The 57,671-nt window shown below is 57.8% G+C and carries 54 protein-coding genes (1 of these 54 running past the window's edge); 15 read left to right on the forward strand and 39 right to left on the reverse strand.

Annotated elements, in window-relative coordinates; all coding sequences use genetic code 11:
* A partial coding sequence (locus tag B8784_RS16190) for an IS3 family transposase (protein ID WP_143435293.1) occupies positions 1 to 646 on the forward strand: 646 nt, incomplete at its 5' end.
* 187 nt (positions 647 to 833) lie between these two features.
* Here B8784_RS16190 and B8784_RS16195 read toward each other — a convergent pair.
* The 8 genes from B8784_RS16195 to B8784_RS16240 all read right to left on the reverse strand — a co-directional run bounded on the left by B8784_RS16195 (position 834) and on the right by B8784_RS16240 (position 8,007).
* Entirely contained in the window at positions 834 to 1,253 is a 420-nt protein-coding gene (locus B8784_RS16195; RefSeq protein WP_084398950.1) for a type II toxin-antitoxin system VapC family toxin, read from the reverse strand.
* Between the two features lie 8 nt (positions 1,254 to 1,261).
* Positions 1,262 to 1,507 carry a FitA-like ribbon-helix-helix domain-containing protein gene (locus B8784_RS16200; RefSeq protein ID WP_084398951.1) on the reverse strand — a complete coding sequence of 82 codons (246 nt, stop codon included), beginning with the start codon at positions 1,505 to 1,507 and terminating at the stop codon, positions 1,262 to 1,264.
* Between the two features lie 605 nt (positions 1,508 to 2,112).
* Positions 2,113 to 2,505, reverse strand: a complete 393-nt coding sequence (locus B8784_RS16210) for a hypothetical protein (protein WP_084398953.1) — start codon at positions 2,503 to 2,505, stop codon at positions 2,113 to 2,115.
* Positions 2,506 to 3,022: 517 nt separating this feature from the next.
* Positions 3,023 to 3,265, reverse strand: a complete 243-nt coding sequence (locus tag B8784_RS22250) for a helix-turn-helix domain-containing protein (RefSeq protein WP_084399017.1) — start codon at positions 3,263 to 3,265, stop codon at positions 3,023 to 3,025.
* Positions 3,266 to 3,958: 693 nt separating this feature from the next.
* On the reverse strand, positions 3,959 to 4,795 hold the full coding sequence (locus B8784_RS16225) for an FAS1-like dehydratase domain-containing protein (RefSeq protein ID WP_084398955.1): 837 nt from the start codon (positions 4,793 to 4,795) through the stop codon (positions 3,959 to 3,961).
* Positions 4,792 to 5,595 (reverse strand): HpcH/HpaI aldolase/citrate lyase family protein, encoded by an 804-nt coding sequence (locus B8784_RS16230; RefSeq protein WP_084398956.1) that lies wholly within the window; start codon positions 5,593 to 5,595, stop codon positions 4,792 to 4,794. Before B8784_RS16230 ends, B8784_RS16225 begins: the two co-directional genes overlap by 4 nt.
* A gap of 13 nt (positions 5,596 to 5,608) precedes the next feature.
* Complete coding sequence (locus B8784_RS16235) at positions 5,609 to 6,772, reverse strand: acyl-CoA dehydrogenase family protein (protein ID WP_084398957.1); 1,164 nt, start codon at positions 6,770 to 6,772, stop codon at positions 5,609 to 5,611.
* Positions 6,773 to 6,852: 80 nt separating this feature from the next.
* Positions 6,853 to 8,007: an acyl-CoA dehydrogenase family protein gene (locus B8784_RS16240; protein WP_084398958.1), complete on the reverse strand. Its 1,155-nt coding sequence runs from the start codon at positions 8,005 to 8,007 to the stop codon at positions 6,853 to 6,855.
* A gap of 173 nt (positions 8,008 to 8,180) precedes the next feature.
* Between B8784_RS16240 and B8784_RS16245 the strand changes: the two genes are divergently transcribed.
* The 3 genes from B8784_RS16245 to B8784_RS16255 all read left to right on the forward strand — a co-directional run bounded on the left by B8784_RS16245 (position 8,181) and on the right by B8784_RS16255 (position 11,510).
* On the forward strand, positions 8,181 to 9,023 hold the full coding sequence (locus B8784_RS16245; RefSeq protein WP_084398959.1) for an IclR family transcriptional regulator: 843 nt from the start codon (positions 8,181 to 8,183) through the stop codon (positions 9,021 to 9,023).
* A gap of 33 nt (positions 9,024 to 9,056) precedes the next feature.
* The gene (locus tag B8784_RS16250; RefSeq protein ID WP_084398960.1) at positions 9,057 to 10,253 is read left to right on the forward strand and encodes an acetyl-CoA C-acetyltransferase; all 1,197 of its coding nucleotides are present in this window, start codon (positions 9,057 to 9,059) and stop codon (positions 10,251 to 10,253) included.
* 78 nt (positions 10,254 to 10,331) lie between these two features.
* A complete protein-coding gene (locus tag B8784_RS16255) occupies positions 10,332 to 11,510 on the forward strand; it encodes an acetyl-CoA hydrolase/transferase family protein (protein WP_233356200.1) in 1,179 nt (392 codons plus the stop codon).
* 60 nt (positions 11,511 to 11,570) lie between these two features.
* Here B8784_RS16255 and B8784_RS16260 read toward each other — a convergent pair whose 3' ends face one another.
* From B8784_RS16260 to B8784_RS16290, 7 genes are all read right to left on the reverse strand, one after another.
* On the reverse strand, positions 11,571 to 12,236 hold the full coding sequence (locus B8784_RS16260; RefSeq protein ID WP_084398962.1) for a hypothetical protein: 666 nt from the start codon (positions 12,234 to 12,236) through the stop codon (positions 11,571 to 11,573).
* Positions 12,233 to 13,450 (reverse strand): phenylacetate--CoA ligase family protein, encoded by a 1,218-nt coding sequence (locus tag B8784_RS16265; RefSeq protein ID WP_143435573.1) that lies wholly within the window; start codon positions 13,448 to 13,450, stop codon positions 12,233 to 12,235. Before B8784_RS16265 ends, B8784_RS16260 begins: the two co-directional genes overlap by 4 nt.
* 137 nt (positions 13,451 to 13,587) lie before the next feature.
* The gene (locus B8784_RS16270; RefSeq protein ID WP_084398964.1) at positions 13,588 to 15,144 is read right to left on the reverse strand and encodes an AMP-binding protein; all 1,557 of its coding nucleotides are present in this window, start codon (positions 15,142 to 15,144) and stop codon (positions 13,588 to 13,590) included.
* A gap of 11 nt (positions 15,145 to 15,155) precedes the next feature.
* The gene (locus B8784_RS16275; RefSeq protein WP_084398965.1) at positions 15,156 to 15,590 is read right to left on the reverse strand and encodes a Zn-ribbon domain-containing OB-fold protein; all 435 of its coding nucleotides are present in this window, start codon (positions 15,588 to 15,590) and stop codon (positions 15,156 to 15,158) included.
* Between the two features lies 1 nt (position 15,591).
* A complete protein-coding gene (locus tag B8784_RS16280; RefSeq protein ID WP_084399018.1) occupies positions 15,592 to 16,752 on the reverse strand; it encodes a thiolase C-terminal domain-containing protein in 1,161 nt (386 codons plus the stop codon).
* A 141-nt stretch (positions 16,753 to 16,893) separates the two neighbouring features.
* On the reverse strand, positions 16,894 to 18,069 hold the full coding sequence (locus B8784_RS16285; protein ID WP_233356202.1) for an alpha/beta fold hydrolase: 1,176 nt from the start codon (positions 18,067 to 18,069) through the stop codon (positions 16,894 to 16,896).
* A 77-nt stretch (positions 18,070 to 18,146) separates the two neighbouring features.
* Positions 18,147 to 18,875 (reverse strand): FadR/GntR family transcriptional regulator, encoded by a 729-nt coding sequence (locus B8784_RS16290; protein WP_143435575.1) that lies wholly within the window; start codon positions 18,873 to 18,875, stop codon positions 18,147 to 18,149.
* Between the two features lie 136 nt (positions 18,876 to 19,011).
* Between B8784_RS16290 and B8784_RS16295 the strand changes: the two genes are divergently transcribed.
* Positions 19,012 to 20,118 carry an amidohydrolase family protein gene (locus B8784_RS16295; protein WP_158085712.1) on the forward strand — a complete coding sequence of 369 codons (1,107 nt, stop codon included), beginning with the start codon at positions 19,012 to 19,014 and terminating at the stop codon, positions 20,116 to 20,118.
* 150 nt (positions 20,119 to 20,268) lie between these two features.
* Here B8784_RS16295 and B8784_RS16300 read toward each other — a convergent pair whose 3' ends face one another.
* The 7 genes from B8784_RS16300 to B8784_RS16330 all read right to left on the reverse strand — a co-directional run bounded on the left by B8784_RS16300 (position 20,269) and on the right by B8784_RS16330 (position 29,347).
* The gene (locus B8784_RS16300; RefSeq protein ID WP_084398969.1) at positions 20,269 to 21,594 is read right to left on the reverse strand and encodes a spinster family MFS transporter; all 1,326 of its coding nucleotides are present in this window, start codon (positions 21,592 to 21,594) and stop codon (positions 20,269 to 20,271) included.
* Positions 21,557 to 22,834, reverse strand: coding sequence for a phosphotransferase (locus B8784_RS16305; RefSeq protein ID WP_084398970.1), 1,278 nt, complete (start codon positions 22,832 to 22,834; stop codon positions 21,557 to 21,559). The genes B8784_RS16300 and B8784_RS16305 overlap by 38 nt, the downstream gene beginning before the upstream one ends.
* Positions 22,835 to 22,870: 36 nt before the next feature.
* A complete protein-coding gene (locus tag B8784_RS16310; RefSeq protein WP_158085713.1) occupies positions 22,871 to 25,216 on the reverse strand; it encodes a TonB-dependent receptor in 2,346 nt (781 codons plus the stop codon).
* Positions 25,217 to 25,332: 116 nt separating this feature from the next.
* The gene (locus B8784_RS16315; protein ID WP_143435577.1) at positions 25,333 to 26,331 is read right to left on the reverse strand and encodes a DUF2889 domain-containing protein; all 999 of its coding nucleotides are present in this window, start codon (positions 26,329 to 26,331) and stop codon (positions 25,333 to 25,335) included.
* Between the two features lie 23 nt (positions 26,332 to 26,354).
* Positions 26,355 to 27,137: an SDR family NAD(P)-dependent oxidoreductase gene (locus B8784_RS16320; protein ID WP_084398973.1), complete on the reverse strand. Its 783-nt coding sequence runs from the start codon at positions 27,135 to 27,137 to the stop codon at positions 26,355 to 26,357.
* Between the two features lie 44 nt (positions 27,138 to 27,181).
* Complete coding sequence (locus B8784_RS16325; RefSeq protein ID WP_084398974.1) at positions 27,182 to 28,687, reverse strand: class I adenylate-forming enzyme family protein; 1,506 nt, start codon at positions 28,685 to 28,687, stop codon at positions 27,182 to 27,184.
* A gap of 96 nt (positions 28,688 to 28,783) precedes the next feature.
* A complete protein-coding gene (locus B8784_RS16330; RefSeq protein ID WP_084398975.1) occupies positions 28,784 to 29,347 on the reverse strand; it encodes a TetR/AcrR family transcriptional regulator in 564 nt (187 codons plus the stop codon).
* Positions 29,348 to 29,427: 80 nt separating this feature from the next.
* On the opposite strand from B8784_RS16330, the gene B8784_RS16335 reads away from it, so the two are divergent.
* From B8784_RS16335 to B8784_RS21395, 4 genes are read left to right on the forward strand one after another with little or no spacing between them, the layout of a single operon-like run.
* Positions 29,428 to 30,636 carry a cytochrome P450 gene (locus tag B8784_RS16335; RefSeq protein WP_084398976.1) on the forward strand — a complete coding sequence of 403 codons (1,209 nt, stop codon included), beginning with the start codon at positions 29,428 to 29,430 and terminating at the stop codon, positions 30,634 to 30,636.
* Between the two features lie 27 nt (positions 30,637 to 30,663).
* Entirely contained in the window at positions 30,664 to 32,127 is a 1,464-nt protein-coding gene (locus tag B8784_RS16340) for an aldehyde dehydrogenase family protein (protein ID WP_084398977.1), read from the forward strand.
* Positions 32,128 to 32,139: 12 nt separating this feature from the next.
* Positions 32,140 to 32,925 carry an SDR family oxidoreductase gene (locus B8784_RS16345; RefSeq protein ID WP_084398978.1) on the forward strand — a complete coding sequence of 262 codons (786 nt, stop codon included), beginning with the start codon at positions 32,140 to 32,142 and terminating at the stop codon, positions 32,923 to 32,925.
* Between the two features lie 29 nt (positions 32,926 to 32,954).
* Positions 32,955 to 33,158, forward strand: a complete 204-nt coding sequence (locus tag B8784_RS21395; RefSeq protein WP_143435579.1) for a hypothetical protein — start codon at positions 32,955 to 32,957, stop codon at positions 33,156 to 33,158.
* A gap of 89 nt (positions 33,159 to 33,247) precedes the next feature.
* Here B8784_RS21395 and B8784_RS16350 read toward each other — a convergent pair whose 3' ends face one another.
* The 5 genes from B8784_RS16350 to B8784_RS16370 all read right to left on the reverse strand — a co-directional run bounded on the left by B8784_RS16350 (position 33,248) and on the right by B8784_RS16370 (position 38,119).
* Positions 33,248 to 33,766: a hypothetical protein gene (locus B8784_RS16350; RefSeq protein ID WP_084398979.1), complete on the reverse strand. Its 519-nt coding sequence runs from the start codon at positions 33,764 to 33,766 to the stop codon at positions 33,248 to 33,250.
* Complete coding sequence (locus B8784_RS16355) at positions 33,763 to 34,386, reverse strand: Rossmann-fold NAD(P)-binding domain-containing protein (protein ID WP_084398980.1); 624 nt, start codon at positions 34,384 to 34,386, stop codon at positions 33,763 to 33,765. Before B8784_RS16355 ends, B8784_RS16350 begins: the two co-directional genes overlap by 4 nt.
* A 32-nt stretch (positions 34,387 to 34,418) precedes the next feature.
* On the reverse strand, positions 34,419 to 35,582 hold the full coding sequence (locus tag B8784_RS16360; RefSeq protein ID WP_084398981.1) for an acyl-CoA dehydrogenase family protein: 1,164 nt from the start codon (positions 35,580 to 35,582) through the stop codon (positions 34,419 to 34,421).
* A 114-nt stretch (positions 35,583 to 35,696) separates the two neighbouring features.
* Entirely contained in the window at positions 35,697 to 37,229 is a 1,533-nt protein-coding gene (locus tag B8784_RS16365) for an AMP-binding protein (protein WP_084398982.1), read from the reverse strand.
* Between the two features lie 74 nt (positions 37,230 to 37,303).
* Complete coding sequence (locus B8784_RS16370; protein ID WP_158085714.1) at positions 37,304 to 38,119, reverse strand: FadR/GntR family transcriptional regulator; 816 nt, start codon at positions 38,117 to 38,119, stop codon at positions 37,304 to 37,306.
* Between the two features lie 145 nt (positions 38,120 to 38,264).
* On the opposite strand from B8784_RS16370, the gene B8784_RS16375 reads away from it, so the two are divergent.
* On the forward strand, positions 38,265 to 39,818 hold the full coding sequence (locus tag B8784_RS16375; protein WP_084398984.1) for an acyl-CoA synthetase: 1,554 nt from the start codon (positions 38,265 to 38,267) through the stop codon (positions 39,816 to 39,818).
* Here B8784_RS16375 and B8784_RS16380 read toward each other — a convergent pair.
* Positions 39,815 to 40,816 carry an NAD(P)H-dependent flavin oxidoreductase gene (locus B8784_RS16380; RefSeq protein ID WP_084398985.1) on the reverse strand — a complete coding sequence of 334 codons (1,002 nt, stop codon included), beginning with the start codon at positions 40,814 to 40,816 and terminating at the stop codon, positions 39,815 to 39,817. The genes B8784_RS16375 and B8784_RS16380 overlap by 4 nt on opposite strands.
* Before the next feature lie 74 nt (positions 40,817 to 40,890).
* Between B8784_RS16380 and B8784_RS16385 the strand changes: the two genes are divergently transcribed.
* A complete protein-coding gene (locus tag B8784_RS16385) occupies positions 40,891 to 41,844 on the forward strand; it encodes an NAD(P)H-dependent flavin oxidoreductase (protein WP_084398986.1) in 954 nt (317 codons plus the stop codon).
* A 7-nt stretch (positions 41,845 to 41,851) separates the two neighbouring features.
* On the opposite strand, the gene B8784_RS16390 is transcribed toward B8784_RS16385, so the two are convergent.
* The 9 genes from B8784_RS16390 to B8784_RS16430 form a co-directional block, all read right to left on the reverse strand.
* A complete protein-coding gene (locus B8784_RS16390) occupies positions 41,852 to 42,598 on the reverse strand; it encodes an SDR family oxidoreductase (RefSeq protein ID WP_158085715.1) in 747 nt (248 codons plus the stop codon).
* A 32-nt stretch (positions 42,599 to 42,630) separates the two neighbouring features.
* Entirely contained in the window at positions 42,631 to 43,701 is a 1,071-nt protein-coding gene (locus tag B8784_RS16395; protein WP_084398988.1) for an acyl-CoA dehydrogenase family protein, read from the reverse strand.
* The gene (locus B8784_RS16400; RefSeq protein WP_084398989.1) at positions 43,698 to 44,894 is read right to left on the reverse strand and encodes an acyl-CoA dehydrogenase family protein; all 1,197 of its coding nucleotides are present in this window, start codon (positions 44,892 to 44,894) and stop codon (positions 43,698 to 43,700) included. The genes B8784_RS16395 and B8784_RS16400 overlap by 4 nt, the downstream gene beginning before the upstream one ends.
* A 2-nt stretch (positions 44,895 to 44,896) precedes the next feature.
* Complete coding sequence (locus tag B8784_RS16405) at positions 44,897 to 45,691, reverse strand: enoyl-CoA hydratase/isomerase family protein (protein WP_084398990.1); 795 nt, start codon at positions 45,689 to 45,691, stop codon at positions 44,897 to 44,899.
* A complete protein-coding gene (locus tag B8784_RS16410) occupies positions 45,688 to 46,473 on the reverse strand; it encodes an enoyl-CoA hydratase-related protein (protein ID WP_084398991.1) in 786 nt (261 codons plus the stop codon). Before B8784_RS16410 ends, B8784_RS16405 begins: the two co-directional genes overlap by 4 nt.
* Positions 46,470 to 47,753, reverse strand: coding sequence for an FAS1-like dehydratase domain-containing protein (locus tag B8784_RS16415; RefSeq protein WP_084398992.1), 1,284 nt, complete (start codon positions 47,751 to 47,753; stop codon positions 46,470 to 46,472). The genes B8784_RS16410 and B8784_RS16415 overlap by 4 nt, the downstream gene beginning before the upstream one ends.
* Before the next feature lie 24 nt (positions 47,754 to 47,777).
* Positions 47,778 to 49,301, reverse strand: coding sequence for a class I adenylate-forming enzyme family protein (locus B8784_RS16420; RefSeq protein ID WP_084398993.1), 1,524 nt, complete (start codon positions 49,299 to 49,301; stop codon positions 47,778 to 47,780).
* A 95-nt stretch (positions 49,302 to 49,396) separates the two neighbouring features.
* The gene (locus B8784_RS16425) at positions 49,397 to 50,602 is read right to left on the reverse strand and encodes an acyl-CoA dehydrogenase family protein (protein ID WP_084398994.1); all 1,206 of its coding nucleotides are present in this window, start codon (positions 50,600 to 50,602) and stop codon (positions 49,397 to 49,399) included.
* Position 50,603: 1 nt separating this feature from the next.
* Positions 50,604 to 51,722: an acyl-CoA dehydrogenase family protein gene (locus tag B8784_RS16430; RefSeq protein WP_084398995.1), complete on the reverse strand. Its 1,119-nt coding sequence runs from the start codon at positions 51,720 to 51,722 to the stop codon at positions 50,604 to 50,606.
* A gap of 127 nt (positions 51,723 to 51,849) precedes the next feature.
* Between B8784_RS16430 and B8784_RS16435 the strand changes: the two genes are divergently transcribed.
* Both B8784_RS16435 and B8784_RS16440 read left to right on the forward strand, forming a co-directional pair.
* Positions 51,850 to 52,644, forward strand: a complete 795-nt coding sequence (locus B8784_RS16435) for an enoyl-CoA hydratase/isomerase family protein (protein ID WP_084398996.1) — start codon at positions 51,850 to 51,852, stop codon at positions 52,642 to 52,644.
* An 83-nt stretch (positions 52,645 to 52,727) separates the two neighbouring features.
* A complete protein-coding gene (locus B8784_RS16440; RefSeq protein ID WP_084398997.1) occupies positions 52,728 to 53,966 on the forward strand; it encodes an acetyl-CoA C-acetyltransferase in 1,239 nt (412 codons plus the stop codon).
* A 452-nt stretch (positions 53,967 to 54,418) separates the two neighbouring features.
* Here B8784_RS16440 and B8784_RS16445 read toward each other — a convergent pair whose 3' ends face one another.
* A complete protein-coding gene (locus B8784_RS16445; RefSeq protein WP_084398998.1) occupies positions 54,419 to 55,189 on the reverse strand; it encodes a Crp/Fnr family transcriptional regulator in 771 nt (256 codons plus the stop codon).
* Between the two features lie 171 nt (positions 55,190 to 55,360).
* Positions 55,361 to 56,287, reverse strand: a complete 927-nt coding sequence (gene thpD, locus B8784_RS16450; RefSeq protein WP_084398999.1) for an ectoine hydroxylase — start codon at positions 56,285 to 56,287, stop codon at positions 55,361 to 55,363.
* Between the two features lie 431 nt (positions 56,288 to 56,718).
* Here thpD and B8784_RS16455 point away from each other — a divergent pair, with 431 nt between their 5' ends.
* Together B8784_RS16455 and B8784_RS16460 are read left to right on the forward strand one after the other, a co-directional pair.
* Positions 56,719 to 57,261, forward strand: coding sequence for a GAF domain-containing protein (locus B8784_RS16455; protein WP_233356205.1), 543 nt, complete (start codon positions 56,719 to 56,721; stop codon positions 57,259 to 57,261).
* Positions 57,258 to 57,671 carry the 5' end (the start) of an EAL domain-containing protein gene (locus B8784_RS16460; RefSeq protein WP_084399001.1) on the forward strand. It continues 1,374 nt past the right edge of the window, so 414 of the gene's 1,788 nt are visible here — the first part of the coding sequence; it begins with the start codon at positions 57,258 to 57,260; its stop codon lies off the right edge, out of view. The genes B8784_RS16455 and B8784_RS16460 overlap by 4 nt, the downstream gene beginning before the upstream one ends.

Genomic DNA, 57,671 nt, shown 5'->3' on the forward strand with positions numbered 1-57,671 from the left:
CAGGCGCCTGATGAAGGCCATGGGCCTGCAGGGCATTATCCGCGGCAAGCCGCATCGCACGACCTACAGCGACAAGGCGGCGCCGTGCCCGCTCGACCATGTGAACCGCAACTTCAAGGCCCCGGCGCCGAACCGGCTCTGGGTCAGCGATTTCACCTATGTCTCGACCTGGGCAGGGTTTGTCTATGTCGCCTTCGTCATCGATGTGTTCGCCCGCCGCATTGTCGGCTGGCGGGTCAGCCGGACAGCGCATGCGGACTTCGTGCTTGATGCCCTTGAACAGGCCTTGCATGACCGGCGGCCCTGCTCTGGAAGTGGTCTTGTCCATCATTCAGATCGTGGCAGCCAGTATGTCAGTATACGGTATACGGAGCGTCTGGCCGAGGCAGGTCTTGAGCCGTCGGTGGGCAGTGTTGGTGACAGCTATGACAACGCTTTGGCGGAAACCATCAATGGACTCTACAAGGCCGAAGTCATCTGGCGGAAAGGCCCGTGGAAATCCATCGATGCCGTTGAATACGCCACCCTCGAATGGGTCGACTGGTTCAATCACCGCCGCCTGCTCGAGCCAATCGGAAACATCCCACCGGCAGAAGCCGAGGCCAACTACTTTGCAGCGCTGAAGGAAAACGCTATCGCTGCTTGACCCCAACCAAACAGCCTCCGGGGTTACCGGCGCGGTTCAGGGGGGGGGGGGGTAGCCGTCACCACGGTGTGCGCGGTGCTGTGCTCTTACAAGCCCCCCAGGTCGACATCCTTCAGATCACCGCTGGAAGAACGGGTTCATATCCGCGAAAAGGGATAACCTTGGCAGGCATAGTTTCGCGGCTCTATTAGACCTCGAATGGGTTGAGAAGCTGGACGGGCAATCCGGAAAAATCCTTCGTGTTGCGGGTGGCGAGTGAGGCTCCATGAACGCCTGCAATACCGGCGATCATCATGTCGGATGGGTGGGCATGTTCGCCTCGATTTTCGCGCTCTGCCCGATATCGCCCGCACAGATAGGCCGCCTCGCTGTCTAAAGCATGGATCGCCAGTCCGTCTTCAGGATCGATCAAAGACTGAAAGCTCTGGAGCAAGGCTTGTTTCCGGCGTCCAGCTGGCAAACGCTCTAGTCCGTATACGATCTCCGAAATCGTGATTGTCGTCGTCGCCAGGGGGATGTCCCCAAGACGCCTCAACCAGGTGCCGATCAATCGATCGGGCACCGGCCGCATGAGTTCGGAGATAATGTCCGTATCGAGAATGATCATGCGCCGGACTAGGACTCAGCGAAACCGGGGCCTGCCCGATCACCACCGCGTGCCGGCATTTCAAGTTCTACGCCCTCTTCGTCCTTGAAGAGACTGCGTGAACGTTCCCAGAGTTTGGACCCAGTGATGCCACCGACGGCCTGCTTTAGAATATCGCGGGCTTCTTCCTCCATGGAGCGGCCATGCCGGGCGGCACGCATGCGAAGCTGGTCCTTCACAACATCATCGAGATTTCGAATTGTGATCATAGCCATGCTCTACGCCTCCAGTTTGGTAGACCTTACCACATTGAATGCATTGCATGCAACGCATGCATTCTCGGAAAGTTTCCATACGGCAACCCCAGTCCGTAGAGCGTCGTTGGGGAAGCAGGCCAGTTTATTCGTCCGCCTCCCGGCAATCATCTGACGATATCGCACCGGCCCTATCCGTTTCAGGCGGGGTCAAGGGTCGCGCACGCGACCGCGAAGCGGCCTTGCCCTTGACCCGGCCTGAAACGGGGGCGGAGATTGACATTGGCCGAATGGCAGGTCTTGCCATACGGCCTGAATGCAACTCTGCACCATCCCGATGAAGATACGCGGAGAGTTTCTTTGCGCGTGCCTGGCGCTGTGCCAGTTCGTCTTCAAGCAATTCGAGAATGGGCCAGTAAGCATCTCCGAAGCGATCGATCAGCGCGGCCACCGTCTGGATCGCACATTCAATGTCACTATCAGAGTAGCTGGACATAACCGGATTTTGGACCGGCGAACGACGCACAAATAGTGGGAAAGCCCGCAATCTTCCGCGACCTTGGGCAGCCTTCGCACTACGCCGCGAGGGCCGGTCGAAAGTTCGGCCAGGGCGTGCTCTCAAGCTTTTAACGTTTCGCTCGCTCCACAAGCCCGCCATCGTCTTTGAGCTTGCGCGCCACCTGATTGATGAAATGGTCAAAGCGCCTCTGGCCGAGTGCATGGGCCATATCTCGCTCCTGTTCGGGCAAAGGATCGGTCCGGACAAGCCAGTAGAAAATGTAGTGGCCCAGCGTCTCCAGGGAGAGCTGCATATCGTACTCCAATTGGCCCATTCGGCGCTCGAAGCTTTTGAGCTCTTTCATGACCCGGTCTTCCACCGCCAGGTTGCGCTCCGGATCGAAATAGAGACTCAGAGCCTCTTCAAGCACATCCGTCTTGCTGACTCTGCGGGAGGCAGCGGTCTCGCCAAGGTGAGCATGTAACTTCGGATCAAGGCGGAGATTGACGCGGGGTTTCATCGGTACCGAGCCTACCGGCCCCCTTCGATAATCCCAGTTGGAAACGCGCTACAGAGCGACACGCGCCCGCAACGCCATGCAAGCGCCTGCGATCAATGGTGCACACCGTCAGCAGAAACGACAACGGATCTGCGAAACTCCGTACACCACAAAGCCGTGCAAAAGGCGCCTAAATATCGATGTGCAGACAAGGCGTTAGGCAGGGCTTGGCGCCAAGCCTTTAATCTTGCCCTAACGGGTTCGCGCTCCAATCCCGTCTCTCCTTTCACCGCCATGGGCCGCCACATGCTGTCATAAACTGCCTATTGCCGGCGAAAGGGTCCTGGCCGGAGGACATGCCGCATAGACGCGCGCCCGGCGTTAAGAATGAGAAAAATGCGGGATTTGCCTGAACGAGGTTTCGTGCCAATCTTGGGCTACGCCGCAGTCTCTTCGACAGAACACTTCAGCGATCGCGCAGGGCGGTAGAGGTACGTTCAGAGCGTAAGAGGCAAAGGACATGAGACCTCTCTCGAAGCTACTTCTTCAGCCTCACGCCAGCACCACCATCCTGATTTTCCCCGTGATCAAGAAATACGACACCAGCCTCTTCGAGCGCACGGCGCACAGATTCAACGTTCGCAGGCGTGCTTGCTGACGGCCCTCGGCTACCCTCCATCCTTCGGACAGTCGGCACCGATAATCTGGAAGCTTCAGCCAACTGGGGCTGCGTCCAGTCAAGAAGTGCTCGCGCAGCACGAATTTGGGCAGAAGTGAGCATAAATAGATATTTTCTTTTTGCGATCATATTTACTTTTTTAAATCACGCCTCTATTGTACGTGATACGAAACGAGTCACTTTTACTATAAAGGCAAGCCAATGTCTCGACGCCCTGAAGGTGCGGCGCACAGGGAAGCTATTGCATACGGCGTACTTTCAAGACGTCAGCTCATGCAGGGGTCTTTAGTGGTCGCTACTGGAGTTCACATTTCCAACGAAGGAGATCCGGCCGTCGGAGTCTGCAAGAGATGGCTGGCGTCGGACGTAGAACACGAAGCGCTAACACGACGATGGCAGGATCTCGAACACCGCCTGTTTCAATCCTATAGCCCGCCTTACTCTGACCAGCGCCTTAAAGGCGTCCCGGAATTCGTCGAAATGAACGCCATAGATCGGCGTCTGGATGACTTGAGTGAGTCTAAGGCAGATCTATTCACGGCAGTCCTCTCAACACGGGCAACCACACTGAGTGGCCTGCTGCTAAAGCTAACCGTTGCCGAAGCTACCATTCAGCCTGACCAGGACGAAGCCGCTCACAAGCTAATCCAGAGCACGCTGAACGACGGACGCAAGATTGCTGGCATGCGCGTCTGACGAGTGGCACTTTTGAGAGCTTTGACCACGCCCCAAGACCCTGGTCATGAGGCTATCGCCAATTTGTTTGAATCGATTGAGGTTGTGGCTGTCTATCAATCAGAACTGGCTTGCTGGCGCATACTGCCCTTTCATCGTCGGCTGTCCTGGTGACCGCTCGACGCGGACGTCACCGGACTCACCGCCTTCGCGGAAAAGCCAGGCGCGTTCATTCACATAGAGCGGCGACACGCCACGATAGCGCAGCCCAATCCGGGCATGCCCGAGAGACTTGGCGAGGTAATTGAGCATCATTGTCGCCTGCAGCGGCCCGTGAACAACGAGATCAGGATAGCCTTCTACGTCCCGTGCATAGGCTTGATCGAAGTGAATGCGGTGGGAATTGAACGTCAGCGCAGAATAACGAAACAGCTGACAGGTATTCGTCCGGAACGGTGTGCCTTCACTCTCACCTTGTAGAGACGCTGTAGCCGCCGGCGCAGATGGGTTCCGATAGACGAGGTTCTGCGTCTCACTGATGACCGCGCGCTCTCCGACGAACGCTTCATGGTCCAGCTTCACAAAAATGAGCGGGCCCGATCCGCCAGCTTTTGCTTCGATACTGGAAACCTGTGTGTTCCGTACCACCTCGTCACCCGGTTGCAGCGGCGCCCGGAGGACAACTGTTCCGCCCGCCCACATACGGGCAGGCAACGGCATCTCCGGCAAGAGGCCGACCGTTCTGGGATGGCCGTCCTCACCCAGTTCAGTCGTAGGCGCGATTGGTGGAAAGAGAGTCCAGTGAAATCCTGGCGGTACAACCTCAATATCTCGCTCGACCAGGTGGTCTTCCAGCGTACAACGAAACTGGGTGAGCGCGGTCTCGCCAACCTTGTCACTCCGGCTTTCCTCATGGCCAACCCAGGCCTGGAGTGCTTCGATATCCAGTTCGCTCATTCGGTTTCTCCTGCTTTCCGGAGAATGGTACGGGCGCGCTCGACAAGAGGTGCGTCTATCATCTCGCCATCCACGGAGCGTGCTTCGCCCCCTTCGCCGCCCGCGAGCACCTTTCGAGCCCAGGTCACCTCTTCAGGTGGGGGCGCAAAACCGGCACGCGCCGAAGCGATTTGCTCAGGATGGATCAGGAGCTTGCCACCAAAGCCGAGCCCATTGGCGTGTTCCGCATCGCTGCGTATCACCGCCTCCTCACCTATATGTGTCGTCACCCCGTCCAGAGGCGCGGCAATGCGGGCGGCCCGCGAAGCGACGACAAGTGTCGACCGGGCCAGGAGGCAGGCTTCGCGCGTCGGCTGGCAGCCGATATCGAGTGCAAAATCAATCGAGCCAAAGATCAGGCGGTCGCTCACCTCCGCGATCTCGTATACAGCGCGAAGCCCCTTGGCGGTTTCAATCAGCGCAACAACGGCCTGCCCCGATCCCAGGGAACCGCGAAGCTGCTTCAGCTGTCCGGGACTCTCAGCCTTGGGCAAGACAACCGCACCAACACCGCTGGCTACTGCCAGTTCCACATCGTGCTCGTACCACGAGGTCTCGCTGCCGTTCACCCGTAGCCAGACATCCACACCTCGGATGTCACCGAGGGCTTTACCTGCTTTCGACCGCGCATCGTCCTTGCCGTCGTCGTTCACTGCGTCTTCCAGGTCGACGATGATCGTATCACTGCCAGCCATGGCCGCTTTTGCAAAACGGTCAGGCCGCGTGGCGGGCACAAAAAGGGGAAAAGAGTATGCGTGCATCAGAGGAAACACCTCAGAAGGAACGGGGCATGCCAAGTATGTGCTCGGCGACGTAGGACAGGATCAGATTGGTCGAGATCGGCGCAACCTGATAGAGGCGCGTCTCGCGGAATTTTCGCTCGATGTCATATTCCTCGGCAAACCCGAATCCGCCATGGACCTGCATGCATTCATTTGCCGCCTGCCAGCTAGCATCTGCAGCAAGCAGTTTCGCCATATTGGCCTGTCCACCGCACTCCTCATTGGCGTCATAACGCCGGCAGGCATCGAACCGCATCAGATTTGCGGCTTCGATATTGACGAAGGCGCGCGCCACTGGGAACTGCACACCCTGATTCTGGCCAATCGGCCTGTCGAAGACGATCCGGTCACCGGCGTAGCTCACGGCACGATCGATAAACCAATAGCCGTCGCCAATACACTCAGCAGCGATCAAGGTGCGTTCGGCATTCAGGCCGTCCAGAATATATCGGAAGCCTTTTCCCTCTTCCCCGATCAGATTTTCTTCCGGTATCTCGAGGTCATCGAAGAAGACCTCATTGGTTTCATGGCCGACCATGTTCCGGATGGGTTTGATATCCATGCCGGAGCCCAAGGCATCTTTCAGATCGACGATAAAAACCGACAGTCCCTGGGACTTCTTCTGGACTTCACTCAGAGGAGTTGTGCGGGCCAGAAGGATCATCAGGTCGGAATGCTGGATACGGCTGATCCAGACCTTCTGGCCGTTTACGACATAGCGGTCACCCTTCTTTACAGCCGTAGTCTTGAGCTTGGTCGTATCCGTCCCGGTCGTGGGCTCGGTTACGGCCATGGACTGCAGGCGAAGGTCTCCGCTCGCAATCCTGGGCAGATAGTGCGCTTTCTGTTCAGCGGAACCGTGGCGTAGCAAGGTGCCCATATTATACATCTGACCGTGGCAGTGGCCGGCATTACCACCATTACGGTTGATCTCTTCCATGACGATCGAGGCCTCTGTAAGACCGAGACCGGATCCGCCAAATTCCTCAGGGATCATGGCCGCCAGCCACCCCGCCGATGTCAAAGCGTCGATGAACTCCTCAGGATAGGTTTCAGCCGCACCATGGTTTCTATGATACTCATCAGGGAACTGGGCACAAAGCGCTCGCAATGCCTGGCGCAGCTCATCATGTTCTTTGGGGGCACAGGTCTTCAAAGGTCTTTCTCCCTTGGCGTCTTTTGCGGTCGCCAGACGAACAAGGCTGCCCCCGCAGGCGGCCCCAGTCTAGCCAGAACCTATTTCAACATGTTGCGGGCGATAATGATCTGCTGGATTTGCGACGTGCCTTCGTAGATCCGTAGCAGGCGCACATCGCGGTAAAGCCGCTCGATCTGGTAGTCGGCGATGTAGCCGGCGCCGCCATGTACCTGAACGCAACGGTCGGCGATCCGGCCTGCTGCCTCGCTTGCAAAATATTTTGCGCACGAGGCCTCAAGTGCTGCGCTGCCTTCCTCATCATATTTCCTGGCGGCAGCCCGGCAGAGGTGGCGCGCGGCCAGCAGGTCGGTCTGACTATCGGCCAGCAGGCCCTGCACAAGCTGATGCTGTCCGATCGGAACCCCAAACTGCCTTCGCTCCCGTGCATAGTCCGTGGCGATATCGATCATGCGCTGCGACGTCCCCGTCGCCACCGCGGCGAGATGGATACGCCCCCGGTCAAGCACCTTCATGGCCGTATAGAAGCCCTTGCCGAGTTTATCCGGACCTCCAATGATCGCAGACGCTGGCAACCGGACATTATCCAGCATAACGTCGCAGGTCCGCGTACCTCGCTGCCCCATTTTCTTGTCCGTTTTACCAAATGAGACACCCGGGGTGTCAGCCGGCATAAGGAACGCCGTGACACCGCTGGCGCCATCCTTGTCCGGGTCAGTCCGCGCAAGCAGGGTAAACATACCGGCGCGGCTGGCATTGGTAATGTAACGCTTGGTGCCGTTGATAATAAAATCATCGCCATCGCGCCGGGCGCTTGTCTGGATGTGCGCGGCATCAGAGCCATGGTCCGGCTCGGTCAGGGCGAAGGACGAGATTATCTCTCCTGTCGCCAGCCGGGGCAGGAAAGCCTCCTTCTGTTCTTCGGTCCCGTCCATGACGAGGCCTTGCGAACCGATGCCGACCGTCGTGCCTATGAGTGAACGGAACGCCAGCGACGCGTGGCACAGTTCCTCTATGACGAGGGTCTCCTGCTCCATATTAAGGCCGATGCCCCCATACTGTTCGGGGATGGAGATGCCGAACAGGCCGAGATCGCGGATTTCCTGTACAATATCTTCCGGGATATCGTCAGTTTCTTCCACCTCTGTTTCTGCTGGAATGAGACGCTCCCGTGTGAACCGCCTCACCGTCTCCAGAAGCTGGTCGAGAACATCGCTTTCAATGCCGTTGTTCATGAATCCTGCCACACTTTTTCGGGGAAAGGCGGAAAACCCTCACCCTCATTAATTTCACTCTGCGAAATTAGCATTTCATTTTTGAATTACAAGGCTTCTCATAGCGGAATAGACGCGGTACGGTCTTCTCTCTACGCCTAAGGCCCCTATGGGCGCCACGGAGACGACCGGACATGTCCAGACCGACCACACAGATTGAAAGGGTAGAGCCGAGCGGAATGCTGCCCGAAGCGCCAGAGCTATCCGATCTGGAAGAGTCCTATGGCGAGGATCGTAAGTTCATCTGGTCTGTCGCGCGCACCCTGCAATTGCTTCAGGCATTCCGGCCGGACGAAGGGGCGATGGGTAACAGCGACCTCTCCGAACGCACAGGGATCGCCAAGGCCACGATCAGCCGAATTACTTATACGCTAACCGAACTTGGCTACCTCACGCGGACCCGGAACCGGCACTACATCCCGACGCCAAACCTGCTATCACTCGCGCGCCCCGTTCTTGGCGGGTTCCGGATTCGACACATGGCGCAGCGCCCCATGCAGGAACTCGCCAACCTGGCTGGCGGAACGGTCGGCATCTCCTGGCCTGACCGGGACACGATGATCTATATCGCGGCGAGCATTGCCTTCTCCTCATCAGACCTGATGCCGGAAATCGGCTCACGCATGTCGATGGCGAAAAGCGCTGCAGGCCGCGCCTACCTTTCAACGCTGGATGACGAGGCCCTGCAGAGCCTTTTTGAGCGCTGGTCCACGTTTTACGGCGCTGAATGGGGCAAGCTGGAAGCGCGCGTTCTCACCGCGATTGAGGATGTGAAGACGAAAGGTTTCTGTATTGTCGAGGGCGAATGGCGCAAGAACGTCCGCGGCGTCGCTACGCCCATCTTCGACCAGGATCATGACACCTGGCTGGCCCTGAACTGCGGCGGGCCAGCCTTCGATCTCGATCGCGAACGCATCGAGACGGATGTGGGGCCGCGCCTGCTCCACCTTGCGCAATCTCTTTCCGGTCGTCGTTGACCGACCCCCTTAATATTCAGGAGAGTCACATTCATGCCCCGTGCAGCCATTGTAGCCCCCGTGAGAACGCCTGTTGGCGCCTTCGGCAAAACCCTTCGAGACGTTGCGGTCGAAAAGCTCGGGGCCCTCGTTACCAAAGATGTAATCCGGCGCTCAGGCATTGATCCTTCCCTTATCGAGGACCTCGTTTTCGCCCAATCCTATGCCAATAGCGAAACGCCGTGCGCCGGACGCTGGATCGCCCTTGAAGCCGGCCTTCCTGTCGAAGTCCCCGGTATGCAGCTTGACCGGCGGTGTGGCGGTGGACTGCAGTCCATAGTCACCGCCGCCATGATGGTCGAAACCGGCGCGTGCAATGTCGTCATGGCTGGTGGCGTGGAGAGCATGTCGAACATCGAATACTACACGACCGACATGCGCTGGGGCGCACGCTCCGGGACCACCCGATTCTTCGACCGTCTGGATCGTGGCCGCGAGAGATCACAGCCGGTCGAGCGCTTCGGCCACATCTCCGGCATGATCGAGACAGCAGAGAACCTGGCTCGGGACTATGGAATCAGCCGTGAAGCAGCCGACGCTTACGCTGCGCAAAGCCAGAAGCGCGCCGCAGACGCATGGGAACAAGGCAGGTTTGACGAGGAAGTTGTCCCGGTTGAAGTTCCCCAGCGCAAGGGCGGTCCGGTCATGTTCGAGCGGGATGAAGGCATCCGGCCGGATACCACGCCGGAGAGCCTGAGCCGCCTGCGCGTCCTGATGAAAGACGGCACGGTTACCGCTGGGAACGCCGCCCAGCAAAACGATGCGGCCGCTGCATGTCTCATTGTATCCGAGGACAAGCTTGATGAACTGGGTCTCACACCGATTGCATTCCTGAGCGGCTGGTCGGCTGTCGGCTGCGAACCTTCGCACATGGGCATTGGGCCGGTTGGCGCAACCCGGAAAGTCCTCAAGCGGACCGGGCTCTCCATGCAGGATATGGGACTTGTAGAGATCAATGAGGCGTTCGCGGCACAGGTACTGGCATGCCTGAAGGGTCTCGACTGGAATGACCAGTCCATCCTGAACGTGAACGGCTCAGGGATTTCGTTAGGCCACCCGATTGGCGCGACAGGTGTCCGGATCATGACAACCCTTCTCCACGAAATGCAGCGGCGCGAAGTGCGCTACGGTCTGGAAACCATGTGCATTGGCGGCGGCCAGGGCATGGCCGCAATCTTCGAGCGGGCCTGATCTAATATGCGAGCCGGACAGGAAACAGATCTGGAAGCACTGGACTGGCCTGCCCTTGTGCAGCCTGGCACACTCGTCGTGTGGGGACAGGCATCGGCTGAGCCAACAGGCCTTACCGAAGCCCTTACCCGGGCCCGCCACAGGATCGGCGCGTTCCGGGCGTTTGCAGGCATCAGTTACGGGGCCAGTGTCGATCCGGCCTATACCGACATCATCAGCTACGTATCGTATTGTGGCACCGGACAGAACAGGAAACTTGGCGACAAGCTGGACATCCTGCCTGTCCATTACTCGAACCTCGTCCAGGCTTTGAGGCATGAAGATATCGTTATCCTCATCCGTCTGGCTCAGGGGGCGGATGACGACCATTTCAGCTTCGGTCCCGGGGCCGACTATGTGGCTGACCTGTTGAGCGTTGCCCGGCTCGTGATTGCCGAGGTAAGCTCCGGAACACCCCAGACCGGGACGGGCCGGGACATCAAGCGCAGCGACATCGACTATATCGTCAGAACCCGGACACCGTGCCTGTCACCGCCTCAAGGCAAAGCCGGGGACGCTGAAGCCAAGATTGCGCAGAACGTGGCCAGCCTGATCGAGGATGGAGCCACGCTCCAGATTGGTCTCGGCGCGCTTCCGGGCGCCATCCTGAAAGCCCTACATGGTCATAAGGATCTAGGTGTTCATTCCGGCCTGATAACGGGTGAGGTTGCTGACCTATGTACCGCCGGGGTCATCACAAATAGCCGGAAAACCCTGGACCGTGGTCTCACTGTGACAGGACTTCTCTCGGGCGATGAAAGACTCATGCAATGGGCCGATGGCAACTCCCGTCTATCCATCAGACCAACCAGCTACACGCATGCTCCTGACACACTCCGCGCCATCGACAGGTTTGTCGCGATAAATTCAGCGATCGAGGTCGATCTGACCGGCCAGGTCAATGCCGAGATAGCCGCAGGGCGCTATGTAGGCGCGGTCGGTGGAGCCGCCAATTTTCTGAGGGGCGCTGCAGAGTCGAAGGGTGGTCTTGGCATCATAGCCCTCCCCTCAACCGCTCGTGACAGAAGCCGGATTGTGAGCCAGCTCTCAGGCCCGGTCACGACGGCACGCGCCGACATTGGCTTTGTCGTCACGGAGCATGGCATTGCCGACCTCCGGAACGCAACGCTCACGCAAAGGCAAGAACGCCTGCTCGCCATCGCGGATCCGCTACATCAGGATGGTCTCACAACATCGCAAGTTGAGCCGAGCAACTGATCCGGGCACACCATTGAGCAACGCACGCGATGTTCAGATCGCATCAGCACTTGGCAGGCGTCAGAGCAACTCGATTACCATGTCATGATTTCCGCAGGCGCAAGCCTCCTCGGAAACCTGTGCGGCAACTCCCGTTGCCAGACGCTGCAGAGGCTCTGAGCGGACCTGACGGGACGTAAGCAGCAACTGATCATTTTCAGATTCCGCGATCCACTCGCGCGAATCGAGATGCAGTTTCCCACGGGCGCATTCCAGCAACAGCACTGGCCCGGCGATCACACAGCGGCGCGCATCCACTTCAGGCAATACTTTCACAGCCTCGTAGGCATCAGGACGCGCCCATACAGTCCGGCCCCTGAAAACAGTCTTAGCATCATGGCCCAACATCTCGAGGCCTTCGAGCGTCTCCTTGCCAATGCCAATCATGGCCACAGGATCGAATTGCCGGCTGAGCGACTCGACGCGGCCTGCATCGAACGGGCTCAAATCGGCATTCGTGCCATACATTCCGAGAATCTGGACCGCGTATTCAAAAGGCGCGAACTGAACAACTTCCGGTGTCAGTGAAACATTGGTGATCACACTGCCTGGATCAAAGTTAAAGCTCTTCAGTGTCCGCACCATGCTCACTCCAGCACGGTCCAGCTCGGTCCGCCGGGAGCCGTAAAAGTGCATCTTTCCATCAACAGTATAGCTGCCGATCACATCTGGTCTTGGCAAGGTCATGACTTGGTTACCCGTGGAATCTTGTGTGGTGGTCCGAGCTTCAGCAGCTCCTGCTCATCGACCAGTTCGACGACAAGGGGCACGCCTATGGCCTCCTTTATCTTGCCGTGAAGCCGATCATGAAGCTCTTTATCCGGCCCCGTCATCCGCTCCTTGTTATAACCGATGCGCAGCTTCAGTTCGTCCATTTCCCGGCCTGTGCGGACAATCTGGAAGAGAGACGCGCGTGTCTCGCTCTCATTTTCGACCAGCCCCATGATTTCACGCGGCAGAATGGAGCGCCCCTCAACAAGGATCTGGTCGGTCGCACGGCCCAGGAGATTGAATTTGGCATGCGTGCGCCCGCACCCACACGGTGTCCGGTCGATAATGACAAGGTCCCCCGTCCGGTACCGCACAAGTGGAGACAGTCGGTCGACCAGTGTCGTCACAACAAGTTCACCAACTTCGCCATCAGGAACTGGCTCGGCCGTGACCGGATCAACCGCTTCAATGAATGCGAGGTCTTCATAGGCATGAAAGCCATCATGCATGCGGCAATGAGTGGCGCCCGCGACATCACCAAGGCTCGTTGTTTCAAACACTTCAAGCCCCCAGGATTTGGTCAGGTTTTTCAGTCGTTCGCCCAATGGCTCGCCGCCGAAAACAGCGCCCTTGTAGGACTTGAAAACATCGACCGGGTCCTCACCGGTCTTCTCGAAATAGTGCTCCATAGCGAGGATAAGCGGCCCGGGAAAAATGCTCATCGTGACAGGGCGATAAATCTTGGATGCCTCGATGAGACGCGGAATCTCTGTTGGCGACATACTGAAGGCAATTTCGCAAAGCCCCATTTCCTGTGATGCCCGCCGACGATGCCCGCCCCGGAAAGTGAACATGATATGGCAAATATGATCGCCCGGACGCGCCCCTATATGCCAGAAATCGCGACTGTAACTTTCTTCCGAAGGCATACGCCGCCAGTTTGGCACCGGCGTCGGATCCCCAGTGGTCCCGGATGTTGTGCCGATCGATACAGTCTGCCCTGGTATACGCACACTCATGCCACCAGATGGATCGCCATTCCGGTCCCGGAAGTCACGAATGTCATCCTTCGTGATGAATGGTACCTTTTCCTTGAAATCAGCAGTTGATTTTATGTCATCTGGACTGACACCTGCCTTCTTCCAGACTTCATTGATCAGAGGCGCATTGTAGAAGGCATGCCGGCTCATCGCCGCGAGCGATGCCTCCTGATGACTGTCCAGGAAAGCCCGGGATGCGACCTCGATCGGGTCAAGGACGTCAGGCCATCTCGTTTGTGTCTGTGACGCCATTTTTGGTCGTCTCCTCCCTTGGGTCTTGATCGGTCTCAACCGACCTTTGGATAGCCTCCGCCGCCATAAGCCTCATCAACCTTGGCACGGTCGATAATGCCGCCCGCCCCTCGGGGCAGGTCTTCGGCAAATTCGACAATCTTCGGCTTCTTGTAGGATGCCAGCCTCTGGCGGCAGTGCTCGATGAAATCTTCCGGAGCTTGCTTGGCGCCCGGCTTTCTAATGATGACAGCCTTGACGTTCTGGTCCCATGTCGGGTCCGGCACGCCAATGACGCAAACATCGGCCACACCCTCATGTGTCTTGAGGCACGCCTCGACCTCGGCAGGGTAGATATTCTCGATGCCCGACTTGATCATCGTCGTTTTCGGTCCAACGAAAACAATGGAGCCGTCTTCCAGGCGCCTGCCCAGATCATTGGTTCTGTGCCACCCATCGACAATCCGGCGGGCATTCTCTTCCGGCCGGTTCCAGTAACCACACATGACCAGTGGGCCACGTGTCATGATCTCACCCGTTTCGCCGGGCGGCAATTCCCGGCCATCTTCATCGGCAATCTTCGCCTGCAGAAATGGTGAAGGCCGTCCGGCACCTTCACCGCCCATCCACTTCGTAATCGTGAGACCACCGATCTCGGTTTGTCCATAACCTCCCGGCGCCCCCATCATGGGGGACGTCCCAGGCATCACCAGGGGTATGCGATAGTCCGACATCTGGGCATCCTTGAAGATGCTGGAGACATCGTACTTTCCGCCCTCGTTGATGGCCCGCATCTGCTCGATCGTCGGCGGCGCGATGAAAGCGTGTGTGAGCTTTTCGGCCTCAATCATCTGGAGCAGTTCTTCCGCCTCGACGCGCGCCACGAAAGCATTGCGTCCGCCGGCGAGAAATGTTGCAAGTGCCCCCATCAGGACGCCGACATGAAACATCGGCCCTGATACCAGATAGCCCGAACTTTCATTCACCCCCTGCCCGACCTGGTTCAACCAGGAAACGATCAGCAGGGATTCGTGGCTCAGCAGGGCTGCGCCCGGCTTACCGGAAAAACCTGCTGTATAGATCGCCAGTAGCGGCTTTGAGGTTTCAACCGGATCGAATTCGATTGTCGGATCAGCCCCCGCGATCAGATCCTCGTAATTTGTCTCTCCATCGCAGCCATCATGGCAGATCCAGTTGGAATCAGGACGCCAAGCGTCACGGGCACTGCGATTGACTTCACCTACGTCACGGTCCTGCCAGAAGACGACTTTTGGATCGAAATCATCTAGCGCGAAGGCAATTTCTTCAGGCGACCAGCGCCAGTTGGCTGGACACATGATTGCCCCGACACGCGCGCTGGCGAGAAGCGCCTCCAGAACGCGAAAGCTATTCTGGCCAAGCCAGAGTATCCGATCGCCCCGCTTAACGCCGCGATCGCGCAAGACAGTAGCGAGACGGTTAACGCGCTGATCCAACTCCTTGAATGTGAAACGATGTTCCCCATCGACGATAGCCGTCATGTTCGGCCTGCAACGTGCCTGCTCTTCCAGCAGATCTCCAAGCCCGTAAGCATGTATACCAAGATAGGGCGAAAGTGCCTTGTGCTGCTTCATGACCCCCTCCTTCAAACCGGCCTGAAAATAGGCAGAAGCCAGTCATCCTGGATAGGATTCCAGTCGACCGTGACCTTCATGCCGATCTCGACATCTTCAGCCTTGATGCCAATCAGGTTGGATACGAGCCGCGCGCCCGGTGCCCCGTCCAGGTCAACAACGACCGGGACATAGATCAGGGGCTCGCCACTATAGGGCGAGCGTGTACAGATCGCGAAGCTGAAAACCGTAGCCGTTCCAGGCAGGTCAGGCCACGACATTTCACGGCTCTGGCATTCGGGACAATAGGGCGTGGGCGGCATACGGAAGTGGCCGCAACTGGCACATCGACATGCGGTCAACTTCCTTTCCTTCGCCTTTTTCCAGAACGGCTCGGTGGCAGTGTCCGTCGTGATCGCAATTTTCTCCCCTGGCAGGAGCTGCGCTTCCCCATATTCAATCGACATGTCAGGCCCTCCTCAGGATACAGCCGGAAACTGGCAAAGAGGCTGGGCCACCGGTGACGAGCGCGAACTCCGCATCGTTCACCTGATTGGTTGCAACGCCACGCAATTGCTCGACAGCTTCGCGAGTATGCGTCGCACCGATAATGTAAGCTTCGGACAATTGCCCGCCATGTGTATTCACCGGAATGGAACCGCCATTATAGCGAATGGCCCCGCTCTCCACGAAAGGCCCGCCCTCGCCTTTCTCACAAAAACCGTAATCCTCGAGCTGCATGAGAACCATGGCGCTGAAGTGGTCATATATCAGGGCCACATCCATATCGGCAGGCTTGCGCCCCGACATTTCCCAGAGGCGATCACCAATCGGCTTATGGCCGGAAGACCCGAAATGGGGGTCGGGCATCCCCATCCACGCGAACGCACGGCCCCATTCACGTTGCCCGCCATGCGCGGCGCCGTGAATAAGAACAGGCTTCTGCTTAAGGTCTTTCGCCCGATCCGTCGTCGTCGTGACCCAGGCAACTGCACCATCGGTTTCAAGACAAAAGTCGAGCCGGCACAGCGGATCGGCGAGCATTGGACTGGCAAAATATTCTTCTTTTGTCAGTGGCGTGCGGCGCATGGCGCCCTCGCGGTTGGCTGCATTCTCCCGCTGACTGATGACGATCTCCGCAAAAGCATCCCGGGTCGTGCCGTAGAGATGCATGTGACGGCGCGCCAGCACAGACATGAGATGCCCCGGCCCGACCAGACCTGAAGGCTGGAGAAAAGAATTCTCGGGACTCGGCGCACTCGCTCCGAACACGGTGCCGAGACGTTGGCGGTACTGCTGAAGCGCCATGACTGTTACAACATGCGTCGCATCTCCATTCATGATAGCCGCTGTCGCTAGCCCGACGGCACCGGCTGCGCCCCCACCCCCGCTCGTCAACGCGGCGCTGAATGTAACTTCCGGGATACCCAGCATTTCCATGAGAGAAGCAGTATCGGCCTTATCCCCGTAGCCCATCTGGGCCCCTGAATAATAGGCGAAACCATCGATCTGCTTTACCGAAATACCTGCATCATCGCAGGCCTTCAGGATGGCCTCCCCGACCATGTCATTGATGGTACGGGGGTGGCTATGCCCACGGACATAATAGTCCGTGGCTCCGACGCCCACAATCGCGCATTTGTCCTGATTGACCCAGACCAATAGCTGGCCTCCCTGTTATCGGATCCGCAGATCACTTGTATAACTAGGTTATAGAGTAATGACAGCCATCTTGTCCAGCGCCACACATGGGAAAACCAGAGAAAAATCTCACGCGAAATGCAGCCTGCGGTACTTTCCGCCGAAATAGAGCAACGGGTCGCGTCTTGGCTCGAATTTCGCCCGCAACACTTCTCCGACAATGATGACATGATCCCCACCATCGGCAATCTCGTGCTGGCGGCATTCGAAATTCGCCAGAGCCCCCGCAAGCAACGGGACGTCATGGTCCCCCCTCTGCCAGGGCGTGCTGGCAAAACGGTCCTGGCCAGGTTTTGCGAAGGTGTTTGAAATTCCCTGCTGGCCGATATGCAGGACATTAACGCCAAAATGTTCAGACGCGGTCAAAGTATCCAGCGAACCAGCCGTCTTGGCAATGCAGACCAACAGAAGTGGGGGGTCCAGAGAAACAGATGTGAATGAATTCGCCGTCAGGCCGATAGGCTCCTGTTTCCCGTTCATTCCGGTCACAACCGTGACCCCTGTTGCAAAACATCCCAGCGCGTCGCGCAGTGTCCGGGCGTCAGAACCGGACCTGTATTCCGGCGTAAACCGGGGTACGCGCCGCTCCAGAAAATCGAGCAGCGTGGCGTTGAACAGATCGGCCCGTTCCTCCGTGACGAGGTGACGGGACTCCTTGATCTCGGCAAACTCGGCATTCCTGAAATTCTCAATGAAACGTGCTGCCACTTCATGCCCGGTAAGCTCAGACAGGGCACCGCGGACAAAAAGGACCGGCATCTTGATATTGGATGCACTTTTCGAGATCCGGTCGAGGGTGGACTGAACGTCAAACCCGTCGAGAAAACGTACATCCCATGGCAGATTGCCAGGGTCTGTCTCGGCACGCTTCTTCAGCGCGTCGGAAACTTTGCGGGCTTTCTGCGCATCGATCTCTGGCGGCGCGTCCACCAGAACGAGGCCTGTGGCAAGATGCTCGCCATCTTCCGCCAGTGCGACACTCGCGATCCAGCCTCCGAGCGAAGCCGCAACAATAACGGGACGCGATCCAAGTTCACTCAGTATCGCCTTCAGATCCCCCACATAAGCGTCGAGGTCATATCGTCCATCTTCGGGCCAATCACTTTCGCCATGCCCGCGCAGGTCGACACTGATGACATAGCGCCCTGCCTGGACGAGTGACTCTACAGCAGGCTTCCACATCTCGCGTGTCTGTCCGCCGCCATGCAGCAACAACACCGCTGGGTCTTCCGGCCAGCCCTGCACCTCGGCCTGAAGTTTCGCGCCGGCAAATCCTGTATATTCCTGAATCGGCATGACGCCTCCCTGTTGTTTCCAATGCCTCAACGGGCACTGTCTCTTTGAAGCCATTCCGCAATCATGCGGGCCCGGCGCTGGATCATTAGCCGTGCGATATCGGGGTCACGGGCCAACACGGCATCGCAGACCGAGCGCTGTAATTCACGCGCACGCCCACGATCTTCGGCCGTCTGGAACAACCGGATATTCTGCTCCTTGCGGCCGAATGTGTAGCCAATCTCGATAAAGAGCTCGAACGCCGGGTTGCCACTCATGGTGGCAAGCAAGCGCGCGAGTTCGGTTTCACTATGGATAAGGGTCTCGGGGGTTTCGTCACACCCCGCGCCTGCCTCCACGCCCACCCTGAAAGCAGTTAGGCGTTCCCATAAGCTACTGTCAGAACAGCCACAGGCCGCCACAACCGCCTCCTCGGCGATAGGCTGGGTTACGGCCTGAATATTTTCGATGGTTGCCCCATTCAGCCGAAGATATCGGGCCGGCGCACGGATAACATCAATCGCGTCAGGACGGGTCGCAAAAAAGCCGCCTCCCTGTCCCTTACGGACGTTTATCATACGATCAGCTGAAACCAGCTTTGCCGCCTGGCGGAGCGTAGGGCGCGAGATATCGAACGCCGCCAGAAGATCCTGCTCCGACCCCAGAAATTCGCCGTCCTCGGCCTTCATGGACAAGTCGGTCAGCTGGCGGGCTGTCCGCTCTACCAGCGACACGCGCTGACCATGCACCTCAATCTCGGGGTCGTCATAAGGCATAAGAAACTCCACAACCTAATAGATACCTTTTATCGCATTTTTTGCGATTTTCAATCTTGATAATTATATTACATAGTTATATTAGTTACCTATTAAAGCGAGCCGGATGTCCGGTCACAAGCAAACGGGGAGCCAAATGCAACCTTTCGTATTCAGTGCAGACAGTCACGTTGTCGAGCCGAACAGCCTCTTTCTGGACGGCCTTCCAGCCTCTCTGAAAAAGCACGCCATTCATGCCTACAAGAAAGATGATTACATCATCACAGGGACAGAAGATAAGACGATCTACCGGCTCCGTGTTGGCAAGAAGGGCGAGAAAGAACTAGGCGACCGCGAGCGTCGTGGCGTTCGTGAAATTCCTGGACGGATCCTGGACATGGATCTTGATGGAATTGACGCCGAGATCGTTTTCCCCTCGCTTGGGCTATGGCTTTACTGCCTCGATGACCCGGAAGCTGAAGCCGCCTCCTGCAAAGTCTATAATGACTGGAACCACGATTACTTCTCCGAAAATCTGGACAGGTTCGTACGTTGCGGCGTCCTGCCCGTGCTCGATTTCTCCAATACGATGGAAGAAATGAAGCGACTGGCCTCCAAGGGCATCAAGGCCGCCATGCTGCCCGCTGTCACACCAAAAGCCATTCCGAAGTACAATGATGCCGCCTGGGACGAGGTCTTCCACCTTGCCGGCGAACTTGGCATGGTCTTCGTCCTGCACACCGGCACCGGTCTTGAGACCGTGATCCATGAGCGTGGCCCCGGCGCAGCTGTGATCAACTATTCCAACCAGATGATCGATGCGATCAATTCCTGCCAGTATCTGGTTGCGGGCGGCGTTCTTGACCGTAATCCAAAAGCAAAGGTCGCCTTTATCGAAAGTGGCGCGAGCTGGCTTGCAGCCCTCGCCGAGCGCATGGATGAGGTCTATATCGCTCACCATCATTTCGTTCACCCGAAACTCTCGATGATGCCGAGCGAGATCATCAAGCGCCAGGTCCATGCATCATTCCAGCATGATCGCGCTTGCATCCTGCACCGCCACGAGATTGGTGTCGAAAACATCATGTGGGCCTCAGATTACCCGCATGCCGAAGGCACCTTCCCGAAATCCAAGGAAATCGTAGACGGCCTTTTTGCCGGGATCGATATTCCTGAGCGCGAGAAACGCCTCATTCTTGGCGGAAACGCTGCGCGTCTATTCGGCCTCAAGAACCCCGCGGTCGCAGACCTGGTATCCAACTGATCCAAGTTTTCTGACGTTTCCTGTCAGAGAAGGTCCTCGTTCTGTAAGTCATGCTTCTTCTTACCTCCGGGAGCGGGGACTCAACTTCAAAGGGCCTGGTTTCATGTAAACCAGGCCCTCTTTTTTTGTTCAAACATGGGGAAAGTTCGTTCAGCCTGGTGCAGCTTCGTCGCGCGCCTTGGCGAGGCGAACAGAGCGCGCAGCCATCAAACAGGCAAAGGCCCCGATCACCAGGCCAACACTCATTGTCAGAAGCGCATAGCGAAGCGAGTCATTGCCGAAAGCTTGATTGTAGGCATCGCTCAGTGCCCCCGCCACGATGAACCCGAAGCCAACGCCCGACAGGATGACAATCGCATTCATGAGTGAATTGATCGTAGCCCGCATCCGGATCGGCACGAGTGTAAATGTAAGCGCAATGGTTGGGGCCATCCACAATGTCATTGCGAATTTCAGGACAACAAAACAGGCAATAGCCGCGTACCCGTTGGGCAATAGCGCAAAGCCGGCAGCAAACGGGAGTGCAAACAGCAAACCACTCGCCGCAAGAATGGCATTGAACCGTGGATGCTTAGCTCCGTAGCGATCTCCCAGCCAGCCCGCCGTCAGGTTTCCCGACACAAGTCCGGCCAGAATAGCCCAGCCGAACCAGGTGACTTCCTGCATATTGAAGCCATGAACACGCTGCAGGAAAGAGGGCCCCCACATCAGGAAACCAAAACCCGTCATCGGCACGGCTATGCACAACAAGGCCAGCCAGCGCAGGGCTGGCGTTCCGACAATTATACGTATCGCCTCGCCAAGCGGGACAGGTGCTTCATCGGGCTCCCCCGTCAGTATTCTGTCTGCCTTTTCCTTCCGGCGCGGTTCGGCGGCGATAAAATAGACGAGAAAAGCCAGAAGAAGGCCTGGCAAGCCTATGGCCATGAAAGTGTGACGCCAGGAGAGAAAGCTGGCGAGCCAGGCTGTCAGCACGACCCCGACAGACAGTCCGATCGAACTTGCCGCCTGTATTGTTCCCAGGACAAGCACACGGCGATTACCAGGAAATATTTCCGAAGCAAGTGCTATTCCTGCCGGGCCAGAGCCAGACTCGCCTATGGCAATCCCCATCCGTGCGATCGCAATATGCCACGCATTTGCAGCGAGGCCGCAGGCAGCCGTGGCCAGGCTCCAGAACGCGAGGCAGATAGAGATGACAAGCGGACGGTCTGTCCGGTCGGCGATGCGGGCGATAGGAAGAGCCGCAAGAGCATATACGACACCAAAGACGAGGCCCCCAATCAGCCCCAAAACCGTATCGTTAAGAACAAATTCGGTCTTTATATCTTCCATCAGGACTGTGAAGGCCTGCCGGTCGACATAGTTTATGATTGCGACCAGTCCTATCAGCGCCAGCGTCAGATTACGCCGCACTTTGGAGACCGATTTCGCTGCTTCACTTTGCGGGGCTTGCACCCCTGTCTGGATGGCCATGAACCGATCTCCCGATTTCGTCGAGGAGGTCAGAAAGCACCTCCTTTGTCTTGTGATCCCTGAGAGCACCAGCCATCAGGTCCGCTCTCTGCCGGATCGCAGCATCGGCGTGGCCGTAGCCTCCGCGTGTATAGGTCTTCATGTGAGCATCCCAGGAATCGAGGATGAATAGTGCGTATAGCCTGCGGGCATACGCCTCATCCAGCTTGATCCCGTGTCGCTCAAGGGCCTTCAAATAAGCACTGATCAGCTTGTCCTCGAAGGGCTGTCGCTGCTCGTGCGTTAGAGCCGACAGCATGAAGTAGACAACTTCACGCATCGATGGCGCACGGAAAATTACCTGCCAGTCGAAGAGGCCAGCCCTTCCATCAGGATAGGCGAACGTATTGCCAAGGTGGCTATCACCATGAATAAACGTCATCGGCTGTGTATCCCACCAGGCATATACTTCGCGGAAATTCTCGCTCCAAAGCCGATGAATTTCACGGACATCGTCAGGCAGGGCCTGCCCGAGGTCAGTGTCCAGATAATCTTTCCGCGCCTTTACGAAGGAAGCCTCGTGCCACCCGGCGCCATACTTGAACGTGCGCGGACGTATCCAGGCCAGGTCCGTCTCGAACCTCGGACTCTCCCAGAACCGCGCATGCAGTTCAGCCAGAGCTTCCAGAACGGCCTTTGCATGGTCGAATGTGCACTCATGGTGCATCCAGAAAGGGGTTAGGCCCCTGTCTTCGAGCTTTTCCATCAGCAGGATAAAGCGCCCTCCCGCCCAGGACCTTGCGTAATAGGCCTGCGGGGCGAGATGAGGAATCTCATCCCTTACCTGCGTGTAAAACCGGACTTCCGCTTCGGCCATATGAAGCATGGAAAGCGTTTCTCGAAGATACGGATGCGACGGTGTGGCCTTGATAAATACTGATCCGGGCAGGCCAGCTGCCTGACCCGTCTCATTCCATTCCAGGTTCCATTGGCGCCGGTCTGTCATGCCATCATGCCCGCCAGCTGGCTCGGCCTTGGCAAGGGCCGCACCAGAGACATCCTTGCCGAGTGTCTTCTCCAGCCAGCCCTGAGATATCCCATCGACCGTATGGACATTTTCAATGGATAAAGATCCGGCATGCGCTGCTGCCATGTCAGCCAGCTCAAGCCTGTCGAGCGCTTCCTTGTGAAGTGCTGCCATAGATGAAGCCTGCATGATGACCTCCCTGTTTTCATGGGCACAAAAGGCGGCACAATTCATGTGCCGCCTTTATTTAACCATCCGATTTCAAGGCATTTACTGGCCGAACCGGTACGTCGCCGTAACACCGTAAGTCAGAGGCTCACGTGGTATCACGGACGAATAGCCCAGTCCGCCGACAAGCAAGGTATTTATGTAAGCATCCTCATCGGTGAGGTTCTTGCCCCAGACCGTCAGGTCCAGCTGGTCCGTAACAGACAGTGTGGCCCTTGCGCCGAGGACCCCTGCGGCTTCACCGATGACCGTCGCACTGGCTTCAGGAAAGGCTGGATTGTTAAACCCATCATATGGGGTTTCCCCTTGCCAGGAATAATCGACCCGGGCATTGAGATGCCCGAAGCGGGTCGATGTTTCGTAAATTCCGGCCAGTGTGAACATTTCTTCCGGCACATAGGTGAAGTTTTCGCTCGAGCGGTCATTGCCCTGTGCATCAATAAAAGTCTCATATTCCGGATTATTCAGCGAACCGGACGCTTGGACAGTAAAATTATCGGTGAGCAGCGCCGTTAACTCTGCCTCCACACCCTTGTTTGTGGCTTCAGCGGCGTTTTCGAGAAGCGTATAGTTGATCTGGCGATCGTCCGTGAAGATGGTTGAGCGCTGCAGATCCTGGACTTCGTTTGCGTAGGCCGCAACATTCAGACGGAGGCGGGACTGCATCAGGTCTGCCTTGAAACCGATCTCAACCTCATCGACAATTTCGGGCTCGAATGGTGTCTGCGTTTCCGTGCTCACCGCCCGCAACTGTTGACCACCTGCCCGATAACCATGGCTGAACTTGCCATAGATCAGCCAGTTATCGTTGGGGCTATAATCAAGCCCGACCATATAAGGCACTTCCTCGAATGTATCCGTGCGCGAAGGGGCCAGACAGTCAGGCGGAATTGCCACATCGACGAGGCAAAGATTGACATCGCCTGTCGCACGAACAACTCGCACTCCGGAGGTCGTGATACCCTTTTCATCCTGCGCATACCGCACACCTGCGTTCAGATTGATCTGATCGGTCAGCGCATAAGTGCCCTGGAGAAACAGACCAATGCTCTGATTGTCGATCTCACCGTTGAAGGTTGTATCAAGCGGGTTGACCGGGGTGAGCGCAACCGTTGTCGAGGAGTCCGTACCCCCCTCCTCGAAATATGTCGCCCCGACCACATAGGTCAGACGGCCGCCAAGCTCTTCACGCGCAAGCTGGAGCTCGGCGCTGAACTGGTCGAGGTCCTGGTCAAGCGTCGTCGCGTGAGCTGGCCAGGGCGATCCATCGAGGTCAAGCTGGTTGGTGTTCTCAACCTTGCGGTAGCCCGTGATGAAGGTGAACTCACCGATATCGGTGCCCCATACGGCTTCACCTGTATAGGTCTCGGTGCTTATCTCGATGAACGGCTCGGCATTGAGGGCTACCTTGCTTTTGCCCTCGCTGGGCCCGGTCAGGTCGAGATAATTGTCGACTGTCCCGAAAGGCGTCGGGATGAAGGTGTTGAGCAAACGTGGGCCGGGTGTCGGGGGGAAGGGATAGGCATATTCTGTAACGAATGCACCTTGGCGGGTATCAGAATCATACCATTCGCCTGAGACAACAATATCCAGATTGTTCGTCGGTGCCCAGCGGGCCTTGATCCGGCCCTGCGTGTTATCACGATTATTGTAGTCCTGACCCGTCAGAACGTCTTCGATATAACCATCGCGCTTGCTGACCTGCAATGCGCCCCGGATAGCGAACTTGTCCTCAACAATCGGCATATTCACGACGACGGTGCCAGTCCGTTCATCAAGATTGCCGATACGGCCTTTCACCAAGCCGGACAGGCCGCCGCTGAGCTCAGGATCGTTTGTATTCAGAAGAACCGCGCCGCCTGTCGTATTGCGGCCAAACAGCGTGCCTTGCGGACCTTTTAGCACCTGCACATTCTCGATGTCGAGGAGATCTTGATTGAGACCATATGCCCGCGCCCAGTAAAGTCCGTCCACATATGTGCCGATCGAGGGCTCCAGCGTCGCCAGAACGTCATTCTGAACCTGACCTCGGATAGACAATGAGAAGGCACTCGGGTTCGCTGTACCGGGTGTTGTTGAAAACCCTGGTGTGAATGCGGCGAGGTCGGAAAACTCGACCGCCCCCTGCGCCTCCAGCGCGGCGCCGTCGAACGCCGTAACCGAGACAGGAACATCCTGAAGGTTTTCTTCAACCTTCCGGGCGTTCACCGTAACAACACCAAGACGGCGAGACTCTTCAGGGGCATCGGCAGCCTCCTGCGCATAGACCGGTGCGAACGCAAAGCCCGAAGCCAGCACAGCCACAGAGACACCGCCGAGACATTTTTTCGGGAATGTCTTCCTGAGTTCCGAACGCGATTCGACTGTAGATTTCTGTTTGATCGACATTTTTCCTCCCAGAGGCCAAATCATCCGCTCAGCCCTCTTCACTTGTATAACTAGGTGTACTGCGCAAAACAAGGCGCTACGTCAACACGAAACGTTAATTCTCCGGAAGATTGTGCCTATTCGAGCACATTAAGCGCCCTTGGCAGGTCCGCCAGAGCTCGCAAGACATCGTTCAGATGCGTGCAGCCGAGCGTACCCGGAAGGGTCTCGATAACGGCCCGACGAAGCGTGCTGACAGACTCTCCGGTCAATCTCTGGACGTTCAACGCGGCAGCCGGACACTCCGCATAAGGAAGTATCCGAGGGTCTGCCTGCACACTCTGGAGCGTACGGGTCCGAGCATCGACCTGCGCGTTCAGCCTGTACTCATGCACAGCCACGCGCCCGCCATCCGGGTCTGTCGCACTGTCCTGGAACCCAGCGCGAACGCAGAAATCATCCCCTTCACGCCAGACATCAATCCATCGCGCGCGCCTCATGCCGACGCCTTCCTGTTCAGGCCATTCGTGTAACCCTTCCGGATCGTCGGGGTTACGAAGATCCGGCACTGGCGTGGCCGACTGGATATCGTGACGAGGTGTCCCCTCTTCTGTGAGCGAGCTCGCACCAGGACGAAAGCCCGCGCAGATACCAACCATTTTGGGCAGTTTCGGCTTCTCTGCCGACTTGGCCGGTTGCGCCCACTGATCCGTCCAGCGCGACCACGCCCAGCCGGCGACGAGACTTGCCCCAGCAAAATCGTCGAGAAGTTGATAGATAACGGCGCCAGATGCCTCCTCATCGGCCAGGGCTTCCGACAGGATCGCCCGCGAATGACCGCCCGCGCGCACACCAACAAGCCTCTGGACGCCTTCCACTGGCGGCTCACACGAAACCTCCAGTATTTCACGGCGCGGCGTCGACAGAATATCGAACCGGGCCTCATCGAGTGTTTTGTATGAGACTGCACTATGGCCTGTCAGGATATCCCGCCCACGGCCCACCATGACCATGGGGCCGGTACGGCCTTCAGGCCAGCTTGTATCGATCGTTGTTGTACGACGGAATGAGTTGGCCGGCCTCGCTGGGACTGTTCCGCCCGGGGAATGCGGCGCGCTGGAAATGGTATCGGTCAAACGCTTTTCTCCGCCAGCATCTCCTAACGCGGCGCCATGCGGATGGCACCGTCCAGGCGAATGGTCTGGCCGTTGAAATAGGTGTTGCGGACGAACTCCATCACGAGGGAAGCGAACTCATCCGGATTGCCGAGCCGCTTTGGAAACGGGACGGAAGCGGCAAGTGATTCCAGCACTTTCTCTGGCACACCCAGCATGGGCGGAGTCCGGAAAATACCCGGCATGATCGAATTGATGCGGATTCCCTCATTCATGAGGTCACGGGCGATTGGCAAGACGAGACCGTTGATACCGGCCTTTGCAGACGCATAGGCAACCTGCCCGACCTGACCGTCCTGTGCGGCAACCGACGCGGTAAGTGTGATCACACCACGCTCTCCGTCCTCCAAAGGCTCAAGGGTGGCCATCCCGGCCGCTGTCATCGCCGCACACCTGAAAGAAGCGACAGTATTCAGCTTGATAACCTGCTCGAAGCGCTCGGTCGGGCAGCGCTTGATCGCGCCGGTCTCTTTATCGCGGGAGATGATCTTGCCGGCATTACCACCACCGGCACAGCCAACGAATATCCGCTCCTGGCCGTTCGCAGCGCGCGCCTTGGCAAAGCCCGCTTCGCAGCTCTCCTCATCCAGAACATTCACTTCGCAGAAAACTGCACCTATTTCCTCGGCCGCAGCTTCCCCCTTTTCCGCGTTGATGTCGAAAATCGCGACTTTGATGCCCGCAGCCCGCAAGGCTTTCGCAGTTGCATTGCCGAGGCCGGATGCCCCACCGGTTACAATTGCTGCTGTCTCTGTATCGGTCTTCATTCGAGAAACCCTCTTCACTCAAATACCAGTTATATAACTAGGTGCTACTTTTGCTCGTCTGAGGCAAACATTTTTTTGAGCGGCAGCATCGCAGGCTTCATGCTAGGTGTACGCGGAATATCGACGACAAACTGATAATGGACGGGCACCTGATAAGGGACGAGCCGTTCACGCAAAAACGATTTGAGCTCGTCCAGAGCGGGCTCCTGGCCTCCATCTTTAAGGATGATTGCCGCAGCGGGGACTTCCCCCAACCGCTCATCGGGCACACCGATAACTGCCGCCTCTCGAATGGATGGATGGGTCTCAAGCGTGCGCACGATGTCATCGGGATGCACCTTGAACCCGCCACGCAGAATGGCGTTGTCGGCACGGCCTTTGACATAAAGGAAATTGTCCTCGTCGATGACAGCGCGATCCGTAGTCCTCAACCAGCCGTCCTTCAGTCCCAGCTGGGAGCCTGTCAGCTCCAGAACGCCCTCCTGTCCCGGAAGCAGGATATCGCCAGTCTCCTGATCAATGATCCGCGCCTGGACGCTCTCGTGGATGCGGCCAGCAGCGCCTTTCTTCTCTTCCCAGTGAGCCTTGAAATCCGGCAAGGACCAGGCTGCAATCGCTCCAGCGAATTCCGTCGCCCCATAATTGGCGAGCACTGGCACGCCATACTTGTCCAGAAAGGTATCGACCACATCGGGTGAAAGCGGCGCAGTTCCGCTAATGATTGCCGACAGGCTTGAAAAATGCTCACGCGGCAGGTCAGCCTCGATCAGCATGCGCAGGGCTGCTGGTACAGCCGGTGCCACCTTTGGCCGGTGTCTCGTAACGGCCCCAACCCAACGATCAACAGAAAACTTCTCGACAAGACAGATACGCCGGCCCACCATGAGCGCGCCGATCACGCCATAAATCCCGCCAATGTGCGTTACCGGATTGATGATCAAAGTCGTAGACGACCTGAGCTTCACCGTAGCATTCTGATCGCGGCTTTTGTCATGACTGGCAATGGCCGCGAAGCTTGCGTCAAACGCGGCGCGCGAAAGCGGAACGCGTTTCGGCTTGCCCGTTGTGCCACTGGTCAGCATCTCGATCGCTGTTTCACCAGCCGTGGCATTGTCCCTGCGGCTGCCGGTCCGGCGCAACCTCACGGTTTCAAGCAGTGGGCCAATTTCGATGACACTGGCATCCAGCGCCTCAAGCGCAGCGGCTACGCCGGGCCGGTCAAGGTCCGCACTTTCACCGATCACGACCGGCACACCGAGTGCCTCGATGTCCGGCCCAAGCGTCTCATCGGGATAGACCGGGTTCAGGGTCACGAGGCACCGGTCAGAAGCCAGAACGGCCAAAATGGAAGCAATGTGACCGGGCCCATTATGCAGCAACGCACCAATCCTGGCACCTTGTCCCTGCCCCAGTTCCTCAAGCAGGCTCTCAATGTCTGCCACACGTGCTGCCAGCTCGCCCCAGTCTATCCATTGCTCATCAAAGTCGATGACCGGCGCATTGCTATCAAGTGACATGACCTCTCTGAGCGTCTGTGTGATCACCGCCATATTCCCGCCTCCTGCAATCAGCTACCCCACCATAACATATATAACTAGGTTATCTATATCTACTGAGAACAGAGAGGAAAGTCTTCGTGATTGGCTTTATTCCGCATCGATCGCTGACTGGAACGCCCGGACAAGCCAGGCACGTGTGTTTTCGTCCAGATCCCCCTGCATCGCCTCCAGGGGAAGCAAGCTGCGATAGGTAAAGAAGCCGGACGCGATTACCATGATGCGGGCAGCCTGCACTTCAGCCCCAACACCACCAAGCCACTCGGCCAACGGGAGCACGATGCGTTCCCGCAACAATTTCAGAGCCACGGCCTGCAAGCGGGCTTCAGCTGTTGCGAAAATCAGCATTGGTAGTGGATTTATGCGTCCCGGCACCGGACGAATAAATGCCGCCACGAGACGCTCTCCGAACTCTACGCGCGAAGCAGGCATCAATGGTGTGGGGTCGAGTGATGCGGTCAGCGCGGCCTCAAAGAGCTTCTCCTTCGATCCAAAATAGCGGCTCACCAACGCCGCATTCGCTCCGGCCAGAGATGTGATCTCCTTCAAGGAAGCCTCGGCATATGGATGGCGGGAGAATACGTCCTGCGCCGCCTCGAGTATGGACTGGCGCGTGCGCTCCGCATCCCGTTTCCTCACACCTGCCGCGTTCATTCTTCACCTGGTTAGATAAGTGTTGACTCATAAGTAAATTGGAATTTACTTATTGGCATATAAACACACGGGAGGACAAGGTGACAGACAAGACAGACGCCAAGAATGCGCCCGCTCACGTGTCTCAGGACCGTATCGTGTCCTTTGACTTCTATAACGACCCACGGCTCCAGGATGACCTTCATGACGGGCTGATGAAACTTCGGGATGAAGCGCCCGGTGTATTCTGGACCCCGGCCAATGGCGGCCACTGGGTGGTGCTGGATCCTGATGCAATTTCTACCGTTCTGAGATCGCCGAAAGACTTTTCCAGCCGCCAGCTTCAGATTCCGCCCAGGCCGGACGCACCACGCATGATTCCGGAATCGCTCGATCCGCCTGAGCACCTGCTATATCGTCGGCTGATGATGAGCTGGTTCGAGCCAGGCCGCATCAAGCACCTCCAGAGCCGCGTGGACTACTGGACGAAGCATTTCATCTCAAAAGTAAAGGACAGGGGCGAGTGCGAGTTCGTCGAGGATATCGCCTCGCGCATTCCCGTAACTGTCTTCATGGAATTTGTGGGTTTTCCGCTTGAACGTCACGAAGACTTTCGATCCCTGATCGACGGCATGTTCCGCTCGACGTCGCCGGAAGATTCCCAGCACTACGCGATGAAGATCATGGGTGAGCTACAGGCCCTTATCACCGCGCGCATGGAAAAGCGTGAAGACGACCTGCTCTCCCGCCTCATTGACGCTGACTTCGGAGACAGGAAGCTGAGTTTCGAAGAGCTCATGTCTATCGGCTTCCTGCTCTTCCTGGCAGGGCTCGACACGGTCACCAACGCGATGAGCTTCGGGATCCGTCACATGGCACGACATCCTGGCTTCCAGGCAGAGCTGCGCGCCAATCCCGACAGGTCCGCTGAAGCAGCAGAGGAACTACTACGCCGCTATACGTTCCCGAACCTGCCGAGGCAGGTTGCCGGGGACATTGAACTCGACGGCGCCCGAATGAAGGCCGGAGACATGGTCCTCTGCGTGATTGCCATGGCTGGGCTCGACGACGCGCTCAATCCCGATGCGACTGAAGTGAAGCTGGACCGAGAGAAACGCAATCATTTTGCTTTCGGCTATGGTGGACACACCTGCCTCGGCCGTCATCTCGCAAAGATGGAGCTTGAGACCTTCTACCGGGAATGGCTCGCCGCCATTCCCGACTTCCGAATTGATGAAACAAAACCCAGAGGCCAGGTGCGCGGCGGATCCGTCATGGGCCTGTCATCCCTTCATCTGGCCTGGTCCTGATCGCCACTCCGAAAAGAAAGACACGACATGCTCGACAAGACGAAGATAGGCCCTGTCAAACTGCGGATTGGCCATGAAGACCGCGATACTGGCACGGGCGGCAGCCATGATCATCTCGATCCCGTCACACAGCAGGTTCAGGCCAGCTTTCCACTCGCCGGGAAAACGGAGGTCGACGAGGCTGTTGAAAAGGCCGAGGCTGCAAAGGAAGCTTGGCGACGTATGCCGCCGGAAACCCGCCGCGACCTTCTCAACAGGCTAGCCGGTCTCATTGAAGAAAATGCTGAAGCTTTTGCGGAACGGGGCGCCGTCGATGGCGGGACACCACTTTTTAATGGCATGCGCATGGTGGAGACTTCTGTCGCTTGGGCACGCTATTATGCCGGCTGGTGCGACAAGCTCTCCGGCGAACTCATCTCGACGCTCGATACCCGCGGGGAGTTTGCTTACACCGTACCGGAGCCCAAGGGCACAGTCGGCATCATCATCACCTGGAACGGGCCGCTGATCTCGCTCTGCATGAAGGTCATCCCGGCGCTCGCGGCGGGCAATTGTTGTGTGGTGAAGCCAGCCGAACTCACCCCCTTTGCGCCGGACCTGTTCGCGATTCTCTGCCGTGAGGCGGGGATTCCCGATGGCGTCGTCTCCATACTGCCCGGCACGGGCGAAGCGGGACAGGCGCTGGTCGCCCACCCCAAAGTCTCACTCATCTCCTTCACGGGGGGTCCGGTGACGGCGCGCAAGATCATGTCCACGTGTGCAGAACACATCAAGCCATCCATCATGGAACTCGGCGGCAAGTCGGCATCCCTCCTGTTTCCGGATGTCGATCTCAAGGCGGCCTGCGAGCGCGCCATATTCTGGACCATTGGCATCATGGCTGGTCAGGGCTGCGCCCTGCCCACCCGGCTGCTCGTTCATGAAGACATTTTCAACGAGACGGTCGAAACGCTGAAAGCCATCACGGCTCATTTCAAGGTGGGCGACCCCTTCGAGGATGGCGTGCTTGTTGGCCCCGTCATCAATACAGCTGCCAGAGACCGCATCATGGCGATGCTTGAGCGCGTCAGGTCCAACCAGGACGGACAGATCGTCATGGGAGGAAAGCTTTGTGGCGGCTCGCTTGAGGGCGGTAATTTCATTGAGCCGACAATCGTCGTCGACGCGCCTCTGGATAGCGAGATTTCCCAGGAGGAGATTTTTGGCCCGGTCCTGCTGGTAAACCGGTTCAAGGATGAGGAGGAGGCCGTGGAAATGGCCAACGCCACAGCCTACGGACTTGCCGCTTACATACAGACCAATGACCTGAAACGCGCCCACCGCCTGTCCGAAAGGCTGGTCTCAGGCGGCGTTTACATCAACGGCGCCACCCAGATTAATCCTCACACCCCGTTCGGCGGCGTTGGCATCTCCGGATTCGGCAAGGAAGGCGGTCGGGCAGGCATCGATGCCTACCTCAACTACAAGACCGTCACGATCGCCAACAATTAGGGAGACATACAGATGACGTTTTCAACCGATCAGTTCCGCCTTGACGACAAGGTGGCCATCATTACGGGCGCAGGCGGGCGCGGCAATTCCATTGGCCGGGCCTATGCCATGGGGCTTGCAGCGGCAGGTGCCTCCGTTGTCGCCGCCGATATCAACAAGGACGGCGCACAATCTGTCGCAGACGAGATAACTGCGGCAGGCGGCCAAGCCGTGGCGTCACATGTCGACATCACGGATCGCACCTCCGTTGAAGCCATGGCCAGGACGGCAGAAGACGCATTTGGCGGGGTGGATATCCTCGTCAACAACGCTGCGCTGATGGTCGAGATTGTTCAGACGCCGGCCATGCAGATCGATCTCGATGCCTGGAACCGGGCGCTTGCGGTCAACCTCACAGGCGCGCTGAACTGTTCGCAGGCCGTCGCGCCCCTCATGGCAGAGCGTGGGGGTGGCAAAATCGTCAACCAGGTCTCCGGCGGCGCCTTCCCTGCCTCAACCGTTTACGGCATCACCAAGATCGCCCTTGTCGGCCTGACGACCACTCTTGCACGCGAACTCGGGCCTCAGAAGATCAACGTCAATGCTATCGCACCCGGGAATACATCGTCGGACGCCGGTAAATCCATAACCCCGGAAGACTCCCCTTTCGTGAAAATGCTTGAAGCCTCCATCGCGATGCGCATGCGCGGTGAACCGGATGAGCTTGTCGGCGCCCTGCTCCTGCTCTGTTCGCAGGCTGGCAGCTGGCTTACCGGCCAGGTCATTCATGTTGATGGCGGCTGGATCATCCGCCCCTGATCGAATGTGCCTCCGGAGAGAAGGTCACCATGCAACTCCGCGAGCTGCCACAAACCTATATCGACCTCGTCATCGGCGGGGTTTCACTGGGTCCAGGCAGACTGTTCAGCGATGCCATCATCTATTGTGCGCTGACGGCGACACCCTCCGTGGTCGGCACGAAGGTCGCCATTGAAAGGATAGATCCTTCCCGCCAATCCAGACGACACCGGACCTGCCCATTAACCTCATGAGCAAGGCGCAGACGGGCTGATCGAGAGCTTCACGGTTTCCACGCGGTCCTTGAAACAGACAGCGTAGTAGGTTTGCGCGTTTATGCGCTTCAGGCGCGACGGCGCTTGTCCGACCTGTCAATGCCGAGGCATGCCCCGCAGACATAAGCAGCATAATCGCTGGCCAGATATGAGGCCAGCTCACCAAGCGCCCGGAGTTTCTCTCGCGGTCCCGTTGCGACATAGGTCGAAGTAATTGCATTCGCCCGAAGTTTCGGCCCGCACAGGCTTGCCAGAGATGTCTCGGCACCCGCGCCAACCGGCTCAAGCAGCAGGATATTCCCTTTGAGGTTCGTTTTATCGAGATACTTCGCAAACGCTTCACCATAGGCCTTGGCCGCAACATCATTCCCACCGGACGCATGCACCAGAATGCTCACCGGGTCCCCTGCGGCCTTATCTGCGATTTCAATGGCAGCCAACGCAGCCTCGGTGTCGTCGGTCACAGGCCCACGTGCAATCGTTGCGCCAGCTGCAGCAAGCTCATGCGCTACAGCTTCGACGCCATCCCCCGCGCCAACGACAACGCAGACCGGATCGTCCAGCCAGCTTGGAACCGTCCGGCTCATGATGCGCCTCCATCCAGTTTGAGGATTTGCCCATCTATTTCCCGCGCGAAAGGCGAGCATAGAAAGGCGACTGCCCAGCCAAGTTCGAATGTCCCGCCCGCACGGCCGACGGGGCCATTTTTACCGCTATCGAGACTGGCTTCGACAACATTCATCCGGCTACCACCCGGCCAGGCCGCTAAAAAAGCATCTGCTTTGCCGGCTCCCGTTACAGCAACAGCAGACCGGGCTTTACCCTTTGCAGGTTTTTCCGCTGCGAAAGCCTCCATGAATGGAGTGGCTATGTCGGTTTCCACATTGACGATGATGCAGTGGTCGATCGTCCCGAGAGTTTCGGTCACCTCATCGAAGACATTGGTAACATCACTCCTGTATGTCGCTACCAGAGAGGCCTGCCCATGACCTTCGGCGATACCGGAAACCCGCCTCGCCGCAGCCATGTCTTTCCCGATAGACACAATGGATGCGCCAACTGATGTGAAAGCATCGGCGATTGCCTGAGCAGACTCGCTACCCTCCGAAAGGATCATCACCGTATCTTCCGAGTAGATCGCATCCGGAAGAAAATTCCGCTCCGGCCCGAATGCCGGCGGGTCAAGTTTGAGGACGTGTTCACTCATATCTTCTTCACCAGGTCTGGTCTGAATTCCAGCTAAAGCCCACGTGCAATCAGCACCTTCATGATCTCGTTTGAGCCGCCATAGATCTTCTGAATCCGCGAATTCCGGAACTGTTTCGCAATGGGGTACTCGTTCACATAACCATAGCCGCCGTGCAGCTGCAGGCATTCGTCAACGATTTCCCACTCCGTATCGGTCACCCACATCTTCGCGATGGCAGAGGTATCGTTGTCCAATGTTCCGGCAATTGCTTTCTCGATGCAGTCATTGATAAAGGTTCGCGCTACCACGGCCTTCGCCTTGCACTCTGCAAGCTTGAACTGGGTATTCTGGAAGTCGAACACGGGCTGACCGAACGCTTTGCGCTCTCGCGTATAATCCAGCGTCCAGTTGATGGCCTTTTCCATGGCAATGACCGAGTTAACCGCGATGATCAGACGTTCGCGGGGCAGTTCCGCCATGAGCTGGAAGAAGCCCTTGCCTTCGTCACCGCCGAGCAGATTGTCAGCCGGCACAAATACATCATCAAAGAATAGCTCGGACGTGTCCTGTGCTTCATGGCCAATCTTGTCGAGTTTCTTACCGCGCCTGAAACCTTCGAGGCCTTCGGTTTCAACGACCAGTAGCGAAACGCCGCGGGCACCTTTGCTGGGATCGGTTTTGCACACGACGACGATGAAATCAGCAATCTGTCCATTCGAGATGAATGTCTTCGATCCATTCAGCCTGTAACCATTGCCATCACGGATGGCCGTCGTTCGGATTGCCTGCAAGTCAGAGCCGGCCCCCGGTTCACTCATGGCGATGGCACAGACGCGCTCGCCGGACACGAGCTTTGGCAGCCAGCGCTCTTTCTGTTCCTGCGTCCCGTGCAACTGGATATAGGGTGTCACAATGACATTGTGCAGCGTGATCGCGAAGCCTTCGAGGCCCAGACGCTGACACGTCTCACACAAGACGAGATCATGCCGGAAGTCGCCCCCGGGACCCCCGTACTCTTCTGGAACGCTGACGCCCAGAAATCCGGCCTCTCCAACCTCTTTCCAGAATTCACGTTCGACCTGCCCGTCTTCGACCCACTTCTCAATGCGTTTTGGCGGGGCTGCCCGGGAGAAGAACCTTTCCGCCGCGTCGGAAAACATGCGGATTTCCTCATCCTGCATGAATGGGGCTTCCGGTAGTCTGAGATCGCTCATGCCGAGTTCGCCTTTCTAGATATCGATACAGTCAGCGCGCCATTGTCGGCCCCACTAGAAAGCACACCTAGTTTAATAACTCAATGAGGCAATCGGGGTTTTTGCCAGCCCGTTTTACCTGCCGGCCCTACGCAGTTCGGTTTTCAGGACCTTTCCATTGTCATTCCGCGGCAACGCTTCGATAACTTCGAGGAATTCAGGGATTTTCTGTGAGGCCACTCCATGTGACCGGTAGTGCTCCCGGAGCGTCTCCAGAGATAGATCAATGCCGGGCCCGGCTTCCACGAACAGTTTTATTCGCTCTCCCAGCCGCTCATCCGGTACGGCCACGGCTGCAGCATCCACGACCCCCCTCATGACACGGGCCACATCTTCCACATCACGGGATGAAATGTTCTCACCGCCCCGGATGATGATATCTTTCTTGCGATCGGTTATATGTAGATAACCCTCCTCATCGAGGCGGCCGACGTCTCCGGTGCAATACCACCCTCCCGGAAGAAAAATTTCATCATTCAACGTTTTGTCGAGATAGCCGAGAAACAGCTCAGGGCCGCGGGTAACAATTTCCCCAGCTTCACCAGCCACCATATCCTCGCCTGTCTCGCCGACAATCCGGATCTCGTTACCGGACATCGCACGGCCTTCGGTCTTGAGACGCTTGTCCAGCGGATCGTCATTCGATGCCATCGTCACCGTCGGGTGCTCACTTGAACCGTAGGCATGGACCACGACAATGCCATGGTCTTCACACTTCTGCACAAGTGAGGCCGGCACCGGCGCTGCCCCCAGGACATAGCTCCGCAGACTCGAAAGATCTCGGTTTTCGACGACAGCCGCCTCCAGGAGTCCGGACATATGAAACGGTGTACCCGACGAGCTTGTCACCTGATGGGTCTCGATCAGGCGCGCGGCTTCCGTGGCGTCCCACTTCTCCATCAGGATGAGCGGAGTTCCACCAGCCAGGAACCGGAGCATCTGGAGCGCCCCAGCGACATGCCCGGGCGGCCAAGGGCACAGGATTACCTCATTCTGGATATCCGCGCGTGCAATGCGTTGCGCTTCGATTTCGCCGAGCAAGGTTTCGGCTGAATGCAGAACGCCTTTTGGCGCTGACGTCGTGCCGGACGTGAACACCATGAAGGCCACATCGTCGGGTTGTGTCACGGCGGGTGGCGCCCCGGCCCCTTCTTCATTTTCCAGCCGTGCCCAGGCCTGTGGTCCGTCCTCTCCGCCAACGAGGAAATGATGACGCAGCTCAGGCAGCTCCCCACAGCTTTGCAGCAGGTCTCCATAGTCAACACCGCGAAACGATCCCGGCGTAACAATGAGACGTGAACGGGACTGGCGCAGGATAAATCCCAGCTCACGCGCCTTGTAGATCGTGGAAACCGGCATGAAGGTCACGCCAGCATACGCCGCGCCTATAAAGGCCGTCAGCCATTCCGGCCACCCCGGCAGCATCGCCGCCACGACATCACCTCGGCCGAGACCACGCTCTATAAAGGCGCGGCCAACATTACACCCCCGGGTATGAATCTCCGCAAGCGACATGACACGCTCTCCAGCTTCGCCCTGAAAACATATCGGGGTATCTGGATAATGCGCCGCGGCTTCCGCGAATGCCTCGCCGAACGTCTTGGTCATATGCACCTCCCCGGTGCCAGCCCTGGCCGTGAAATGCGTGCACTTCTTCTTCGGCCCGACTTTTTTGTCAGGTATCAGTACGCGTTGATGGCATCGACAATCCGCTCACCTTCACCGGCTCGGGCCCAGGAAGCATGCGCATTCTTGAGGTGCAGGCGCCAATGGGCGACGGCCGCTTCTTCTTCCTTGTCCCCGATAAGCCTGATGAGCTTACGATAGGACTTTAGGGCACCATCGAGCCGTTTCTTGCGGGCTTCCTTGTCAATCGGATCGCGCTGCATGACATCGGCCTTATGATTGGCCATCAAATCCTGAAGCAGTTGGGTAATGAGGGTCAGGGTCTTGTTGCCCGTTAGCTTGACGAGCAGGCCATGAAACTCCGCGACGCCGCGCGTGAAGGTATTGATCCGCTCTTCATCGATAAGGGTCACGAGATACTCGCAATGCTCATTGAGCGCTTCGACAACCTTCTTGTTATTCCGCATTCTGCACAATGTGCGGATCACATAAGGCTCGATAGCCATTTGCGAGGCATAAAGGTCGGCAATTGTTGTGCCCTGCGACTGGAGCACATACCCGGCATAACGCGCTGCGACTTCTACGCGTGGCAGATGGACCTGCGCGCCCGAGCGTGAGCCGCGCGTGACACTGATCAGATTTTCCGCTTCCAGAATCCTGTAGGCTTCGCGCAGTGTCGGACGGGACACGCCCAGCGTTTCCATCAGCTGCCCCTCAGGCGGCAAGGTGTCGCCCTCCGATATCTCGCCGCGAACGATCTGTGCCCGAATCTGGTCTGCAACCACTTCGGAAGTCTTGGGTGTACGTATCCGGTTGGCCGGGCGTGTCGGAGATTTCGCGGTGCTTTTCACCGCAGTCGCTTTTCTTGCCATATATTTGCTTCCTTCAAACGCGGGCCGCCTCATTGCTGAAGCGGCAACACACGACTATACCACCTATTATATAACTTGGTATAACAGGTTGCCGTAATTTAAACTAGCTTCGAGATTTCTCCACAATACCAGGAAAGGTCAACGCATGCCGCACCCTCGAGACCATGCCACTCGCCAGCCAGCCCAGGCCGCCATCATCATGGCCGAAAGCGGCACTATTTTGACCTATGGCGAGTTGGAAACAAAGGCAAATCAGGGCGCTCACCTCCTTCGCGAACTTGGCCTCAAAGCAGGCGACACGCTTGCCATCTGGCTGAAGAACTGTCCCGACTATTTCACCATCTACTGGGCGGCCCAGCGGACAGGCCTTTATATCGCCCCCATATCAACGGCGTTCACAGCCGAGGAAGCTGCCTATATCCTTTCCGACAGCGGAGCACGTGTCCTGGTTACAAGTAATACCGTGCGGCATGCGGAGGAGCTGCTGCAAACCTCACAGCCTGCGTCGGTTGAGCATGCCTTCACGATTGGTCGCGCTTTCTCAGGCCTCCCTGACTGGAAGGACGCTATTGCCGGTCATCCAGCAACACCCGTGACAGACGAGACGGCCGGGTTTCACATGGTGTATTCTTCAGGCACGACGGGCAAACCGAAAGGTATCCGCCAGCCCTTGAGCGGCGGCCCGGCAACCGCCCCTCACCCACTCGCCGAGCGAGCGCGTGACAATTACGGAATCTGCCCCCAAAGCGTCTACCTCTCCCCAGCCCCCCTTTATCACACGGCGCCTCTGGCCTTCTCCACATCGTGTCACCGCCTGGGTGCGACAGTTGTCATCATGGAGAAGTTCACCCCCGAAGGCGCCCTTGAAGCGATTGAAAACCATCACGTCAATATCACGCAGATGGTCCCCACCATGTTTGTCCGCATGTTGCGAATGCCCGATGCCGAACGTCTGACGTTTGACGTCTCCAGCCTCCAGACCGTCATCCATGCGGCCGCTCCCTGCCCGGTTGATATCAAGCATCAGATGATCGACTGGCTAGGACCGATCCTGCTGGAATACTATGGTGGCTCCGAAGGCAATGGATCGACGTCGATCACCTCCGAAGAGTGGTTGCGCAAACCGGGCTCCGTCGGCAAGGCGAACTGGGGGGTGATTCATGTCTGCGGAGAAGATGACGAGGAGCTGCCAGCTGGTGAGCCGGGCCTCATCTATTTCGAAGGCGGCTGGGACTTCAAATATCTGAACGACGACCAGAAAACACGCGATGCGCGCCATCCAATACATGCTGGATGGTCAACGCTCGGGGATGTCGGCTATCTGGATGAGGACGGCTATCTCTTCCTGACGGATCGCAAGTCCTTCATGATCATTTCGGGCGGCGTGAATATCTATCCTCAGGAAATCGAGGACACACTGATTTGTCATCCAGACGTACTCGATGCAGCCGTTATTGGTGTGCCGAACGCAGAAATGGGCGAAGAGGTCAAAGCCGTCGTACAGCCCGTCAGAAGCGAAAATGCGGATGACGCCTTCGGCGATCAACTCGTCGCCTGGTGTCGCTCGCGCCTGTCACCGGTAAAGTGTCCGAAGTCTGTCGACTTCGTCAACGCCTTGCCGCGCGGCGATAATGGCAAGCTCTACAAGCGTCAGATCCGCGACCGCTATTGGCCGGCCGAGCAGAAGGGCGTAAACTAGGCTACAGGCGCCCTGCGGGTATCACGCATTCCCGCGAGGCGATTGTCCAGGATCGTCTCTGCATCCCCGATAATCCTGTCAAACAGCTCCTGTACGCTCGGCACATCATGGATCAGCCCCTGCACCATGCTGGCCCAGAAAACGCCCTCACTAAGGTCACCCGTCTCCAGCAACTGCTTGCCTTTGGCACCAGCCACCAGCTCGGCCACATCTCTAAACCTGGCATCAGGATTCTTGAGAATTTCTGCGACCTGATCAGACACTTCGCTCTTTCCGACGCGCGCCGTATTCCGGAACTGGCGGAAGATGAGATGCGTCCCCCGCTCATCATTATCGACATAGGCCTGCTTCACATCCGGATGGATCTGCGCTTCCTTTGAGGCGCAAAAACGCGTGCCCATATTGATACCGTCGGCTCCCAATGACAGCGCAGCGACAAGTCCCCGGCCGTCGCCAAAACCACCTGACGCGATCATTGGAATCTTCACTTTGTCGGCTGCGCATGGGATCAGCACAAGCCCGGGGATATCGTCCTCACCCGGATGCCCCGCGCACTCGAAACCATCGATCGAAATGGCATCAACCCCCTTGCGTTCAGCAGACAGCGAGTGACGCACGGACGTGCATTTATGCAGAATTCGGATGCCATGTGGTTTCATCATATCCCAGAACTCCGCCACTGCGGACGTTCCTGCCGTTTCGACAATGGTGACACCCCCTTCAATAATCGCCTGTGTATAGGCGGCATAGTCAGGCGACTTCATTGTCGGAAAAACGGTGAGGTTCACACCAAACGGTTTGTCCGTCATGGATTTGCAGCGCTCGATTTCATCGCGCAGGGCCTCTGGAGAAGGCTGCGTCAGGGCCGTCAGAATACCAAGTCCACCCGCATTCGAAACCGCAGACGCAAGCTCTGCAACGCCTACACTCTGCATGCCACCCTGAACGATGGGGTGCTCAATATCCAGTAATTCGGTGATACGCGTCTTGAAGGCCATCTACGGCTCCCCTACTCCTGTCTATACTTATCATACTAGGTTATATATATTGATCTGGAAAGAGGGTTTTCATCATGTCTCCACGCCTCGCTCAGTTCGGCCTGCGGCTACCGCTAATGGCAGCGCCCATGTCGATTGCGTCTGTGCCCTCACTTATCACGGCGTGCATGCAGGCGGGCATCATCGGGTGTTTTCCCACACATAATGCCGCCTACGACCGCGGCCTGAAAGCCTGGGTGGATGAACTGCTTGAGGCACAAGACATGATCCACGACAGTGGCGGCGTACCCCCGCCTTTCGCTGTCAACATCAATGTCTCACGGCGCAAACCTGAAGAAATGCTCGCCAGCGAAATATCGATCTGCCGCCGCGCCCGTTTGCCGATCATCACGAGCAATGCCGGAAACCCGACAGAACTCGTCAAACAGGTTCATGACTGGGGCGGCGTCGTCATTCACGACGCGACGACCGTAGAGCAAGCCGAAAAGGCGGCCGCGGCCGGTGTCGACGGCCTTATGCTTGTCTGCGCTGGCGCTGGCGGGCTTGGCGGGCTCCTGTCACCCTTCGCCTTCGTGCGCAAAGTCCGACAATTCTTCGACGGGATCATACAACTGGCGGGTGGTGTCGCAGACGGCGCCGGCATCGCTGCCGCCGAGATGCTGGGCGCCGACATGGTCTGCATGGGGACAAGGTTTATTGCCACCAAGGAGTCCGGGGTCCATTCCGGGCACAAGGACATGCTGGCCGATGCCGCCCTCTCGGATATTGTCTGGACGGACAGCATTGTCGGCATTGGCGCTAATTTCCTGGGACCTTCCCTCGCCGGACACGGGTTAAGTCCTGCCCCTGCATCAGGACGACGCAAGGCTTTGCCAGACGGCGTTAAGCCCTGGCGCGATATCTGGAGCGGCGGCCAATCCGCTGCCCTCGTCAATGATGCACCCGAAGTCGCAACACTGATTGACCGGCTGGAACGTGAATACGCTGACGCCATCGGCACAGTCTCCGTCCATGGCGCTGGCAGATAAGTATCTGCTACAGCTGCGCAGCGCCCCCGTCGACGAAATAGTCGGCACCCGTCACATAACTGGCCTCGTCTGAGAGCAGGAAACACGCAACCGCGGCGACTTCTTCAGCCGTTCCGAAACGCTTCATCGGGTTGGTTTTGACGACACCCTGCTGGATTTTCTCCAACACCTCAGCTGGCCGTCCCAGACGCTCAAAAAAAGGCGTTTCAATAGGTCCGGGGCTCAGACAATTGACCCTGACCTTGCCCGCGAACTCAGCTGCAAACCCGCGAACCATTGCCCGTACAGCCGCCTTGGTCGCAGAATATAGCGCAGCGCCCGGCATCCCGACATCCTTGGCGACGGAAGCCGTGATAACCACGGAACTGTCAGTCTTCATCAAGGGGACGAGAGCCTGAAAACCAAATATGGGGCCGCCAACATTCAGATCCATCAGATCACGATAGGACTCGACGGTCAGCGACCCCACCATGCCGCCGGTTCCACCTTTCCCGGCATTGAGAAAAGCGCCATCAATCTCACCGAAGAGACGCCCGGCTTCTTTTGCCAGTTCGTCCGCTGAGGCGAGGTCGCTCGCATCGTTCCTGAATGCAGATATCCGCTCATCTGCGGCCTCGGCGCTGGCGAGTTTTTTGTCGCTCGTGCCCGTCACCAGGACCCGCCCACCTTCACCGGCGATCCTTTGTGCAACCGCGAGTCCAATGCCGCTGGACCCGCCTGTGACGACAATATTCTTTCCTTCAAAACGGTTCACAGATGCGTCTCCTGATAAACGCTCAAGGGCAACTACCAGCCAGCAAGGTCTGCTGCTCTAGCGCGATGTACAGCCGGGCTCCCAAGCACAACCCGATCGAACACCGACCGCCGGAACCAGATGTTAAGACCGTATTCCCATGTGTAGCCAATACCGCCATGCGCGGCGATTGCATCCCGGGCCACTTCAACAAAACGGTCGCAGAGATGCGCCTTTGCCAGCGCGGCAGAGCGCGGGGCATCCTCCTGCTTCATGTCCCAGGCATGCGCTGCATACCATACGAGCGCCCGAGCCGGCTCGACGTTCAGGGCCATGGTAGACAGCTGGTGTTTCAATGCCTGAAAGCGCCCAATTGGCTGGCCGAACTGCTTGCGTTCCTTGGCATACTCGACGGAGAGATCGAGACAGTATTGAGCGCCTCCAAGCGCGTCAGCAGCCAACAGGACGAGAGCAGCATCGAAAATACGCTGCACACCGTCATCGCCGGGGGGAAACAACTCATGCGCCGTGGCCTCCTCGAATGACACTGTCGACGCTGGACGGCTCCGGTCGGTGGATTTGAGCGGTGTGACAGAGACAGCATTACTGGCTTCGACCAGCGCGAGCCCGCCGCCCTCCGTACCGGTCAGGAACACTTTTGCTGCACTGGCAGAGGGCACAAAGCGGACTTCGCCGCTGGCCTTGCCGTCCTCCACGCTGACAGTCCAGCCGGTTGGCAGCCAGTCACCACCGAACGCAAATGTCGCCACGGCTTCACCACTTGCGACACGCTTGAGCCACGCAGAACGTGCCGTATCATTGTCCGTTTCCGACAACGCAATTGCCGTCAGCAATTGACCAATGAACGGTCCGGGTGCGCCTGCCTTTCCGATCGATTCAATGACCAGGGCGGCTTCCACGAGTCCCAGCCCACTGCCACCCTGGTCTTCAGGCAGCATCAAGCCGGCCATCTCCAGTTCGCATACGGCTTGCCAGCTATCAGGCTCGAAATCATCATTGCCATCAATGAAGACGTGCAATTTATCACGCGTCAGCACGCTTGAAACGGCGCCATGTACAACATCCTGAATGGCAGTCTGGTCACTATCTAAATGAAACCTCATTGGCCGCGCTCCATCGCAAGATCCCGTGGCAGGTCGAGACCCCGCTCACCGATAATATTCCGCTGAATGTTCGTGGTGCCGCCTGCAATCGAATTGCCGAGCGAGCCCATGATCTGATCCAGCCACTTTTCAGGGCCACGCCCGCGTGTCCCCGCTGGCTCGGGCTCGATCAGGCCCTCATCATCAATCAGGTCTTGAGCGGCAAGCGCAATATCGTGTCCGATCTCTGTCAGGAGAAGCTTCATCATCATCGAAATGATGCCAGCCTCTTCATCGTGGATCGCACTCGACATGATGCGATAGGATGAATAGCGGTGAGCCATGACCCAGCCTTCGATCCGGGTCAGCGCTTGACGCACTTCCGGATCCTTGATGGCCGATTGCCCATTCCGCGTCATTTCCCCAGCCAGTTCGACCAATTTCTGGAACTGGTTGCCAAGCATGGCTGCCGAACCGATGGACGCGCGCTCATGCTTCAGCGTCGTACGAGAAACATTCCAGCCCTGTCCCCGCTCACCGACGATCCAGCTCGCAGGTGTTTCGGCGTCATCAAAGAAAAATTCATAAAACCCGCTTTCGCCCGTCATCTGACGGATCGGCTTGCGGCTCACGCCCGGCTGATCGAGATCGATCAACAGGTAAGAGATACCATCATGCTTGCCTGCATCGGACTCGGTACGAACCAGAGCGAACATATGGGTCGCTTTGCCACCCTGGCTAGTCCAGATTTTCTGGCCGTTAATAATCCACTTGTCGCCGACAAGCTCGGCCCTGGTACGCACGGAAGCCAGGTCTGAGCCGGTGCCCGGCTCCGAATAGCCCTGTCCCCAGATATAGTCACCCGACATGGTTTTCGGGATGAAAAGCGCCTTTTGCTCATCGGTGCCCCGCTCGAGGAGGGTTGGCACGAGCATGTTCATCCCGTTACCGGGCACTTCCATCGGTGCGCGCGCCCGCCCGAATTCCTCGCGGATAACTTGTGCCTTGATGACGTCGGGGGCCTGCTCGGATCCACCCCACGCCTTCGGTATGGCGCGGTATAGATACCCCGCTTCGGTCGCCTGCTTGCGAAAGGCGGCAATATAAGCCTTCATATCTGCCTTCTCGACAGATTGCGGCATCCAGTTGGCTTTCAGGAATGTCCGCACGTCCTTGCGGAACGCCTCGGCTGCATCGCCATAGCTCAGATCCATGACTATCTCCCTGTGAATTCAGGCGAGCGGCGTGCAACGACCGCATCCAGCCCTTCGGCAAAATCTTCGGAGCTAATAAGGACAGCCTGGCTCGAGACATTGGCCGTCCACTCCGCCTGCATCGAGCTTTCCAGGCCCCGGTGGATTGCTTCCTTGACGGTGGCATAAGCGGTCGGGGCCGCAGCAGCGAGTTCGGCGGCAAACCCCCGGCCACGTAGAGACAGCTCCTCAGGCGAGACCACTTCGCTCACCAGTCCGCTGGCAAGCGCCTCCTCGGCCCGAACCTGTTTGCCCATAAGGCACATTTCCTTCGCCCGCCCGAGACCGACGATACGCGGCAGCAGAAACAGCCCGCCGAGCGGGGGCATGATGCCGAGCTTGATCCAGCTTTCCTGGAACATGACTTTCTCATCCGCGATCCGGAAATCGCAGGCGAGTGCCAGCTCACATCCCACCGTAACGGCAGCGCCGTTGATGAGGGCAAGGGTCGGCTTAGGGCAATGATAGATCCGACGCGCAGCACCCTGGAACTTCTCGTAGACCTGCGCCTTGATCTGCGCGGCGCCCATCGAAGTCAGCTCTTTCAGAAACCTGAAATCAGCACCGGCCGAGAAGTGTCTGCCTTCCGCAGCAAGGATGATGACCTTCACGTCCGGATCATCCGTCAGCGCATCCATGCCCGCACAGATTTCACCAAGAGAATGCGGGCTAAGCGCGTTGCGGCCATCCCCCCGGTCAATCGTAAGCGTGCCCACACCTTCATCGATACTGAGACGGATATCCTCGAAAACGGTCATTCGCCCTTGTCTTTCATGGCCTTGTAGATTCGGGCCGTTGCCTGCGTTGACAGGCCCATGAAGAGACTTTCCTGATCGAGGTGGGCCTCGAACTGGCCATCTTCAGCCAGATTGAGATTGGCCTTCATGTACCGCCAGCCCATGCGCGGCCCCTTCGCCAGACGCCGGGCCACCTTCAATGTCTCTTCCCGCAGGGTCTCGTCTGAAAAGACCCGTGTGTAGAGCCCGAAGGCGAGCGCTGCCTCGGCATCGAACTTTTCGCCGAGGATGAGCAGCTCCCGCGCCTTGGCGGTGCCAAGAATCTTTGTCCAGAACCAGGTCGACCCGAAGTCGCCCCCGCCCCCGATCCGGTCGAAGGCAGAAAGAAATGTCGCCGACCGGCCTGCGAAACGAAGGTCACAGGCTCCGGCGATACCGATGCCCGCTCCCGCCACCGGGCCATTCACCATCGCAATGGTAGGTTTGCCCATTTCGTGCAGCAGGCGTGGCGTCTCCATATGACTGCGCAGGCGTATATGGCTTTGCTCGACAGGGCTTCCCCGCTCGGGACTGACCTCCATCGGGGCGCGATCCCCCTTGAGGTCACCCCCGGAGCAGAAGCCCCGCCCGGCACCGGTCACCACAACACAACCGACAGAGGGATCGCTGGCCGCGTCACGTGTCGCATCCGCCAGAGGCGCCATGATCGCATCACTCAATGCATTCAGGCTTTCAGGCCGGTTCAACGTGATGACCCGGACACCGTCCACGTCTTCCGTCATGACTGTCTGCGCTTCGCTCATCCCTTGGACAGCTCCCAGTGACGCGCCATCATCTGAGCTGCCTCCTCTGCGAGGTCTGCCGGCACTTCCGGATACATCGCCATGCGCCCCTTCTTGGGAAGCGCGATCGTTGCCGTAGCCTTGACGGTAACTTCGTCGCGCTGGTTCCTGAACTCGGCGCGCACATCGATCAGGGCCTGACCGTTCTCCTCGCGCTTACCGAGCACCTCACCCGTGATGATTTGGGTATCGCCCATATAATTGAACTTACGGATTTCATCGTGGACATGCGTGATGATGCCATCGTCGCCCGCCCAGTCCTGAAGATAATGGAACAGGTAGTTCTCCCGCATCACACCATAATCATAGGCCATCGGATTGCCGATTGCCTGTGCCCAGAGCGGGTCCCAGTGCAAGCGTTGCGCGACGTCGGGAATACCTTGCTCGTTCTTGATATAGAACGGCGCGATCCGCTGGCGGTTCTTGTAGGCAAGCCGCCCGACCGTCGGCGCGTAGGGCACAAAGCCATAGCCGCCGGAATGAAAACAGATTACGTCCGTAACGGTCAACGGGCCCTTGGCCATCTTGCCGAGACTGTCACCAACCCCGACATCGTCCCAGTAACGCGTATCCGCCCCGCGCACTTCTTCCTGCGCGTAAACGGCATCGATCTCCGCAATATCTTCATCAGTGTAGGTTGCCGGCTCGATATGGCTGTACTTGCCCTTCTTCTTGGCTGTCTTACGCTCCGTCAGGATACGAAGGATGCGATAGACCGCGACAACCTCGGCGTTCTGGTTGACCTTCACATCTTTACGGACGCAGATCACCGAACGGCCACCGAATTCCGAGTTCTTCACCTCGCAGCTCTCGTCTCCATTATAGGAGTAAATCGTGTCACCTGGCCGCGTAGGGCGATAGAAGTCCCACTTCGAGCCGGATACGAAAACGTGAATCCCGCGAAAAAGAGACTTGCGAAGCTTCTTGATATGATCCGGCGTCGGGTCGCCTTTCATCGGGGAGTTCACCGAGCCAATCATCATGCCGGGAGCGATCACACCGCCCCAGCGGGTCCCTTTGGCGTACTCCGGGTCACAGAATACCGGATTGTCATCGCCGCACCCATGCGACCAGTTGCGGATATTGTCGACGGTCGCCGTCTGGTTGTACTCGCGATGCCGGGACGGTGACATGAAACCCAGAAGCTGTTTCTGGCGATCAATATCCTCGTCGGTAATCTCGTATTCAGTGGCTTTTTGCCACTCTTCGCTTTCAAGGACCTCTGTCTTGCTCTTGGCCATTTGTCGGTCTCCCTTTGGTAACAGTCAGGCGGTTTCGCTCTCTGTCGCAGTGAACATGTCTTGCACTTGCGGCAGCGCAGGTTTCATTGACGGGGTGCGCGGAACGTCATCAACGATCTTCCAGCGAACCGGCACCTGGTAAGCCGCGAGATATTGCTTGGCGAAAGCCTTCAAATCTTCATTGTCAGGCTCATCTGCCCCACTTTTCAGCATGACAGCGCAGACGGGCACGGCGCCGAGCCGACGGTCAGGTATACCGACCACAACGGCCTCCCGTATGGCCGGATGCTTTTCGAGGGTCGCGGCCACGTCGTCAGGATGGACCTTGAAGCCGCCGCGAATAATGGCGTTATCCGCACGCCCCTTAATGAACAGGAATCCATCCTCATCAATGACCGCACGGTCGGTGGTCCGTAGCCACTCATCGCCTATTCCGAACTGGCGCGCCTTCATTTCCAGAACGCCTTCAGCACCGGGCTCGAGCTCCTCACCCGTTTCCGGATCGACCACCCTGCCCGTGACACCCGGCTGAAAGCGTCCGACGCTGCCGGGTTTGTCTTTGTAATACTTTCGGAAGGCGCCCAGAGACCAGCCTGCCACCGCGCCTGAAAATTCCGTGGCACCATAATTTTGCAGCACAGGCAGGTCGTAGCGGTCCAGAAACTCCTGTGTGATGGCCGGATCAAGCGGCTGCGCTCCTGTCCGCAGGGCCTTCAGGCTGGAAAACACATCAGCAGGCAGGTTGGCATCGAGGATCATGCGCAATCCGGTCGGAACCGCACCCGCGACGACCGGGCGGTGACGTGTCACAGCATCGGCCCACGACTCGACTGAGAATTTCTCGACAATACAGAGCTGTCGCCCGCCGAGAATTGTGTTGAGCGCCCCCCAGAGACCGCCGATATGCGCCATCGGATTTGTCAGAAGCTGGACGCCACTGCGCAACCTTGGGGGATCATCGGGCGATCGGTCCTTTTCATAGGACATGGCCGATCGGAAACTCTGGAGGAAAGCATCGCGCTTCAGGGGGATACGCTTTGGTGTCCCGGTTGTGCCACTGGTCAGCATCTCAATGATGACGCCTGGCTGGGTATAGGCAATATTCTTGCCGGTGATCTTCTCGAATCCCGGCCGTAGGCGGGCACCCTCGAGCACGGGCTGGGTCTCAATGATCGCCGTCCCGGCTGCTTCCAGAACAGGCAGGATGCCAGGACGTTCAAGATCAACATCCGTACCGATCACCACGGGCAGATTGAGCCGCTCAAGGTCTGCACGGATCTTGTCTTCCGGCAGCATGGGATTGATCGAAACCATCACCCCATCGACCCCGACAGCGCTCAATACGCCCGCAAGGACGTCAGGGTGGTTACGAACAAAGACCCCGATCCTGGCGCCCTCTCCAAGACCAAGTTCTGCAAGCTCGGCCTGAACAGCACGTATCGTATTGCCCAGATCACCCCAGGAATACCATGCACCGTCATAATCGATGGCATCCGCAGATGGATCGATCTCGAGAACGCCGTTCAAGAGGTCTGACAGAAATGACATGAGTAACCCTCCAGGACCGCACACTTCCTGCGCGAAATCCTCTTATATAACTAAGTGCACTTTGTGAAAAGTATTATCTCGCCTTTGATGAGAATTTATTTGAGCTCATCGAAGGGCACGCCCTTGTCGGCACGCATCTCACCCGGCATGCCGAGCACACGTTCAGAGATCTGATTACGAAGCACCTCGTCAGCGCCCCCGGCAATCCTCAGGGCTGTCGACCAGATATAGTCGTGCCAGAGTTGCCGCGTGGGGATGACGTCTTCATGGGGCGCAAGCGCGTCCATGCCGCGTATTTCCATGGCGAGCCCAGACGTCTGCTGAAGCCGGCTCGCATAAGTGAGCTTCATCATCGCTGCCAGCGCCCCGGGGTTTTCCCCGCGCGACACCATGGTACGCAGCCGGGCCTGAAAATATTTCGCGGCGCGTTCCTCAGCATAGGCCGTCGCAAGTGACAGGCGCACCGCCGGATCATCGAGCGCAGTGGCCCCCTCCATCGGCGTGTCGGCCGCATATTGCATGAGCGCCTCAATCCGGCCTTCCTCGCCCTGATTGAGCCTTTCGCCCATCAGAACGGTCATGCAGCAGGCCCACCCTTCACCCTCGGCACCGATGCGGTCACCTTCGGGTATCCGAACATCGCTCAGGAATGTTTCGTTGAAATCCGAGGCTCCCGAGATCTGCCGGATCGGGCGGATCTCTATGCCAGGTGACTTCATGTCGACCACGAAGAAGGTCAGCCCCTTGTGCTTGACCGCTTTCGGGTCGGTCCGCACGACGAGAATGCCCCAGTCGGAATGGTGTGCCCAGGAAGACCAGACTTTCTGGCCATTGACGACATAAGCGTCACCCTCCTTGACGGCTCTCGTGCGCACAGCCGCCAGGTCGGAGCCGGCCGCCGGCTCCGAGAACAGCTGGCACCAGGTCAGCTCGCCCTTGAGCGTTGGTTCGACGAACTTCTTTATCTGCTCGTCGGTACCGTGTTTACCAATAACCGGCAACGCCATGCCGAGACCGATCCCGATATATGGCCCCTTTGGCAGATTGTATTTTTTCTCTTCCTCGTCGAAGACGACAGCCTCCACGATCGTCCCACCGCGGCCGCCAAGGGACTTCGACAGGAGAATGCCGGCATAGCCACCATCATAGAGCTCACGCTGCCAGGCCTTGCCCCGCGCAACTTCGTCAGCGTCATCCAGGGTCGCACCGGGGGGCAGCTCATGGCCGGGCGCGTGTTTTGCCAGCCACGCTTTGACCTCGGCGCGAAATTCAGCCTCTTCGGGGGTGTCATTGAAGTCCATCTCAGGCGGTCTCCATCTGCTTTCCGGGTACATGGGTTACCAGCCTGTCCGCCCAGTACTGGCGCGGCCCAAGCGTGATGGCGAGCGTACGTTCCCGCCGGTAGTGAAAGTGACAATCGGCCTCGAACGTGTACCCGATGCCGCCATGAACCTGGAGGTTCTCTCGCGCGGCCTGCTCATAGGCGTTGATCGCACTCAGGCGGACTGCAGCTGCGGCAACCGCCAGCTCGGCTGGCGCATTATCGGAAGCCCAGCCTGCGAAGAAAGCATTGGACCGGGCAAACTCAGTGGCCACCAGAATATCGGCCAGTTTGTGCTTGATGGCCTGATAGCTTGCCAGTGAGCGTCCGAATATCTGGCGGTCCATCGCATAATCCCGCGCCATGTAGACACAGGCTTCCGCACCACCGACGGCCTCGAAAGATGCCTGGACAGACATCCTGTCTGTCAGCGTCCTGAGCCCGTCTTCATCGCCAACACTTGCCTCAAGAAGCGAAGCCGGCGTGTCCTTGAAAGTGAGCGCATAATGCGCCCGCAACTGGTCAAATCCATCAAGCTTGCGTCGCTCAACGGTCTCACCGTCGAGCTCCACAAGCGCAAGCGCCGGCTTGCCTTCATATGCGCAGTAAACAACCGCCAGGCTTGCAATACCTGCATCTCCAACAGGCGTTTTCACCCCCGACAGTTTTCCGGCCCTGCAACTGACACTGGAAGACTTCGGCCACCAGCCCTGTCGTCCTTCAGCATGTGCGAGTGTTCCCACAACCTCTCCGCAGGCAAGCCTGGGAAGCCAGGCTTCCTTCTGCTCATCGGAACCGAATCTCTGAATCGCATCTGCGGCACAGACAATCGAAGCATAGAAGGGAACAGCCGCGACTGCCCGGCCGACCTCCTCGCTGATCACGCCAAGGTCGAGATCACCCAGTCCGAGCCCGCCATACTCTTCAGGGATGCGGGCTCCGGGAAACCCCAGCTCAGACAGGGACGCCCATAGCGGTTCATCCCATTCGGCTCCCGCATCAATCAGTTCGCGCAGCCGGTCCGGCGAGGATTGCTTCCCCAGCAATCCTCGAGCCTGTTCAGCCAGCATCTTCTGTTCCTCAGCAAGATCGAAATTCATGCCTGCCAGTCCTCCCGTTCGGATTGCACACTATTATCAACTTATATAACTAGGTCAATTAACACTTCTCGGTTGCAGTGATGCATGTCAGTGTAGGAGAAGACAAGGGATACAGAGGGAGCCACCCATGAAATTCGAAACCATCCTCTTCGACGTGAAGGATCGTGTGGCAACGATCACGATCAACCGGCCCGAAGCCATGAATAGCTTTACGCGCCAGATGATGGACGACTTCACAGCCGCCTGGCGCCACATTGCCGAAACAGAAGACATCCATTGTGCCATTCTTCGCGCTGCGCCGGGAAAAGCTTTTTCAACCGGCGTAGACGTCAAGGCCGCCTCGCAGCCGGGCGGTTCGGTCATGCACGACGATATCTGGGTCGCCGAAGACCCCGGCGAGCAGCTGGGCCCCAAGTCAAACCGCTGCTGGAAGCCCATCATTTGCGCCGTTCATGGCATGGCCGCGGGGGGCGCCTTCTACTGGATCAATGAATCCGACATTGTCATCTGCTCCGAAGACGCAACCTTCTTTGATCCGCATGTCACCTATGGCATGACGGCTGCCCTGGAACCGATCGGCGCCACCTATCGAATGCCCCTCGGGGATGTCATGCGCATGACCCTGCTCGGCAATGACGAACGCATCTCTGCGCACACTGCACTTCGTCTTGGCCTGGTCACCGAGGTCACGGAAAATGACAAGCTCTGGTCACGGGCCGATGAGCTGGCGGCGATCATTGCGGCGAAGCCGCCCGCCGCGACAGCGGGCTCAGTCAAAGCGATCTGGGAGTCGCTCGACATGCCGAGATCTGTCGCACTCAGAACCGCCCTCAAATACTGCCAGCTCGGCAACCCCGTCGGACAGACTCAGGTCGACAGAGCCGCCATTATGAGCAAAGCGAAATCCTACACGGTGCGATGAGCTGAACCGTTCCAGGCTTGCCTACCCTTACAACTTGTGTAACTAGGTGATATAAATAGACACTTCACCCGGGAAATATCACCATGCCTGAAGCTTACATCATTGACGCCGTTCGCACCCCCCGCGGCATTGGCAAGGTTGGAAAGGGATCCCTCGCCCATCTTCACCCGCAAGTGCTGGGCGCTACCGTTCTGAAGGCCCTTAAGGAACGGAATAACCTCAAGACCGATGAGGTCGACGACATCATCTGGGGCTGCGCAACCCAGGTCGACAAGCAGGGTGCTGATCTTGGCCGGATGTCGGCTCTTCTCGCCGGATATGACGTGAAAGCATCAGGTGTGACACTCGACCGTTTCTGCGGCTCCGGCATCACATCGGTCAGCTTTGGTGCCGGCCAGATCATGTCCGGCATGGAAGACATGGTCGTTGCCGGTGGCACTGACATGATGTCATATACCGCCTCTCTCGCTGACCCGACGCGCCTGCCAGTCATGGACAAGGACAACCCCACGCTCCGGGAAATGCATCCCCAGTCCAATCAGGGGGTCTGCGCCGATGCGATCGCTACGATTGAGGGCATTTCCCGCGAGGCCACGGAGAATCTGGCAGTCGAAAGCCAGAAGCGGGCCGCACGCGCCATCAAGGAAGGCCGGTTCGACAGGAGTCTCGTCCCGGTTCTCAATGAGGATGGCACTGTCGCCCTCGACCGGGAAGAGTTCCCGCGTCCAAACACCACGAATGAAAGCCTTGCCGGGCTAAAAGCATCATTTGCTGCACTCGCCGACATTCCCATCGACGAGAAGGGCAACACTTACCGCTCGCTGATCAACAAGAAATATCCGGATCTCAAGATTGAGCACATCCACCATGCCGGCAATTCGTCCGGCGTGGTCGACGGCTCGGCCGCCATCCTGCTGGCGTCACCTGAATATGCCGATAGTCAAGGCTGGAAACCACGCGCCCGCATCGTCACAGCGGTAAACGTCGGCGACTGCCCGACCCTGATGCTCAACGCCCCCGTTCCGGCGGCAAAGAAAGCGCTGCAACGTGCTGGCCTGACCAAGGACGATATCGATATCTGGGAAATCAATGAAGCCTTCGCTGTCGTGGCCGAGAAATTCATCCGTGACCTCGACTTGCCGCGCGACAGGGTCAACATCAATGGCGGCGCCATGGCGCTGGGGCACCCGATTGGCGCAACCGGCTCAATGCTCATAGGCACCGTGCTCGATGAACTCGAACGTCAGGACAAGAAACGCGGCCTCATCACCATGTGCGCCGCGGGCGGTATGGCCCCGGCCATCATCATCGAAAGAATCTAGCGCGACCGCACTCTCTTTAGTGTCTACACTACATATCAATCTACAATTGCAGACATATCGCCCGCCCAGCCGGATAAACTATTGTATTTATACAATATGCCCTCACTCCATCATTATCAACGAAATGGAAAACGAAACGGGCTAACGGAGGTATCCTAACATGTTTCACATGCTGTGGAGGCAAGATTACAACCGCCACTTAATTTTGACACCAAGGCTGGATTGCCAGACACAATAGTTAAAAAAAATGTCAAACCACCAAAACGATTGAGCACATCGACGAGAAAGTCCGGTACTATCTTTGTCCTTAGCGCTATCATCCAATTCCAAGATTGGGACTTGCGTAACATTCATGTAAAAAATCGTGAAACAATGTGAAAGTCGACATCTACGACATTATTGTTTTTAAACAGTTTTTCTATTCATATAGAGCCCTTCACCCGCTCCAGCCTTTACGTCTCCGGCATCCAGCTCAGATCAAGCTGCTTATAACGGTCGATATAACCGCTATAGGCAGACAGAACTGATTCATCGCGAACGCGAATGAATGTGCCATGGCGCTCAAGCCCGCCCTCCTCTTCCAGACGGGTAAAGGTGCGTGAGACGTGGACGCTCGTCATGCCGACGACATCCCCGATATCGGTCTGGTTCAGGGGGCAGTGGAAGCGGTCATGCAGCAGCGTGTTCATCAGCCGGAGCCGCCCGAAGGTCTGCTGCACGAACAGGGCGAGCTTCGCCTTGGCGCTGTTGCGCCGGAAGACCGAGGCTCTATCTTCCTGCTCGGCGCTTTCGATCATCGCAATCGTGAGCAACAGGGCTGACAGACGCGGCGAGTTGCTGAGCAGGCTGACCAGGTTCTGTCGCGGGAACGGGCAGACAATCGCCTCCGATCGCGCTATGGCCCGGTACGGCGTCGACGCATAGGGCACCTGCGAAGCGCCGATGATATCGCCGGGATGATGGACGCGCACGACCGAGCGCATACCTTGCGCATTGACGGTCTCGGACAGCACCCAGCCTTTTTTCAGAACGTAGAGATCGTTAACGGGGGCATTGCCCTCAAAGAGCGCTTCGCCCGGCTCAATTGTCCGGCGCTCTTTTTCCAGCGCAGCCAGCAAATCGGACTGGCGGTCATTGATGGGCGCGAGGGCGCGCAATTTCTCTGCAAGGCAGCTTTCAGCCTCTTCGCATGGCTCGATGAGTTCAGGCTGGATGTTTTTCATATCCCACGTGATATACAAATCTTCATGTTTTCAAGGGCCTGCAGTTTGCGAGGCCGTCTATATGACGAACCAGCGAAGCTGAAGTTCCACGTCTTTCCATTGGATCCGGCATGAAAAAACCGGCTCCGGGATGACCGGCGCCGGTTCTTCGAGCAACAACGGAAACGCGCCTTAAGCGACGTGATGTTGTTGCTGCCTGATGCGCTTGAGCGGCGCATCCACCTTACGGTGAGCAATGTGCTCCGGCCGGGGACGGCCAGCACCGAAAGGCGCCCTCAGGCGGTTGGACCAGGCATTGAAGACAAAGAAGCCGTTCATCCGCTCGAAGGGCGTGATGTTGCCATTCGAGGCGTGCAGCGTGTTGCAGTCGAAAATCACGACCGAGCCTGCCTTCGGCGCCGGCGCGACAATACCGCCCTTTGCCACCATATCGGCGATGGAGTCCTTGTCCGGTATGCCGGTCTCCTGGCGCTTGAGCGAAGACTTGTAATTGTCTTCCGGGGTCTCGCCCACACAGGAGATGAACCGCTTGTGGCTGCCCGGCACGAACATGACAGGGCCGGCTTGCGGATGGTTGTCGGTCAGCATCACCGACATGGACAAGGCGCGCATGCGCGGCATGCCATCCTCGGCGTGCCAGGTCTCGAAATCGGAGTGCCAGTAGAACTCCTTGCCCTTGAAGGCCGGCTTGTAGTTCAGCCGCGACTGGTGAATGTAGACTTCATCGCCCAGGATATGGCGGGCCAGATCGGCCAGTCGCGGATCACGGGACATGAGGTCAAAATCCGAACTCTGCCTGTGAATGGCAAAGACGGAGCGCACGGCGCCACTATCCGGCTCGGAGATGACGGTTTCGTCTGCAAGGCTGCCCGGATAATCACGCATCTCATTGGCGGTGAACCGCATGCGCTCGACTTCTTCGGGCGAGAACACGTCCTCGAGAACCATAAAGCCATCGCGTTCAAAGGCGGCAATTGTCTCGCTGGCGACGGGCGCGTTAGCCCCGTCTTTCGGCGAAACGACCGGATCTTTCCGATGGATAAGTTCGGGTTCCGTATTCAGGCGCGTCTGATAAAGATCCTCTCTTGCGGTTTGCATGTCTAAGCGTTCCTCAATTGGTTGCACCGGCTCGATGAAATGCGTGTCGCCGGCGTCAGGTCATATTTGTAAGAATGGGCGCTTCGGGGTGTCGGCCCATTGAGGCCCACCTACGCAGGGACGCATCCGCAAGTTGCGTCACGTTCCTGAAACCACACGTCATGATAATCCTGATTAAGTGAGAAGGCTCAGGCGCGCCTCCGGCGCCTAACCTGCATCAAGAGGTCGAGCTCTAACGTGCATGAGAAAACGGTCTCTGCACGAAGGGGCGCCTGTCTGCGACAGTCCTCTGCCGTCGATATTCAAATCTGGTGAATTACCGGCCCATAAGCCGACAATGCCCGCCACACGGGGTGGCCAGAGCACTGATTATAAATTTTTTTACTCTTTTTTGGACAATGGAAACACATTAATGGGAAGCAGAATGCATCTTGGTTAAAGTATACAAAGACGAGCGGGAGGCTGCACGCCTTCAATGCCTGCGCCGGATGCGGATACTCGATACTGCAGCCGAAGAATGCTTCGACTCCATTACAAGATCTACGGCCCGACACTTTAATGTGCCGATTGCGCTGGTTTCCCTGGTTGATGAGAAACGCCAATGGTTCAAGTCGAGGGTCGGACTTGATGCCTGCGAGACGGACCGGCGCCACTCCTTCTGCGCCCACGCCATCGGGCTTGAGCAGGTCATGGTCGTCGAAGATGCCACGCGCGATCCGCGCTTCGCCGAGAACCCCCTCGTCACCGGTGCCCCCTTCATACGCTTTTATGCGGGCGCCCCCCTCAAGATTGCCGGGGAGGCACTTTCGATCGGCACCCTGTGCGTGATCGATACGCAGCCGCGCGCTTTCGATGCGGAGCAGCGCGGCGAACTTCTTAAAATGTCGCGGCTCGTCACCCGACAGCTCGACAGATATCCGCGGCGGTCGACTCCCCCGTCAGCCCCCGGTCTCCAGGAGGGAGGCCCGGAATGAAAAATCTTCTCCTGCGCTTGAAGGATATCTTCGATGCGCTGCCCTACCCTGTCTTCGCCAAGGATGACGAGCATCGCTGGATATATGGCAACCAGGCGTTCGCCGACCTGATCGGCCGCGAGGATTTCGTCGGGCTGGACGATCGTGACCTGTTCCCGCCCGAGCAGGTCGAAGTGTTCTGGGCTGAGGACGACCGCGTCCTGAAGGGACAGGAAAGTCTCAATGAGGAGCAGATTGGCGAGGACTCCTTCGCCCTCACGAAAAAGGTGCCGCTCACCTTCCCCGATGGACGCCACGGCCTGGTCGGCATCATCACCGATGTGATCAAGATGCCGGAGCCCTCGACAGAGAGCGAAACGCACAAGCCCTCCCTGCTCGACTATGTCAATTCGCGCACGACCATGCTTCAG

The sequence above is a fragment of the Henriciella aquimarina genome, assembly GCF_002088975.1.
GTDB lineage: Bacteria > Pseudomonadota > Alphaproteobacteria > Caulobacterales > Hyphomonadaceae > Henriciella > Henriciella aquimarina.

Bases quoted from the DNA above. Each gene is read 5' to 3' on its own strand.
- B8784_RS16290 (WP_143435575.1), bottom strand. From the start codon at position 18,875: ATGCCTTATGACGACCCCGAGATTGAGGTGCATGGTCAGCGCGTGTCG.
- B8784_RS16435 (WP_084398996.1), top strand. From the start codon at position 51,850: ATGAAATTCGAAACCATCCTCTTCGACGTGAAGGATCGTGTGGCAACG.
- B8784_RS16265 (WP_143435573.1), bottom strand. From the start codon at position 13,450: ATGAGCCGGCATGCCTTCTACAATGCGCCTCTGATCAATGAAGTCTGG.
- B8784_RS16355 (WP_084398980.1), bottom strand. From the start codon at position 34,386: ATGAGTGAACACGTCCTCAAACTTGACCCGCCGGCATTCGGGCCGGAG.
- B8784_RS16345 (WP_084398978.1), top strand. From the start codon at position 32,140: ATGACGTTTTCAACCGATCAGTTCCGCCTTGACGACAAGGTGGCCATC.
- B8784_RS16380 (WP_084398985.1), bottom strand. From the start codon at position 40,816: ATGGCCTTCAAGACGCGTATCACCGAATTACTGGATATTGAGCACCCC.
- B8784_RS16375 (WP_084398984.1), top strand. From the start codon at position 38,265: ATGCCGCACCCTCGAGACCATGCCACTCGCCAGCCAGCCCAGGCCGCC.
- thpD (WP_084398999.1), bottom strand. From the start codon at position 56,287: ATGCAAACCGCAAGAGAGGATCTTTATCAGACGCGCCTGAATACGGAA.
- B8784_RS16260 (WP_084398962.1), bottom strand. From the start codon at position 12,236: ATGACCTTGCCAAGACCAGATGTGATCGGCAGCTATACTGTTGATGGA.
- B8784_RS16415 (WP_084398992.1), bottom strand. From the start codon at position 47,753: ATGGCCAAGAGCAAGACAGAGGTCCTTGAAAGCGAAGAGTGGCAAAAA.
- B8784_RS16420 (WP_084398993.1), bottom strand. From the start codon at position 49,301: ATGTCATTTCTGTCAGACCTCTTGAACGGCGTTCTCGAGATCGATCCA.
- B8784_RS16245 (WP_084398959.1), top strand. From the start codon at position 8,181: ATGTCCAGACCGACCACACAGATTGAAAGGGTAGAGCCGAGCGGAATG.
- B8784_RS16225 (WP_084398955.1), bottom strand. From the start codon at position 4,795: ATGAGCGAACTGGATATCGAAGCACTCCAGGCCTGGGTTGGCCATGAG.
- B8784_RS16195 (WP_084398950.1), bottom strand. From the start codon at position 1,253: ATGATCATTCTCGATACGGACATTATCTCCGAACTCATGCGGCCGGTG.
- B8784_RS16360 (WP_084398981.1), bottom strand. From the start codon at position 35,582: ATGAGCGATCTCAGACTACCGGAAGCCCCATTCATGCAGGATGAGGAA.
- B8784_RS16445 (WP_084398998.1), bottom strand. From the start codon at position 55,189: ATGAAAAACATCCAGCCTGAACTCATCGAGCCATGCGAAGAGGCTGAA.
- B8784_RS16430 (WP_084398995.1), bottom strand. From the start codon at position 51,722: ATGAATTTCGATCTTGCTGAGGAACAGAAGATGCTGGCTGAACAGGCT.
- B8784_RS22250 (WP_084399017.1), bottom strand. From the start codon at position 3,265: ATGCTCACTTCTGCCCAAATTCGTGCTGCGCGAGCACTTCTTGACTGG.
- B8784_RS16410 (WP_084398991.1), bottom strand. From the start codon at position 46,473: ATGAGCGAAGCGCAGACAGTCATGACGGAAGACGTGGACGGTGTCCGG.
- B8784_RS16440 (WP_084398997.1), top strand. From the start codon at position 52,728: ATGCCTGAAGCTTACATCATTGACGCCGTTCGCACCCCCCGCGGCATT.
- B8784_RS16300 (WP_084398969.1), bottom strand. From the start codon at position 21,594: ATGGCCATCCAGACAGGGGTGCAAGCCCCGCAAAGTGAAGCAGCGAAA.
- B8784_RS16275 (WP_084398965.1), bottom strand. From the start codon at position 15,590: ATGTCGATTGAATATGGGGAAGCGCAGCTCCTGCCAGGGGAGAAAATT.
- B8784_RS16270 (WP_084398964.1), bottom strand. From the start codon at position 15,144: ATGAAGCAGCACAAGGCACTTTCGCCCTATCTTGGTATACATGCTTAC.
- B8784_RS16330 (WP_084398975.1), bottom strand. From the start codon at position 29,347: ATGAACGCGGCAGGTGTGAGGAAACGGGATGCGGAGCGCACGCGCCAG.
- B8784_RS16400 (WP_084398989.1), bottom strand. From the start codon at position 44,894: ATGGATCTGAGCTATGGCGATGCAGCCGAGGCGTTCCGCAAGGACGTG.
- B8784_RS16210 (WP_084398953.1), bottom strand. From the start codon at position 2,505: ATGAAACCCCGCGTCAATCTCCGCCTTGATCCGAAGTTACATGCTCAC.
- B8784_RS16425 (WP_084398994.1), bottom strand. From the start codon at position 50,602: ATGGACTTCAATGACACCCCCGAAGAGGCTGAATTTCGCGCCGAGGTC.
- B8784_RS16365 (WP_084398982.1), bottom strand. From the start codon at position 37,229: ATGACCAAGACGTTCGGCGAGGCATTCGCGGAAGCCGCGGCGCATTAT.
- B8784_RS16405 (WP_084398990.1), bottom strand. From the start codon at position 45,691: ATGACCGTTTTCGAGGATATCCGTCTCAGTATCGATGAAGGTGTGGGC.
- B8784_RS16305 (WP_084398970.1), bottom strand. From the start codon at position 22,834: ATGAATTGTGCCGCCTTTTGTGCCCATGAAAACAGGGAGGTCATCATG.
- B8784_RS16385 (WP_084398986.1), top strand. From the start codon at position 40,891: ATGTCTCCACGCCTCGCTCAGTTCGGCCTGCGGCTACCGCTAATGGCA.
- B8784_RS16200 (WP_084398951.1), bottom strand. From the start codon at position 1,507: ATGGCTATGATCACAATTCGAAATCTCGATGATGTTGTGAAGGACCAG.
- B8784_RS16250 (WP_084398960.1), top strand. From the start codon at position 9,057: ATGCCCCGTGCAGCCATTGTAGCCCCCGTGAGAACGCCTGTTGGCGCC.
- B8784_RS16320 (WP_084398973.1), bottom strand. From the start codon at position 27,137: ATGAAGACCGATACAGAGACAGCAGCAATTGTAACCGGTGGGGCATCC.
- B8784_RS16295 (WP_158085712.1), top strand. From the start codon at position 19,012: ATGCAACCTTTCGTATTCAGTGCAGACAGTCACGTTGTCGAGCCGAAC.
- B8784_RS16325 (WP_084398974.1), bottom strand. From the start codon at position 28,687: ATGGCGGTGATCACACAGACGCTCAGAGAGGTCATGTCACTTGATAGC.
- B8784_RS16240 (WP_084398958.1), bottom strand. From the start codon at position 8,007: ATGAACAACGGCATTGAAAGCGATGTTCTCGACCAGCTTCTGGAGACG.
- B8784_RS16230 (WP_084398956.1), bottom strand. From the start codon at position 5,595: ATGCACGCATACTCTTTTCCCCTTTTTGTGCCCGCCACGCGGCCTGAC.
- B8784_RS16395 (WP_084398988.1), bottom strand. From the start codon at position 43,701: ATGAGGTTTCATTTAGATAGTGACCAGACTGCCATTCAGGATGTTGTA.
- B8784_RS16310 (WP_158085713.1), bottom strand. From the start codon at position 25,216: ATGTCGATCAAACAGAAATCTACAGTCGAATCGCGTTCGGAACTCAGG.
- B8784_RS16370 (WP_158085714.1), bottom strand. From the start codon at position 38,119: ATGGCAAGAAAAGCGACTGCGGTGAAAAGCACCGCGAAATCTCCGACA.
- B8784_RS16350 (WP_084398979.1), bottom strand. From the start codon at position 33,766: ATGAGCCGGACGGTTCCAAGCTGGCTGGACGATCCGGTCTGCGTTGTC.
- B8784_RS16340 (WP_084398977.1), top strand. From the start codon at position 30,664: ATGCTCGACAAGACGAAGATAGGCCCTGTCAAACTGCGGATTGGCCAT.
- B8784_RS21395 (WP_143435579.1), top strand. From the start codon at position 32,955: ATGCAACTCCGCGAGCTGCCACAAACCTATATCGACCTCGTCATCGGC.